Here is a 57,671-nt window from a genome sequence, read left to right as displayed (position 1 = left end):
GTCACGCTCAGCCTCGGCGGCGCGGCGGTGCTGGCGCGCTTCACCCGCAGCGCCATGCTGGAGGTGCTGGGCCAGCCCTATATCCGCACCGCCTCCGCAAAGGGCGTGCCGTGGCGCAAGGTGGTGACCTCGCACGCGCTGCCGAATGCAGCGATCCCGACCGTGACCATCCTCGGCTTCATGGTGGGCACGCTGATCGCGGGGGCCGTCGTGGTCGAGAGCGTGTTCGCCTGGCCGGGAGTAGGGCGGCTGCTTGTCGTCGCGGTTGCCAATCGCGATCTCGCGGTCGTGCAATGCATCCTGCTGCTGGTTGCGATGACCATGGTGACGTCCAATTTGGTCGTCGACTTCCTCTACGGCTTCCTCGACCCGCGCCTGCGCAGCAAGGGAGCGCATGCATGACCGACGCGACGCTGAAGGATGCGTCTGTCCGCCGCCGCTTCAGCCTGCCGGCCATTTCGCTCTCGGTCGCGCTGGCGGTCACCTGGATCGTCGCGATGCTGCTGATCGCGGCTTTCGCCGAGAAGATCGCGCCTTACGGCTTCACCCAGCTCGACCTGCGCAACCGGCTCGCTGCGCCCGGCAATGCCGCGCACTGGCTCGGCACCGACGAGCTCGGCCGGGACGTGCTGTCCCGGCTGCTCGTTTCCATCCGCATCTCGCTGCTGATCGCGTTCGGCGCCACCGCGATCTCGGCCGTGGTCGGTACCATGCTGGGCTTCCTCGCCGCGCATTTCCGCGGGGCCGTCGAGCAGCTCGTCCTGATGCTGTCCGATTTCCAGGCCAGCATGCCGTTCCTGATCATGGCGCTGGCCGTGCTCGCCTTCTTCGGCAACTCGTTGCCGCTCTTGGTCGGCCTGATGGGCCTGTTCGGCTGGGAGCGCTTTGCCCGCATCGCCCGGGGCCTTGCCATTTCCGCCAATGCGCAGGGCTACGCCGCCGCCGTCCGCCAGCTAGGGGCAACGCCGTCCCGGGTCTATCTCCGGCACATCCTGCCCAACATCGCCTCGACCTTGATCGTCTCGACCACGCTTGTGTTCCCCGAGGTGATCCTGATGGAGTCGGGCCTGTCCTTCCTCGGCCTTGGCGTGCAGCCGCCGATGACCAGCCTCGGCAACATGGTCGGCTACGGCCGCGAATATCTGACCCGCGCCCCCTGGATCATGCTGGCGCCGGCGACCACCATCGTGGTCACCACGCTGGCCGTCTCGGTCATCGGCGACTGGCTGCGCGACCGGCTCGATCCGACGCTGCAGTAAATGCTCGTCATGGCCGGGCTTGTCCCGGCCATCCACGTCTTTGCCGCGCAGAACCAAGAACGTGGATGCCCGGGACAAGCCCGGGCATGACGGCTGAGACCGCTTGTGCCCCCGCGCCGGGAGCAGGGGAGCCCTGTCCGACCCAAGTTCCCGTTGCGCCCGCCGGGTCCGTGCGCTATCCGGCCGGAAAGGCCTGAGGCGGCTCCATATTTTCCCGCTCAGGCCGCCAAACCCGAGGACGGAAACCGCCATGCCAGCCTATCGCTCCCGCACCACCACCCACGGCCGCAACATGGCGGGTGCCCGCGGCCTCTGGCGCGCGACCGGCATGAAAGACGCCGATTTCGGCAAGCCGATCATCGCGGTGGTCAATTCCTTCACCCAATTCGTGCCCGGCCACGTCCATCTGAAGGACCTCGGCCAGCTCGTGGCACGCGAGATCGAGCAGGCCGGCGGCGTCGCCAAGGAGTTCAATACCATCGCCGTCGATGACGGCATCGCCATGGGCCATGACGGCATGCTCTACAGCCTGCCGTCGCGTGAGCTGATCGCCGACAGCGTCGAGTACATGGCCAACGCGCATTGCGCCGACGGTCTCGTTTGCATCTCCAACTGCGACAAGATCACGCCCGGCATGCTGATGGCCGCGCTCAGGCTCAACATCCCCGCCGTGTTCGTCTCGGGCGGGCCGATGGAGGCCGGCAAGGTCAAGCTGGCCGGCAAGACCAAGGCGGTCGACCTCATCGACGCCATGGTCGCCGCGGCCGATAGCAAGGTCAGCGACGAGGACGTCAAGGTGATCGAGCGCTCGGCGTGCCCGACCTGCGGCTCCTGCTCGGGTATGTTCACCGCCAATTCCATGAACTGCCTGACCGAGGCGCTGGGCCTGGCGCTGCCCGGCAACGGTTCGGTGGTCGCGACCCATGCCGACCGCAAGCGCCTGTTCGTCGAGGCCGGCCACACCATCGTCGACCTGGTCCGCCGTTATTACGAGCAGGACGATGCATCCGTGCTGCCGCGCAACATCGCGAATTTCAAGGCGTTCGAGAACGCGATGACGCTCGACATCGCCATGGGCGGCTCGACCAACACCGTGCTGCATCTCTTGGCCGCCGCCCATGAGGGGCAGGTCGCGTTCACCATGAAGGACATCGACCGGCTCTCGCGCCGTGTGCCCGTGCTCTGCAAGGTCGCGCCTTCCGTCGCCGACGTGCATGTCGAGGACGTGCACCGCGCCGGCGGCATCATGGGCATCCTCGGCGAGCTCGATCGCGCCGGGCTGATCGACACCTCTGTTACGACCGTGCACGCGCCGACCATGAACGAGGCGCTGGAGCGCTGGGACATCAAGCGCACCAAGAGCGAGACGGTGCGCACCTTCTACCGCGCCTCGCCCGGCGGCATCCCGACGCAAGTCGCCTTCAGCCAGGAGCGCCGTTACGACGAGCTCGATGCCGACCGCGAGAAGGGCGTGGTGCGCGATCTCGCGCATGCCTTCAGCAAGGACGGCGGCCTCGCCGTGCTCTACGGCAACCTCGCGCAGGACGGCTGCATCGTGAAGACCGCCGGTGTCGATGCCTCGATCCTGAAATTCTCCGGCCCGGCGCGCGTGTTCGAAAGCCAGGACGCGGCGGTCGAAGGCATCTTGGGCGGCAAGGTCGTCGCCGGCGAGGTCGTGGTCATCATCTATGAAGGCCCGCGCGGCGGCCCCGGCATGCAGGAGATGCTGTATCCGACCAGCTATCTGAAATCGATGGGCCTCGGCAAAGCCTGTGCGCTCGTCACCGACGGCCGCTTCTCGGGCGGCTCCTCCGGCCTGTCGATCGGGCACCTGTCGCCGGAAGCCGCCGAGGGCGGCAACATCGGCCTGGTTCGGACCGGCGACATCATCGCCATCGATATCCCGAACCGCAGCATCAGCCTCGAAGTCTCCGATGAGGAACTGGCGAAGCGCCGCGCGGCGGAGGAGGCGAAGGGCGATGCAGCCTGGCAGGCGCAAGGCCGCAAGCGCAACGTCTCCACCGCGCTGCAGGCCTACGCCGCGCTCACCACCAGCGCCGCGCGCGGCGCGGTGCGCGAGGTCAAGCGGCGTCCGAAGTAGGCGGCATCGGCGCCACAGGGCTGGATCGGCGATCTTCGGAACACCTCGCGGCTCCGTGCGACCACCCGGATGCGCCGTTGCAGGAAGTAGCCGGAACGGAGATTGGGAAAGAACGGCCCCCGCCTCCCCAGGGGCGTGGGGCTGGTTGGGGTGGGGAGCGGGAGCCGTTTGCGCAGTGGGCACCCGACGTGCGGGCTCGCCCGCCAGGCATCATCAACTTAGTGCATTGTCCACATTTTGCTATTTAATTTTTATTAATTTTGTTTTTATTTTTATTTAATCGTGCCATCCTAAGAAAAAATTTGTCGAAATCCATTTTTTCCGAATCCAGCCGAGGCGGTCGCCGTATTGAGATTCGTCCGCAAAGGTCCGGATTGCCAATAGCGGAGTTAGCCATGAGTCATTCTCCATCACTCGTGCCGCAAATCACGACAGACCGAGACGTCTATCTTGTGCTCGATGATTTTGGCCGCCGGCTGGGCCGGGCTTGGTGCGAGACGGCCGAGGAGGACGCCAATCGCGCGACCCTGCTCAGACATCTCGCCGAAGGGCAATATCTCCATCCCGCACGTATTGTGGCCTTCAATACCGCGGAGGGATGGTCGCGCGATGCCACCGCCGAAATCGCCGATGAGCTGCGCCGCCGCTTCGTCGAACTTGAGGAGACCGATCCCTCGCTGTTGGAGTTTCTGGAGAGAGCAGCGAGGCATTGAAAGGTCGAACATCGAACGCGGATGAACTGCAAATTATGCTCGAACGAGTACCGCGGCGATGTCCGATCGCGGACTCGCTGTCATGCGCAACCCCGCGCAAGCATCCCGCGCGTTAATGCGCGTGGTCAATGAGTTCTTACCGCCCCGCCGCGATCGGTTGTTCGCATTAAGGATGCCTCGACGAAGTTCGGCAAGCAATGGTTTTGCGCCGTATACTCCCGCGACCTTCGCAGATCAATTTCGGGCAACTGGGGCACCACCGCAATGTCTCGTACTCTCGCTGTCGTTTTCTCAACGGCCGTCGCCGCCATTTCCATGACGGGCGCAGCCTCCGCCGGCTGCTACAATTGCTACACGCCGCCGCCGTGCACGACCTGCTACCAGCAGCAATACGTGCCGCCGCAATACCGCACCGTCGACGAGACCGTGATGGTGTCGCCCGGCTCCGTGGTCGCGCACCGCACGCCGGCGCAGTACCGCACCGTGATGGTGCCGCAGACCGTGATGGTCGCGCCGCCGAGCGTCCAGTACGAGCGCATCCCGCCGCAATACGCCACCCGGCAGCGCGTCGAGATGGTCTCGCCGGGTTATTCCTATTACGCCCCGGTGCAGATGAACTGCGCGTCCTGCGGCTACTGAGCTAGACGCAAACAACAAAGAATTTCAGGACGGCGCTCTTCGCGGGGCGCCGCGCTTTCTGTTGCGCGACGCAAAGGTGAGGGAGCCTTTGAACCGCAAGGCCCGGAACGACACGAAACGGCATGAGCTCGTTTCTGGACTCCGTCGAGCGACCGCAACTCGGGCTGGTCGCTGCTTTCGCCGTTTCACTGATGTGCGCAGTTGCGGTGGTCTGGTCGGTCGGCTCGACCGATCGCGTTACCTATCTCGGCCCGGACCACGGCCAGGAGCAGACCATCACACAGGTCCGCCTCAAGACGCTCCCACAAGGGAGTTACGTGATCGAACGGGGCGCGATCTACAAGGCAATGCAGGCAGGGTGCCGCTACGACTTGAACTACAGCCCTCAATTCGGGCGCAACGTCAGCGACCGGCAGAGGACCAAGTACATCCGGAGTGCCGTCCTGGTTGATTGCCCGAAGAGCTAGACAGGTTGTTCAGGAAAAGGAACGCGCCGCGCTCCGGCCGGCAAAGGTTTGAGCACTTGCGCCAACTTGGCGTTGCCTTGCGCGGTCGACTACGTTAAGCGACACCCATTCCCGGGACTGGAAGGGTGGCCGAGTGGTTTAAGGCACCGGTCTTGAAAACCGGCGTGCCCGCAAGGGTACCGTGGGTTCGAATCCCACCCCTTCCGCCAGTATATTGTTCTCCACTGTTCGCAGTCGTTCGAACTCCACAGCAAAATCAGTGACTTGCGCCAAAGGACTGTACTTCGCAGTTCGCCGGTGTTCTCCCTAATCGGGCCGCTGACCGTAGCTTTAGACCGTGGGTTCGGAGGACGTTTTTCTCGGAGGAACAATGGCTGGAAGGCTCAAACCACTTGACGTAGAGCGCCAAAACGAGCCCGGCAAATACGCCGACGGCGAAGGTCTCTACTTGATCGTCAACGGACCGACATCGAAGAGCTGGTCTTACCGATATTGGAAAGACGGCAAGCAGCGCTGGCACGGTCTTGGCTCCTTTAAAGATGTGTCGCTAAAGGATGCGCGGCTCGCCCGTGATGCAGCCCGGTTGCGCGTGAAGGGCGATCGCAGCAACGCTGGCGTGGACATCGTCCAGGAGAGGCGAAACACGCGCGAAGAGGCGAAAGCCGTCGGCGCCAAGGTTGCGTTGCCGACGTTCGAGGAATGCGCGGAGGCGTACATCCGGACGAATTGGTCGACCTGGAGCGAAAAGCATCGCGATCAGTGGCCGTCCTCTCTCAAGCGTTACGCCTATCCCACCATTGGCAAGCTGACGATCCTGGAGATCAAGCCGAGCCACATCCACGATCTGCTGAAGCCAATCTGGGTGGAAAAGCGGGAGACCGCGAACCGCGTTCGGGGCCGGATCGAAACGATCATTGCGAAGAACGTCGACATCGACGATCCGGACTTCCGCAATCCGGCCGAATTGACGAGGCAATTGCGCGAGAAGCTGCCAAAGCGCCCCAAGCGGGTGGTCCGCCATCATCCAGCCTTGCCTTACAGCGAGGCGCCGGCGTTTATGAAGGTCCTTGCGGGCGCCTCTGGAACCGCCGCCGCCATGCTGCGCTTCCTGATCTTCACGGCTTGCCGCACGAACGAGGCCGTCGAAGGGCATTGGTGTGAAATCGATCGTCCGGGCGCCACCTGGAAAATCCCTGGCGAGCGGATGAAGATGGACCAAGACCATCATGTTCCGTTGACGGATCCCGCGCTAACGGTGCTCGACGAGATGCGCAATGGCAGTCAGGGCGAGCTGATCTTTATTAACCCCGATGGCGGAGCGTTCTCTGAAAATGCGATGCTGGCCGTACTCGATCGCCTCGGCTACGGACACGTTACTGTGCATGGCTTTCGGTCCACTTTTGCTACGTGGGCGGAGGAATGTACCGACTATCCTGATGGAGTCCGCGAAGCTGCACTCGCCCATAAATACAAGAGCGAGACGACTGCAGCATATCAACGTGGTCAAAAGCTTGAGAAGCGACGAGCACTGATGAAAGATTGGGCCACATTCCTGACTGGCACCAAGGTGGTGTCACTGGGCGATCGTAGGGCAGGTTAGGGCCGAGCTGAGCCCGCCACAATCGAACGTGCTGTCTCGATGAGACAACCCCAACCCGGTATTCCTAAAAGTGCAAACAACTCAGGTTGAGCAAATTTAGTCCGCTCTGGCTCAACGAGCGGACTACCGACGGTCGAGGCGCAAGTTCGCTGATGGGCCAGAACGAGACGTCCTAAACCGCTAGGGAATGCATGTCACTCAAAGCGCGTCAGTGCAGCTGTCGTTTCGAGCCGATAACCAAAATGGTCATTTCTCGCCGAGGTGGTATCGTTTCGAATCCGGCATACAAATGAGCCAGGCAGGATCTGTCGACCATGGTGCACGAGGGGCCAGTTCGGATCGAGCGTAGGTTATCGGCGATATTGGCGGCCGATGTTTCCGGGTATTCGCGACTTATGCATCTTGACGAGGAGACTACACACGCCAGATTGACTTCTCTTCTAATGGAGACTGTCCACCCCACGATTGCTTTACACGGGGGCCGCATCGTGAAGAACACCGGCGACGGTTTCCTGGCAGAGTTTCCGAGTGCCGTTAAAGGGGTTCGAGCTGCAACGCAATTCCAAACGCGCATCCGCGAACTTACCGCCGGCGAGCCGGAAGACAGGCGTATCGCCTTTCGTGTCGGCATCAACATTGGCGATGTAATCGTCGAACCGCACGACATATTCGGCGATGGCGTCAATATCGCAGCCCGGCTTGAAAGCATCGCAGAGCCCGGCGGCATCTGCATTTCATCGTCTGTTTACGAGCACGTTCGAAACAAATTGAAAGTAACGTTCGCTGAATTGGGCGAGCAGAACCTCAAGAACATTAACCATCCGGTTAGGGCCTATGCCGTGGTCTTGGATGAACCCAGCCCAACGACACCGTTTCAGAGTGCGGAATCGAGTGCACTTTCACCGCGTCGTCTTTCCATCGTTGTGTTGCCTTTTGCCAACCTCAGCGGCGATACCAAGCAGGACTACTTTGTCGATGGTGTGACCGAGAGTCTGACCACAGATCTGTCGCGCATCAGCGGCTCATTTGTTATCGGCCGGCACACGGCATTCACCTACAGAGACCACCTGGTCGATGTCAGGCAGATTGGTCGTGAGTTGAATGTACGCTACGCGCTTGTAGGTTCGGTACAGCGAAGCGGCAGTCGTCTACGTGTAAATGTTCAGTTGATCGACGCGAAGACTGGCACTCATCTGTGGGCCGACCGTTTCGACAAGCCCATCGCCGATCTACTCGATATGCAGGACGAAATCGTAGCCAGAATTGCGCGGACGTTAGACGTCCAACTCATTGTGGCCGAGGCGCGGCGCGTGGCAGGAATGCTGAATCCTGATGCCATGGATCTCTATTTCCAAGGCCGCCATTTTTGCAACAAGGGGTTTACATTCGAATATTTGACAGAAGCTCGCCGTCTTTTTGAACTGGCCCTAGCAATTGATCCTAAAAACGTCCACGCCATGATCTTCTTGGCGGGGGTCGAGGCAGCACTTGGGCTCTCGCTCTTGACCGACAACCGGCTCCAGTATCTGGCAAGTGCGGAGACAATGGTTCTAAAGGCGCTGTGCCTTGCACCGGACCATGCCTGGGCTCATTTTGTTTTAGCCGTTGTGCTTATTTATACGAATCGGGTGGTCCAAGGTGTAGCTGAGTGCGAGCGGACCTTGGCTTTGGACCGCAATTTGGCTGATGCGCACGTATTGATGGGTGTCGCCAGATTTTACATGGGGAGTGGTGCCGATACTGAGTCTTACATCAACGAAGCACTGCGCCTTTCTCCACGCGACATCTTCGCCTACCGGTGGATGACGCACGCGGGCTTTGCCAAATTACAAATCACAGCAGACGCTGAAGCAGCCACTTGGTTTTCTCGTGGGATCGAAGCTAATCGGAACTATCCGCTCGCTCATTTTGGGTATGCTTCAGCGCTCGCGCTTCTCGGGAAGCGCGACGAGGCGCAAGTGGCCGCGAAAGCCGGACTTGCGCTTGATCCAACGTTTACTATCGCGCGGTTTAAGAGCGGTCCATCGCACGGCAATGCGGCTTTCGTTACAGGAGCCCGGCGCATCGTTAAGGGATTGCACATCGCCGGAGTTCCAGAGGGATGATGTCAGGTATGGGTCAAAGGCTGCCCTCGCGAGGCATCTCCATCTTGGTTGGCTACTCTCGGAAGCGGACATCGCTGCTTTCCGGCGGCGCGCGTCGTTCTCGTCGCGGGCAGGCTGGTACCCAGTGCCGCCCCTCTGACAGTCGGATTAGCCCAGAGCCCCCTTGAGCGTTTCGATCGCAAGTCGCATCGCCGCCTTGGCCGCATAGGTATTCCGTAGTGCGTCCAGCAGCACGAAGTCGTGGATGATGCCTCCGAAGCGCACCTCCACGACGGGCACACCCGCCTGGCGCAGCTTGGCTGCGTACGCTTCGCCCTCATCGCGCAGGACGTCGGCCTCGGCCGTGATGACCAGTGCGGGCGGGAGCCCAGCCAGCTGGTCCAGCGAGGCGCGCAGCGGCGATGCGGTCACCTCTGCGCGTTCCGCTTCGTCCGTCGTATACTGATCCCAGAACCATTGCATGGCATCTCGCCGCAGGTAAAAGCCTGTCGAGAACTGGTGGTAGGAATCCGTCTCGAATGCAGCATCCGTCACCGGATAGAAGAGTACCTGCTGTCGCAGAGCAAGCCCCCCGCGCGCCTTTGCCATGAGTGTTAGCGCGGCACTCATGTTGCCGCCGACCGAGTCACCGGCGACGGCGATGCGGCTGCCGTCGAGGTCTCTGCTCACGCCTTCGTTGACAACCCATTGTGCAACGGCCCAGATTTGCTCGATCGCCACCGGGTAGCGAGCCTCCGGCGACAGGTCGTACTCGGGGAAGACCACCGCCGCACCCGTACCGACGGCGAGTTCGCGCACTAGACGATCATGAGTCGTCGCGTTGCCAAATACCCACCCAGCCCCATGAATATAGAGGATCACCGGAAGGTTCTGCCTCGCGCCGCGCGCCTTGACGATACGAGCCTTGACCTCGCCCGTCGGGCCGCTGGGGATCGTGACCCACTCCTCGTCAACGTCGGGCTTGACGACGCCCTGGCCCGACTGGACTTCATTCACCGCCTTGCGGCCGGCCTCCGGGCCGAGGTTGAACAGGTAAGGCGGTTGGGCAGTCGCTGTGACGAACTCCTGCGCCGCCGGCTCCAGAACGACTGCAGCCTGATGATCCACATTCATGATGATCTCCATTTCATCAAAACGGTAAGCAATCCCGGCGGCCGAGTGTATCGTGCTCGCTCCAAGGGGCAAAGCAGTAAGCCTTTAATCGCTTGAGATTGGATCGTGCCCGTCAATCTTCGACAATCTGCTACCAGCGCAGCCAGCCGCAGTCTGCGCGACGGCGATGTCCGCAAAGGGTCACAAGCCGCCCTCGTAGCGCGACCGCCCATAGTCGGCTTATCGGACGGCAGCGGACGTCGCGAGTACCAGCCGCAAATCAGAACGGGGCTGCCAGCGACGTGTCGCCGGCTCCGCCTGCAGAGCCTGGGAATGCAAGGCCCCCGCTCGGGAAGGACGGGAGAGCTCAACACGGGGCCGCTTGTTCACATGATCGAACGTGACATCATACTTCCGAGCATCAATAACTTGGTGTTGAGCGTCGGCATACCGGCGCCTTGGACAAGATCAGCTTTCTCCTAGCAGAATGTCCCGATCGGCCACTCTCTGAATCAAAGACATATTTCTAAGCCTCGAATGCCATGTAGTCGCATCCGTCTCGCTGATGCAGTGAATCATCTGTTCTGGATGTAATGCAAAACCACGCTCTGTGGCCGCCAGCTTTAGAAGCGAAGCTTCAATGGCCGAGCCCGACGCCCCGTAGGGGATAGTCATTTGATAGCGCTCGCCCGTCAAAAAGAAGAAGCCAAGGTCCGCCATGACAGCAAACAAGTCAATCCAATCACTGTCGACCGGCAGGCTGAATGCTGTAAGATCTTTCATCAACAGCTCCAGAAACTTGGCAGCCCCGGACGAGAAGCTGATCCCGTAGACAATCTCGACAGAGCTGATTTGATCTTTCAATTTTTTGTTCTGCTTGAAACGTTCCTGTAAGGCTCGATCGGCAGCTGCCGCGGCCAACAACCAGCGGCCGATAAACTCTGCTTCACCCGGTCCGGGGCCCTCGACCAAGACCCCCTCATCGTTATTGAGCAATGAATTAGACATTTCGTTTGCCTGCATTCTGGAAAGTCATGTGCCTGAGCATTTGTTTCCGTCCGCATGTGCGCGACATACCCGCGCGCATCCCACCGCGAGGAGCTCTATGGGCACAGTTTAAAACGTCTCATTCGCGCCATAGTGAATAGAAGCGTCCTCTCAATGCTCGCCACGACCCTCGACGCGACTGCAATTGCGGTTGGATGCGTTCGGTCGCGAATTCCGCGATCACCGTATACCCAACTCTTTCACATGCTGCGCATGTCGCCTATGGCTCCAGGTTACGGAAACCGTTTTTACACAGCTTGGGCCGCAAATAGACGAGGGGCTTGCACGCGAGACCGCTTCGGCTTTTCAAGCGGGAAATCGGACCACGAGACTTTTCAGCCCAGACGCTTTGTCTCGGAAGAAATCGTAGATTGCAACCGTGGCTTCCGTTGGGTGCGCCGAAAAGCACTGATTGGTCAACGGAATGTGGAGGAGGGAGTATCCGCCGGTCTATGGGGACAAAACCTAACCTGATGTCCTCTCCGGTGGACAGAGACAGATTGGTGACCAGCTACTTCAGCTTGTGGTTCTTATCTTGCTTGGGCTGCCGGACCTCGCCCGGCACCCAAGCCATTGAAGAACGTCACATTGCTGATCGCCGCGTTGCACCCGCTGGAATGCTTACGTATCAAACATGCGCGCCTTCTGGCTCTTCCAAGAATTCGAGCCCTCACCACTCCTGAATCACCACTCTGGAATTCGGATTAACAATGGCGATGCTGGCCAAACAATTCAATTTGTGTGGGTCGGCGCAGCCAGGGCGCGTACGTTCTTTGTTGAACGAAAGAAGCTGTGGGTAAGTTTTTTCGCTTGACCCGCCCGAAATGCTTAGACACGTTAAAGCTGCATGGAATGTGCAGTTCTTGTCGTGTGCATTGCTGAGCGCTGAGCGCGATTCTTATCAGATAAAGCCATACTAGGAAGTGACGTACGTCCGCAACAGTTGATTATTGAGTTGGGCGGGGCAACGATGCGTAAGGTCAATTGGATCGGTAGTATTTTGGCCGCGGGGCTTGGGGGCTGTTCGTTTTATCCCATTCCTGACGACGTTGGGTATTCAAAGACGGAGCAAATTGTTCGCTATGCTCGTTGCGAGATGAGGTCCGCGGTTATTGACTACATGCTTTTCAAGGGTCTCATCGATTTTCCAGCTACCCCGGAACGAATTGCCGCGCAGATTGCTGCGGCAAGAGGGAAATTGAAGCCGGCGCCAAAAAGCTTAGATCCTGTGCAGAGGGAATTATTACTCAAGCTAGCAAAAGTTGCCGTGGTTTATGCTTTCGACTTTGACATCAAAGAACACAACAATGCGGGAGCCAGCGCGGGATTCAGGCTTCCCTGGACGACGTCGAATGTGCTCGACGCCGGGGCTTCAGCGTCACTGGACTTAACACGCCAGGGTCATCGTGTGTTCACCTCTGAGGACACGTGGGATGAGTTGCTCGCCAATCCTAAACGGTGCCAGGGAGTCTTTGATCAGCCAGAAGGTTCAAGAAATTTCGTATATCCGCTTACTGGATCGATCGGGGTGGGGCGCGTTGTCGAGACGTTCATCGATATTGAGCAGCAAGGGGGAGCCAAGGACAGTTTCGTCGACACGCTGACCTTCACGACCGAAGCTAGCGGTGGTGCTGATGCCGCGCTCAAACTTGAGCCCGTGCCGAGCCAGTTCCGGCCTGTGGCAGCGACCGCGGCAATCGGCGCATCGCGTTTGGACATTCACAAATTGACTCTCAGCCTTGTCTTCCCGCGCTTAGATCCACCCAAAGGCGGAATCTCAGGGGTTGTCCGGGTTGATGGGGACCTAAATGCGCCCTTTTCGCGGCCTGCACCTTGGCGAGCCCGCTACAACCTGTGCGTCCAGGATGCCCGCACAAGGGAGAACACATTCAAACAGCTGCGTCTGACTGACCCTGTCGTCTATTGCATTACTTATGCTGATGAATTCGCACCTCAGTATGGCTTCCCACCGACGCGAGCGATTGCGGTAACGTTGACGCAAGGCGCCGGTGTATCAACTGGAACAGGTGGCGCACGGGAAGGGGGGCGGCCGAGAGCGGGCGAAGAACCAGAACCGCGACAGAGGTTCCAAGGGCGTCCAAATCGAGCCTACGGCGCACCTTTCTAAATTGCCGATCAAGAAGTTTACCGACTATTCAGCTCGGGATTTCAATGATTTTGCAGTTCGGATAGTCGAGTTTCGTAGGGGGCTTCGTAAGATTGATCGCGCCCATTGGTGACCGATGGCTTCGCTGCGTACGCTCCTGCCGGAGCGTTTGCCCAGCGGTAGATTGAGGACGACTCATGAAGCTTCCGTTGCTAGTTCTCGCTTGCTTACATGCGTATCAACAGCGCTCTAAGTCGCTCATTCCCCGAGGGCGGAGTGTTCTCTTCTTTCAGTGCAGGCTAGTGATGGTGGTGCGAAGCCGCCAACGAGTTGCCTGAGCGCCTCGAAGAATCCGCGGCGTTGCATTCGGATAGGGGGCCAGAGGGCTCCATGGTGTTGCGGTCTGATGTAGGTACTCCATCTGAGTCTAGCAATCTAGTGATGAAGCGAACAGGGCAAGAGCGAAACTTGGCTTGCTCACCCCTTGAGTCAACCAGAAGGACTCTGCGTACGGCTCAAGAAGAGTTGGGCAAAGGTCGCATGCATCGAAAAATGCAAACGCGTTGAGCGCGCCGGCTAAGAGCCCGCAAAGACGTTTCGAGTTGAGGAGCGATTATTTTCCGAACCCTCTTGCAATCCTTTTGCCGCTACGGTTTGATTGCATTACTTAGAGTTGTTTTTTCATGTTCTATCTGGAATGCGGTACCCAGGTCGTTTTCTGACCGTCAGACGGGAGTACGCAATCAATGCTATTTCAACGTGGTATTATCCACCTTTTAGCAATGACCGCTTGTCTTTCGGCTTCCGGTCCGGCGGCGTCTCAAGCCGACGAGATGGACGAACCCGGTCTCTCGATCGAGGAAGACAAAGGGTACCAAGTCAATGCGAACGAAGTAAAAAACGAGAAGGTCTGGGGTGGCACGCGGGTCAAACCGGGGTCTTACCCGGCAATCGTCGGCGTAACGAGGCGGGGCAGTCGACAGATTCTGTGCACAGGCACACTAATCGCGGCTGATCTGGTTTTGACGGCAGCACACTGCGTTTGCGGCGCGATCAATGGAACAGTCGTTTTTGCTGACGAGGAAGGGACCGGCACAAGCATCAAGGTTTCTGCCTCCCGCCATGCGCTTCGAAGCTGCGAAGGGTCCCTTACCGACGGCCACGATCTTGGAGTCCTGTTACTATCATCGGCAACGAACGTCACCCCCGTCGAAGTACAATTGGATGACATCGTACAAGGTGCAAAGAGTTATCAGGTTGTCGGTTTTGGTGACTTCGGTCGTGATGCATCAGGCGAACTCACCGCCGGAGAAAAGCGGGAAACCGTTGTTCCCTCGGCAACCAACGACTGTGTTGGCAAGTTGCCGACCGTGAACCGGTCTTACTCGGCAGCTTTTGGCTGCGCTCCCGGAAATGAGATCGTAGCGGGAAAGGCCGGCCTGGGCCTCGACAGTTGTAACGGTGACAGCGGCGGGCCGATCATGACTGATCCCGCTGGAAAAGGTGTGGCGGCCGGCCAGTCTGGAAGTACGCTCAAGATCGCAGGCGTGACGTCCCGCGCCACTAAGTCGGCGAAAAGGCCCTGCGGCGATGGTGGAATCTATGTTCGACTGAATCCAACAGCTCGGGCTTGGATCGCCGCCGCAAGCGAGCAAATGCGAAAAAAATGAATCGTCGACTCGACCTACCAACGACTTCGTGCGTAGCGCTCGCGTCCCTTCTGTGTTCCCATCCTAGCCAAGCGCTGGACCTTAACCGTGAATTGCTAAGGGGGCCGCTTTCGATTATCCCCAAGGCGGCTTCCGGTGCCGCCCCGTTGCCGGATGCAGCAAAAATCCAAGATGCTGCAAAAGCGGTCGATAAGGCTGGGATAGCGAAGCTCAAGATCAATCCGATAAATCCCGGGTATCCGGCCACGCTCACTGGTTCCCTCCTTCAAACCCAAGGTGCGTTCGATCTCTCTGCATTCGATGTTGTCTTTACTGATACAGCCCGGTTGAAAGCTGAGGCCGACCGTATCGCCGAAATCGTCAGGAACGAGCCCGCCGAAAGTCACTCGGTCCTCTTTGATCTTCAAAAGAAGTATCAGGCCAATCGCACTTATAAACTTACTATCCCCGACAACTCCATTGTATTTGCGACGCTCGCCGCCGGATCAAGCGACCCGAGGACCTTTCAGTCTTCGGCGTCCGCATCTCTCCTCGAAGTCAACGAAGCTGTCGCATCAGCGCTGGATCAAGCATCGCGAACGCCCGTCAAATGGCTTGACACCAGGTCGGTGCCATTTATGACGAGCTATGGTGTGCTTGGTGCTGCCGCCAAGACATCAAAAGCAGCCGCTCCTTTGGCAAGATCTTATGAAGACGTCTTCACTCAGTTTTCGAAAGCGGTTGAAACTCCTACAGACCAACGCATTGGGCGTTTCGTCGAAAGCGCCGGGAAGTTTAAGGCGGACTTCGCGGCATTTTGGCCAACAATCAAGGATGACGCTGTCGCGCGAAACGCCGCTGCTGCTACTTACAATGGCCTTGCACGGCAACGCGTCCTGAAGGCCCAATATGGTGTGTTGACAAACTTCCCCCCGCTTTCCTACGAGCAAGTGTTCTACTTTTCCCGTCATGTTGTCACGTTGAGGGACGGAAGTGGTCCCATTTGCAGCGGAATGGCTCTCACGAAGCAATGGATCATCACCGCTGGCCATTGCTTCCGTGGTAGATCTTGGACCGATGTCAAAGTCGTTTTTGATCTTGAAGGTTTGGGGCTTGGCTCCCCGCCGGTTTCGATCATTGATCAGTGGCCGGAGCCAGCTCCCGGATCAAACCCACAGGATGACATCGACTTCGCCTTCATCCGAGTCGAGGATGATGAAATCCAAGGAAAGCTGTACGACGCGTTGGAAGGGCTCGTGAAATCGAAACCCTACAGCGCTGAGCCGCTTTGCATCAAGACCGTCCCGGTCGGTTACAAACAGCCCGTCTTCGCCGTTGGTTTCCCAATGGGCCAATCCAAGACGGTCCACGACTACGCCTATGTTTGGTTTCCTTTCAAGGTCAGTGAATCCCTTTATAATCAGCTGGGCGCTGAGACGTACGCCGAAGCTTACAAGATGGAAGTCGCTCTAAGGCGGCCCACTTATGCCGACGGTGTCCGGAAGAACTTTGAAGCGGCCTATAGTAAGACCGTTACGGAAGGTGGACAGGTGTCGCGCCTCTACTATGCAGCGGCGTTTCAGACGGCAATGCGACCGTCATTCGGCATCGACACCGACACTTTTGCAGGAGATTCAGGTTCTCCAGTGTTCGACCGATCGACGCGGTGCCTAGTGGGCATATTCAGTTCGGGCCAGCGTGATACGCTGGCGGCGTCGGAAACATCTTGGCGCGAGCATGAGGTCGCAATTCCGATATCGGAGGTTATCGCCAGAATCCGGTCCACCGACAAGAACCAAACGTTTGGAGGGAGGGCACTAGACGATCACCTGCGCGCCGGACGTGAAGAATTGCTTAAGAGGCTTGCGGCGGTAACAAACGTTCGTTGACCTCCACGTGGTGCAGACAGATTGTATCGCGCCGTATAGGGTATGCCGTTTGAACCTATTCGGCTTCAACATAAGTCCCGCGAGGGGCCTCCTGTCTTGCCGATCAAGTCTTCACAGATTTCATCCGCTCGCAAACATGTGTGTTCAGAAATCGTTGCATCTGGACTTTAAGCCAGCCACCAAGCCGCACTAGACGTCTGCCAACTGCCTTGGCTAATGGATTGAAGCCGCAGACTGGTGGTGAGGCAAATTGTAGTAGGCCCCCAAGGTCCATGGTGTGACCGCGCGCAAGCTCGCAAGGCGGGTGTGGCTGCGCGCTGTGGCGAGCACCTGACCCAATGTTCTGCGGCTCATGGATGAAGGTACTCCCGTCTGAGAGGTGGCGGCAAAGGGAGGGATGACCTATGCTGCACGGTGGAAGCGCGCCACGTGAGGCGGAGTTCTCGCCCGCTGGTGGAGGAGGGAGATCCTCCAAGTGAATTCACTTCTCAACATGATGCGGTACTTCAATGCATTGCAATGTACCTTCTCTCTGTATCATTCGCGTCCATCCGGGGGACTTCATGAACTCCCGCAGCTGAGATATTCGAGCTTTAAACTTCTGTTCTTTAGTCCATCGGGAGACCGTTGTTCGATCGACGTCAACCACGCTGGCGATGAAGCCCAAGCCTAAGTGTGGAGCCTGAGCCAATATGTATGCTGCCTTCTCTTTAGAGACGTAGGTGCTTACCTGTTCTTCCGCTGCGGTAGACAACTTAAGTAGGCCCTGGATCAGCTTTTGAAGATAGGGACCCGGCGGGGCCACCGTGTAGCCTTGAAGCAGGTCGAATGCGATATAAGCGATCGTTGAGTAAGCCAGCCGTCCACCACTCCTTACAGGGGAATTCCCGGTTTCCTTGAGAGCTTTTAGCTCTTGCGAAAGGCAAAACGCGAGCGCCTCACCGGCCGTCCTTGGCTCGGCCCACGTTTGAGCAAGTCGTTCTCCTGTCTCCGCATCTAGACCTGTCAGATGAAGGACATCGTAGTGATCGTCTTGAACGTCCTCCCCCGGTTGAGGAGGAACGTGCCACACAATTTCTGAGTGGTAAGAGCACCCACTCGCAGCCTCGATCAAATCTTCTGGAATTGTTCTGCCGCGCAGCGAGTCGTACATTTCCTGGCGCAGATCGGCGCCAAAGCCTCCTTGCACCCAATCGGTTGGCAAATAGACGCTGACCATTCCGCTATTATTGGTTTCACCGCTTCTTTTCCGCGCCATCGCTTTTACCTGTGCGCCGTCAATTTGGTGGGCACGATGTGCATATCGAATTTCTCGTGCCCGGGCAGCTGTATTTGTTCGCGCCCGTTCATCATTCTCCACATAGTTGGCCTGCAAAGGTGGGAAATCGCGCGGTTTCTGACTTGGGGCGCTGGATCGGAGCTATTACGGCAGCAGCGCCCACCCTTGGGGGTGCATCGTCTACTGCGGGGTGCGACCAAGACGAAGCCCGGTCCGAAAGGTGCGAGGGTGGTCGCCGGAGCGATGAGTAGCTCCGTAAGTAGGCACCGAGGTGGTCCGCAACATCGCGAGATCATCGTCCTAAAGCGAGGGTCGGCTCCATGCAGACATCATCGTGGCGGGCATAGGGACTGCCTCCGAGCAACCTCGGGGGTAGTCGTCCTACGTCCGTCGCTCCGGTCTCACCTTCAGACATCATCCAAACAACTAGATAATTATAGTCAGAACAATGCAGAAATCGTTCGACAGCTTGCGTAAACTTCCGTCCCTCGTTGCCACTGTGAACGAGACTATGGCTGCGCTTAAGGTGGGACGTGCCAAGCTTTACGAGCTCCTGAGTTCCGGCGAACTGGAAAGCTACCTCGAAGGCTCTTCGCGCAAAATCACTTGGCGCAGCATCGCCAGCTATCTGGAGCGCCGGCTTGCCGCGGAGGAGGCGCGACGACAGAGCGGCAAGCCCCGCCTGTGCCAAAGCTCTAAACAGGCGGCAAATGGGTGAAGACAATCGGGGAATGGGATTTTTTCGGGCGGCGGGGCAGGGTATCTCACTGCTGCTGCTCTTCAAGGCACGGGCAGCCCCCTCGCGCCTGAAGTCGCCCCCAACTAAAGCGATGATGGACCTGAGAACCAACCAAGTCGATTTGCATCACGGCCTGTCAGTCAGACCAGGCACCGCGTTGGGACGGAGTGAGACACTTACGGGCTACCTGCTGTCTCACCTCCGTGAATGGTAGAAGCATGGAAAAACATTCGCGCTTGCGGTCGCGACAAGGCAATGATGGGCCTAAGCCCGCACGGGGAGGGCGTTTTGCACCCAATTGGGCTGATGAGACACCGTGAGTCACCGCGCACGTTCGGATGAGTCAGGCGTCTCAGGCGTCGCCCGGGCGGAAACCCAATGTTGAGAAAGACTTAGCCGTGAGTCACCCCGCCGGTCGCCGATGAGACGCCCCGCGGGCAATGATGCCAACCTTGCCCTAGCAGCCAATCGCTGAGTACTTCACCCCATCCATGTTCCTGGCGGGTGCCGCTCGTCGCGCGCTCTCCTTGCCTCAACCATCGCATCATAGGTACGCCTTAGCTCGGATCCTGGCGGCGCCTCTGCCCCTTGCTGATCTAATTCGGGTAGAAAGGCGAAACCGAACGCACGATTGAGCTCGCGCTCGTATGCTTCAACGGCCAAGTTGTATTCAGCGAAATAGTCGCGGCTCCCCCTGCGATCAGACAAGCGGCCTCCCTCATTCGGATGCGCGGCTACTTTGTCAGCCGGCTGTATCGAGGCATCCTGAGTAGTAGGGATAGCAGCGACTGATTGCTTGGCGGCTCTCTCCGCCAGCCGCCGGAATACGTTCGCCATACGCGCCTGCTTCTCGGCCTTCTTTGGGTCGAGCTGAGTTTCGCACCGCGCCTGAAGGCGCCTGGCCATTTCTAGATGTTGTTCGGGCTTGAATCGCATCGCCAGATTGCTCCCAGTTCCCGCGTATTGGATATTGTTAATCTACTGGCGGGCGGCCTCACTGATCGAGAGCGGTTGCTCATGTTCGCAGCTCGCGCGTACTCACGGCAATTTCCGAGATCGGTAGTAACAACACATCTCCCTACCGGCACGTCGTAACGCTATCGCCGTCGCCCAAACCAATTGTGGTGCACATAACTCCCGTTTCTAAGGTAGCTTTTTCGGAATCAGCCGGCACTGCGAATGGCGAAAAATCCAGTGCACGTTCCTCTTTCTCTCTGCGGATTTGGCGAGCTCGTTGCCGATGGTAATCCTCCGTCACCGATCTCGCTAAATTTGAGGTAGCTGCTCGGGGGTCAAAGTCGACGCCTTGGGCATCCACTGAAGAAGCGGCACAAAGCACGACCGCGACCGACCAGGCCAATCTTTCAAAGCGCATGAATTAACTCTCCGCAGCACGAATGTAACTTAAAAGCAGTCGCCTTAAAAGCGATGTTCCGCGGAAATTGCAAGGGTGAAACGAACCCACAAAGGCCCACTTCGGGATGTCTTGGCGAAGAACATGCGTCGCCTTCGCGCAAAGCGAGGGCTCAGCCAAGAAGCTTTGGCCTATGAGTGCGGTATCAATCGGACTTACCTTAGTGGCGTTGAACGATCTGAGCGGAACGTCTCAATAGACAACATCGCTCGCATAGCCCGCGGTCTAAAGATCGAGCCTTATCTCCTCTTCAAGGATGATTGACGTAATTTCATAATGCGGCTTGGCGGAACGGGGCTCCTCCGAACCGCCCAAGGCATGCCATTGAAAAATCGGAAGTTTTCCCTTGCAGAGAAATGGGCTTACTTGGTATCCACGCTGGCAAGCTACGAATCCAACTCCGCAGGCACCCAATCATGATGAGGGTGTGAGGCAGCGCGTCTATGAAACTGGCCCCTAGACGCAAAGATTGCAATACGTTCGTCAGATATCTCTCTAGTTTAGGCGGTATGTAGCGTGTTTTCCTCCGAAGACATGTGATAGCCGATTTGCATGCTCTCTCTCGATAAAGTCATTGCAGGGGCAAAGGTGCGCGGCCTGGCGGGCGCTTCGCCTGTCGAGATCGTGCGCACCGAGTGGATCGGATCCGATGCCCTTAATGTCGTCTACCGGAGTTCCGAGGGGCCCGCTGAGGTAGTGCTCTTTCGGGACTCGGAGCCCCGCCTTGAACTAGTCCAGGCGTCTCGGGCTTTCAGCTTCGATGGCGACGGAGAGACGTTCCGGATTGCATCCGAAGCGCAGCGAATCCGGCTCGCCCATCTTTTCGATCCTTACCTTGCCGTACACAGCTCGCGAATCGAGCCGCTACCCCACCAGATCACGGCCGTATACGGCGAAATGCTGCCTCGTCAGCCGCTGCGGTTTCTGCTGGCCGATGACCCTGGCGCCGGCAAGACCATTATGGCCGGCCTCCTCATTAAGGAGCTTATCATTCGAGGCGACCTGGAGCGCTGTTTGATCATCGCACCCGGGAGCTTGGTGGAGCAGTGGCAGGACGAGCTGAAGGAAAAATTCGATCTCACCTTCGACATTGTCTCCCGTGAGCAGATCGAGACCTCGGTTACCGGGAACCCGTTCGTCGAGCGCAATCGCCTCATCATGCGGCTGGACATGGCTTCACGCTCGGAGACGTTGCAGGCGAAGCTTCAGGCCGCGCCCGATTGGGACCTCGTCATCTGCGACGAAGCGCACCGCATGGCGGCGAGCCTGTTCGGCAACGAGGTGAAGTACACCAAGCGCTACAAATTAGGGCAGTTGGTCGGGGGGCGCACTCGCCACTTCCTTTTGATGTCCGCGACGCCTCACAATGGCAGTGATGCGGACTTTCAGCTTTTTATGGGCCTTCTCGACGCCGATCGCTTCGAGGGCCGACCGCGCGAGGGCGCTCGCAAGGTTGATGTGTCCGACCTCATGAGGCGCCTGACCAAGGAAGAACTGCGAAAATTTGATGGTTCGCCGCTGTTCCCAGAGCGCAGGGCGTCCACCATCCAGTACAAGCTCTCTGACCTCGAAGCCCAGCTCTATGCCGCGGTCACGCAGTACGTGCGCAATGAGATGCGCAACCTCAACAATCTCGGCGACGACAAGCGAAAGAACAACGTTGGCTTCGCGTTGCAGATTCTGCAGCGCCGGCTCGCGTCTTCTCCCGCGGCGATCTATCGCTCACTCCTCCGCCGTCGCGAACGGCTCGAAGCTCGATTGGCGGAGGAGCAAATTGTCGCAAGGGGTGGCCGGCTACAGAAGCAGGAGCAACTTTCAACCCTCTTTGACGATGAAGAAGATGGGGATCTCGACGAGCTTGGTGCTGCCGAGCTAGAGGATGCGGAGCAGCAGATCGCGGACCGTGCAACTGCGGCCCAGACAATTCCGGAACTTGAAGCTGAACTAATTATCCTCCGAAACCTAGAAAAGCTCGCTAATCAGCTGCGGAAGTCGGGCGAGGATGCCAAGTGGCGCCAGCTCGGCGAAATCCTCGATAAGCCTCCTATGGTGGATGAGGCGACCGGCCAGCGTCGTAAACTGCTAATCTTCACAGAGCCGCGCGACACGCTTGAATATTTAGCTGACAAGATCAGGCAACGTATCGGCAAATCCGAGGCGGTGGTCGTCATCCATGGCGGCGTGCCACGTGACGTGCGCAAGGCAAATATTGCCGCCTTCAATGATGATCCAGAGGTGCGTGTCCTTGTTGCAAATGACGCCGCCGGCGAGGGCGTCAATCTGCAGCGCGGCGCTCACCTCATGGTCAACTACGATCTGCCCTGGAACCCGAACCGCCTGGAGCAACGGTTCGGCCGCATCCACCGAATCGGTCAGACGGAAGTCTGTCATCTCTGGAACCTCGTATCTGCCGACACAAGGGAAGGTGAGGTTTACGCCCGGCTGCTTGAAAAGCTCGAACGCGCGCGTGAGGCGTTGGGAGGTCGGGACAGCGTTTACGATGTGCTCGGCGAACTCTTCGAGGGCAAACCGCTTCGCGAACTGCTCATGGAGGCGGTACTCTACGGTGACGACCCCAAGCACAAGCAGCGGCTATTTACGGCCGTGGATGGAGTCGTTGATAAGGAGAAGATTCAGGCGCTGATTCGAGAGCGGAAGCTCACCTCGGAAGGACTTGACCCGCGCACGGTCACCGAAATCAGGGAAAAGATGGAGCGTGCCGGGGCCCGGCGGCTTCAACCACACTACATTCGCGCGTTCTTCGAGAAGGCGTTCGTGCGGCTCGGCGGGCAGATAAGGCGGCGCGAGGCCGGGCGTTATGAGATAACTCGCGTGCCAGGGCGACTCCGGGACCGGGATCGCTTCGCTGGTGGCGTTGTCCCTATTGCTGAGCGTTATGAGCGCGTCTGTTTTGATAAGGCATATCGCGACACTCACAAGCCGCAAGCCGCCATCATTACCCCCGGCCAAGGGCTACTCGACGTGACGATCGCCGTCACACTTGAGGAGGCAGGCGACGTCTTAAAGCGTGGTGCCGTCTTGGTGGATGAGGCCGACGAATACCCCACCGGTGCTCGCGTGCTCGTCACATTGGAACACACTATCCGCGATGGGCGACCGGGTCGAAATGGCCAACCGAGCGTGGTTTCGCGCAACATGCAGTTCGTTGTGCTCGATGAGCAAGGCAACGCCCTGGATGCTGGTCCCGCACCCTACTTGGACTTCCGTTCCCTCCAGCCTGATGAAACCGATACCGCAAGCAAGCTGCTCGAAGCCGATTGGTTGAAGGGCGACGTCGAGAAGATGGCCATGCACTTCGCAATCGCCAATCTCGTGCCGCAGCATCTCAACGAGACGCGTGATCGCAGGCTGGCAGAGGTCGATCGAGTCGAGGGCGAGGTCAGGGCGCGGCTCAAGCGCGAGATCAACTACTGGGATGGCCGGGCGGAGGAATTGGCCTTGAAGGAGCAGGCCGGAAAGGGCGGGCGGCTCAACTCCGGCAACGCACGCGCGTACGCACAAACGCTCACAGGGCGGTTGGACCAGCGTCTGCGCCAGCTCGTCGAGGAGCGCGATATCCAAGCGCTGCCACCGCTGGTAAAGGGCGCGGCCTTAGTAATACCGATTGGCCTCCTGAGATCCACGACTGGTCTGCCGCCCACGGGCTTTGCTAAGGATGCGATTGCGAGGGCCGAGGTAGAGCGGCTGGCGATGCAGGCTGTGTTTGCGGCGGAGCGCGCCCTCGGGCGCGAACCGCGCGATGTGTCAGCCGCCAAAGTGGGCTTCGACGTTGAGAGCCGCGATCCTAAGAGCGGGCATCTGCATTTCATCGAGGTCAAGGGCCGCATAGAGGGCGGCGACACCATTACTGTTACGACTAACGAGATGATCGTGGCCCTAAATGCCGAGGAGCATTTCGTTCTGGCGATAGTCCCCATTTCCGCAGGCGGGTTCGCGGCTCAACCAATTTATGTGCGCAAGCCATTCGACAGCGCGCCCGCTCAAGATGTCTGTGCCACGATTTTTCACCTCGACAAGCTCACGAGGCGCGGGACCGCGCCATGTTGAGTGCTAGAGCACGCCCACGATTTGGCAAACGATCACCGCTACGAATGTACGCGCACGTTTGCTGGTTGAGGGAGTCCGTGAGGAACTGAATTAATGTCAGCATCCGCAAAGTCCCGAAGAAAGTTGATTGAAGTCTCGATCCCACTGGACGCGATCAACCGGGAGAGTGCCCGAGAAAAATCGATTCGACACGGCCATCCCTCAACGCTGCACCTTTGGTGGGCGCGTCGGCCGCTGGCAGCATGCCGGGCGATCCTGTTCGCGCAACTAGTTGATGACCCGGGCGCGTGCACCGAAGAGTTTATGACTATCGAAGAGCAAAGCGCCGAGCGACATCGACTTCACACCCTAATCGAACGTCTGGCTCCGTGGGAGGCATGCGCCAACGAGACGATTCTGACCGAGGCACGCTATGAGATCGCTCGATCTGTGGCACGTGCACGCGGCGAAACATTGCTCCCCATCGCGCAAATGAAGCCGCAGGAGATCATTGACTATCTGCAAACTAACGCACCGCCGATCTATGACCCGTTCTCGGGTGGTGGATCGATCCCGCTCGAAGCGCAACGGCTTGGTCTCAGGGCCATGGGTTCTGATTTGAACCCCGTCGCCGTCTTAATAGGCAAGGCACTCATCGAGTTTCCGCCAAAATTTGCCGGACGAAGGCCGATTAACCCTCGGATCAACGAGCTGCATCAATGGAAGGGAGTGCAAGGCTTAGCGGACGACGTGCGCTACTACGGAGAATGGATGCGTGCAGAGGCCGAGAGGAGAATCGGCCACCTTTACCCGAAGGCGAAACTACCCGATGGTCGAAGGGATGCGTCTGTAATCGCATGGCTCTGGGCGCGTACTGTGCCGAGTCCTGATCCCCGCGCGAAAGGCGCTTATGTGCCCCTCGCATCGTCATTCGTTCTTTCAGCGAGACCAGGAAAGGAGGCAATTCTCAAGCCCGTGGTCGACCGCGCTGGGTTGACTTGGACCTTCGAGATCGAACACAGCCCTAGCGCGGATGCGCTAAAGGCTGCCAAGACAGGCACCAAGGCAGCTCGAGGAGCAAATTTTACTTGCTTGCTGACAGGGGCGACCATCGACGATGCACATGTAAAAGCCGAGGCGATGGCAGGCCGCATGGGTGTGGCGCTTATGGCGATAGTAGCTGAGGGTGACCGCAACCGCATCTACCTCCCTCCTAGCGCCGAGCATGAGGCAGTGGCGGCATCGGCGAAGCCGTCCGATCTCCCTGAGGTTGATCAACCATTGCCAAATGATCCGCGCAATTTCTGGACTGTTTCCTATGGTCTCGATACCTTCGCGAAGCTCTTCACCCCCCGCCAACTTGTGACATTGGGTACGCTGTCTGATCTTGTTACCGAGACGCGCACCAGAATATTGGCGGACGCGGGGGCACACTGGTCCGGCGCTAACACGAATGACACGCGTCGCCTCGCTGAGGGTGGGGTCGGTCCCACGGCGTACGCAGATGCGGTGGCGACGTATCTAGCGTTTGCCGTCGATCGAGTCGTCGATCGCTTTTCGTCAATCGCGACTTGGGATTCGAGCCCATCGAAACTTCAGCTACGAAACACGTTCGCTCGGCAATCGATCCCAATGACCTGGGATTTTGGCGAGGGAAATCCTTTCGTTAAGTCGTCCGGAACGCTCAGCCCGTCGATCGAGTGGGTCGCGCTTGTAATCGATGGTCTGCCAGCTATCTCAGAAGGCGCTATTCAAAACGCCGCAGCTCAGGATAACAATTTCCGCACGCCGACAGTTTTTTCGACCGATCCTCCTTATTACGACAACATAGGATATGCCGACCTTTCTGACTTTTTTTATGTTTGGATGCGCCGATCTCTCCAAAGTATTCATCCCGATCTATTCCGGCGCGTCCTGACACCGAAGGGCAGCGAGTTAGTTGCGACACCATACCGTCACGGCGGTAAGGAGGGGGCAGAGGCGTTCTTTCTTGACGGCATGAAGAAGGCGTTCCAGGGGATAGCCAAAGCTTCAGCGAACGCGCCAGCTACGATCTATTATGCGTTCAAGCAGTCGGAGCTATCTTCGGAGGGCGTTACATCCGCGGGTTGGGCAAGCTTTCTGCAGGCGATGACTGAGAGTGGCCTCGCGGTTGATGGGACGTGGCCCGTTCGTTCCGAGCTGTCAAATCGGATGATAGCGAGCGGAACTAACGCCCTAGCTTCGTCCATCGTCTTGGTCTGTCGTTGCCGCGATACCGCAGCTTCGACTATCACGCGCGCCGACTTCCTGCGCGCTCTACGCCGCGAGATGCCAGATGCGCTCGCCGAAATTCGTCGCGCGGGCGTCGGACCAACCGATATACAGCAGGCTGCTATCGGACCGGGTATCGGCATTTTCACGCGGTATGCACAGGTCCTTAACACCGATGGCACACCTATGCTGGTAAAGGACGCCCTAAAGCTCATAAACCAGGTGCGAGAAGAAGTCGCTTCAACTGGTGACGCCGATTACGATAGCGAGACACGCTTCGCGCTCGATTGGTTCGCGGCTAAGGGTTTCGAGAGAGGGCGCTCGGGCGACGCCATCACGATGACCAACGCCGTTAATGTGTCTCTCGATAGGGTCAGGGGTGCCGGTTTCTTTGAGGCCAAAGGTGGTGATGCTCGCCTGCTGCGTCGCGACGAGTTGCCTGATGACTGGGACCCGAGCACCGGTCACCGGAGCACGGTTTGGGAGGCTTGCCAATATCTCATTAAGCGGCTTTCAGCCGAGGATGGCGGCGTCGACGCCGCCGCAGCTCTCTACAATCGTTTAGGCACGCTGGCCGAGCCGGCCCATGCACTCGCTCGCCGCCTTTATGACATCTGCGAACAAAAGCAGTGGGCTTCGGAGGGGCGCTTCTACAACCAACTTCACCAGGAATGGGATGTAATTGAGAAGCGCGCGTCAGTGCTGGCTCAGACGGGTCACCGACGCGATCTCTTCTCGAATTGACCTAGGGGGAACGATGAGTGGCTTTGCCGCAAACCAACGCATCAATCAGGCACTCCTCCTGCTGACCAAGGCGCTTCAGCCCTACGTCGAGAGGCGAATGCGGGATGCGTACCGGGGCAACTGGCAGCAGAACTTGTCGGTGGCGGCTGGTACTGACACATCGAAGCCGCTCGACGCTTACGCGCTTTTGAAAACTATGGTTGACAATTGGCAACACGCATTCCGCGATGGACTCAAACCCATTGTGCGCAACCACGTCTCGCTTGCTCTCGCGGCGCGCAACGATATGGCGCATGCCAGTGGTACGATCTCAGACACCGACGCGATATCGTACCTCCGGTCGATCCAGGCTGTCGTCGAGGCTATCGAACCTAAATCTGCCGCGGGCATCAAGGCATTGCTCGAGGATCAAACCAAGGCGATGGCCGAGGCTATGGGCGTCACGACTGAGGTCGTAGCCAAGACGGTCGCAGTCCCGCAACAACAGGCGCTCGATCTCGGCGATAGCAAATACACCTGGAAGCCGTGGCGCGATGTGGCGCCGCCTCATGCCGACGTGATGGCTGCGCGGTTCCAGGAAGCTGAGTTTGCTGCTGACTTATCGACTGTGAGCCGCGGCGAAGGAGCCGAGACTTATCGCGATCCTCGCGAGTTTTACCGCATTACGTACATCACTGGCGGATTGCGAAAGGTACTTCAGAGCGCGATCGAACGGTTAGCCGGCAAAGGCGGCGATCCCGTTATAGGGCTGCAGACCTCATTTGGTGGTGGCAAAACGCACACTATGCTGGCGCTCTACCATCTTGCGAGCGCTAAGAATCCCGAGACGCTGCCGGGTCTCGCTGACATCTTCAAGGATGCAGCGGTGGCGACCTTGCCGGTGCGCTCGAAACCAGTGGTGTTTGTCGGCACGGCTGCTGGCGCCAATCAGCCATTCATCGTGGATGGTGCACGCACGATCAAAAGTCTTTGGGGTTTGATCGCGGTAAAGCTCGGCGGCTGGAAAGCCTACGAGACGATAAAGTCTTCAGATGAGGCGAGAACTAATCCCGGCTCCGAGGCAATGATTGCCATCATGAGACAAGCCGCACCGTGCCTCGTTCTCCTCGACGAAGTTGTGGCTTACGCCCGAAACCTTGAAGGTATTCCTTACGACGGGTTTGTTTCTTTCTTGCAGTCGCTCACTGAGGCCGCAAGTGCTGTCCCCGGCGTACTGGTGGTCGGCTCGCTGCCGGAGAGCGGTGCCGAGGTAGGCAATCAACGCGGTCGCGAAGCTCTGTTGGCTCTCGAAAAGGTCTTCGGCCGTGTGCAATCAGCTTGGGCCCCGGCGCAGGGCACCGAAACGTTTGAGATCATTCGTCGCCGGCTGTTTCAGGAGCTGGACCCTGAGGGCGAGAAGGCCCGCGAGCAAGCCGTCAAGGCGTTCACAAGCTACTACAAAAACAATGCGGGCGAATTTCCGAGTGGTGTGCGCGAGCGTGCCTACGAGGCGCAGCTAACCGCAGCGTACCCTGTGCACCCAGAACTGTTTACAATGTTGCAAGCTGATTGGGGTGGGCTCGAGAGGTTTCAAAGGACCCGCGGCGTTCTCAAGATGATGGCGCAGATCGTCTATCGACTTTGGCGCGATAGCCACGCAGCACCTATGATCCTGCCGGGCGATGTGCCGCTGATAGACGACAAGGTGCGCGTCAACGCGCTAGTCCCGCTTCCAACGGGATACGATGCGGTGATCTCCAAGGAAGTTGCTGGTGATCTCTCGAAGCCGGCGCAGATCGAGGCGCGATCTCCAGCGATGGGCAAGAGCAAGGCCGTAACCAGGGCGGCAACCGCATTGTTTGTGGGGACAGCGCCGCATGGATCGACGAACAAGGGAATGGAAGTTGCACGCCTCCGGCTAGCCTGCGCTATTCCTGGCGAGCAGCCCTCTCAGTTCTCAGAAGCCCTTCGTCGACTTGGTGAGAACGCAGCCTACCTTTATAGCGCGGGCGAAAACTATTGGTTCTCTCCAATTGCCTCTCTCAATCAGGAGGCCGAAGACCGTGCCAAGGGACTATCTGGCTCCGACGTCGAGGCCGAAATAGTTTCCTTGATCCGGTCAGAGGAGCGGTACAAAGGAACTGGCTTCTTGCGTGTTCATGGTGCTCCCGACGATCCCTTGAGCATAGACGATACCTACGAGGCCGCGCTCGTGCTCCTTTCTCCATCCGCCTGGCATCGGGGACGTGACCAAGATACCCCTGCAATGACCCTCGCGGCTGACATTATTGAACACAAAGGTCCCGGCCAGCGTCGCAATCGAAACCGGTTGGCGTTCCTGGCAGCAGATCAAGCTGCTCTCGACGATATCCAGAATGTGGTCCGCAAGAAGCTCGCTTGGGGTTCTATTGTGCGGGATGCGCGCGGCATTCTGCAGCTGCCGCCTGCCCAGGAGGATGACGCGAAAAAGAAGCTCGGCGAGCAAGAGACCGCGGCGCTCAACGCGGTGCGCCGCGGATGGAAGCACCTGTTGCTGCCGCAGGAGCCTCAAGCAGGGAGCGTTTACGTCGCCCGTGGTTTTGATCTTGAACCGGTTGCATTGACTAATCGCGGCAGTGACCCGGCGCCGTTAGCTCAGCTGGCGTGGAAGAAATGTGAAGACGATGGCCTAATCGTCTCGCGTCTCGGCGTATTGGATAACGACCTAGGTAAGGTGTGGCAGCCCGACCAGCCGCACGTCGCAATCCGCCAATTGCGCGACTGGTTTGCGCAGTTTCCCTATCTCTCAAAGCTGCGCGAGCCACAGGTGCTAGCAAAGGCTATCAGCGAGGCATTGGTACGTTCAGACGCCAAATACGCAGTCGCGGATCGGTTCGACGAGGCCAAGGGAGAGTATGTCGCCCTGAAACTCGCGCAACTGGTTAGCATCGATCTGAACTCGGACGCAGTGCTAATCCGCCGTGAGGTGGCGGACGCGCAACTGGCCAAGCAAAGGCCGCTGACGGCTCCGGCTACCAGCGACGCCGGCACAAGCGGTCCTGGCCAGTTTACCGTTTCTCAGCCGCAGACGGCGGGCGCGGGACGCCCCCGGCGCTTCTACGCCAAGGTCATACTCGATCCCAATCGTCCCACGCCCCAGGTCAGCAACGTTGCCCAATCCATCCTAAGCGAGCTGGATCGGGTCCGCGGGACCCGTATGACGCTGACGCTCGATATCGATGCGGAGGCCGCCGATGGCTTCCCCGAGGACATCGAGAGCGTCGTGCGCGACAATGCCATCGCCTTGCGAATTACGGATTTTGGCTTCGAGGGGGAGTAGGTGAGAAACTTTTATTTTTATCCACAATTAACACTTTTGGGGCAGTCGTAGCTCAGTAGGGTACCGCTCTTCTCGGTAACGGCTCAACCTTTTCACGATGCGCTCATCCGGATGGGTGATTCTAGTCTGGTGAGTATGACTGCGTTATGGATTTCGACGTTATCGAGTGAATGGCGTTCGCCGGTGGAGCAGTCGATAGCAATGCTTCCATCCCAAGCTAGGGAATGATTTCCGACGGCTGGGTCGGTGTCGACATATCCGATGGTGGCCCGCCTCCCTGCGAGATCGGCCTTGAGTTGCTGACTTGATGGACCAAATCTGCCGATCTCAGCTTTGCGGAAGCCTTCTTGAGTTACGACAACCGCTGCCGACCACCCCAACCGGAACAGCGGATAAACGACATCGAGGAGGTCGATGCCAGCGGGATATTTTGAAAGGTCCGGCAGTTTGGTCGTGGGATCAATTGCAATGCCCAAAACGCCGGCGATCTCTTCATAAGCTGCGCCCGTAACGGTTGCCAAGCTTGCGATCTCGCAATCCTTACAACCTGGCCGCTGGGGCACATATTCCAGTTGAGTCATCTCGAGGGTAATCCGCAGGAAGGACATTTCGAGCCAGTCGAGGCGTCGCCGTAACGATCTGGGTACAAAGTGCCGTATTCTTGCTTGCGGGACTTAAATTGGCAACGATTTTGAACTTCTCGTTAAGAACCCAATGCGTCAGTTGCGATGTTGGCCGAGCAGAAGGGCCGAGGATCACCGCTCCTCCACACCGCGCGCACGATCGCATTGAAGCCTTGACTAATTCTGACCAGCGCCGCGGCGTCACCTAGAAAGCTACGGTTGCAACCTACGTATCGGTGCGTGCCGAGATGAGAGCGAACTATACGACACGTTGTAGCCCTTGCTAAGTCTTACGCTTCGCTCGACGTTTTCCAGAAAGGCCATCGTACACGGCCCACACGATTCAAACCCTAAAGATCCTTTGTCCATTGATCAGTAGCTCGGTACTTTGTGTGTCCTGCAGTCATAGGGACCGTCCTTTCCGGAGCCCTTGATATTGGCGTTGTAGTAGCGCCCATGGGAATCAGCTGAGAGCAGCGCATCCACCGTCGTCTTCGGTATCTCGCAGTAATGGTAGTACGTATCCTTCAGCAGGATAACCATGTACTGGTTTGCTGCGTCGTAGCAGACCCGATTGACGAAGCTGCTCTTCGTTGCGTGGCAGGAGAAGGGTTTGAGATCGACTGGGCCGCGGTATTTCACTTCTACGGTCTCGGCGTGGGCTGCGGTGGCGAGAAAGAGTAACAGGAAGACTAGACGCTTCATGTGAATACCTTATCGAACTGGTTAACGTTAGCGCGTGCGAATAGGTGCAGACGACTTTGCAGCTATCAGCCAGGCAGGATTGATCCTGAGCTAAGCTCAGAGTTAAATTGGACACTGACGCGGCGAACTAGGTCTCTAAATCGCTCGGCGTCCTGTATGGTGAATACGTCGGCTGACGTAGGATGAGCGGCTCGATTTCCGATAGCTCGCAAATCATCAAGAACTCCGGCCGTTTTCTCGTCTATATTATTATTCTGACGAAGAGTCCTGATCATGACCTGCATGCTTGCGCCTTTATAGGCGTTCTTGGGATCTGACATTCGATAAGCTGCAGTCAGCGCTTCTTCGAGATCACTACGCATTTCCAATATCGCAGCTCGTGGTGAGACCTGAACAAGCTTCTCAAAACGAGATTTCTCTTCCGGGGTCGGTTGATTAGGTGACTCAGAAACTCCTGGCAATTGAGAAGCGTCTTTTTCGGCTTGGTCTAATCGAAACGAAACGTCGAGTTCCTTGTACCTCAACCGTAGAAGAGGCATCAGTTCGGTCAATTTTTCACGAAACAGCCAAACCGCAGCTACGAAGGCTGCTGGCCATGCAAGTGAGACAATGGACTTTATTACGTCTGCCGTGAATTGAAGTTTGTCCATTTATGATCTCATAAAAAGCCCCTCGGTGCGAGGGGCTTATCGCCGCGCTGGGGATGGGGAAACGTAGTCGAGCTTTGAAGGCTAGCACACCTTAGGCGGGAGGCAACGGCTTGCAACTTTTGCAGGGCTCGATGTTGAGCATCGTAGCGGCCCGACAAAAAGCTTCTTCAAGACTATAGGGGCCGTGCCACTTGCCATTCCTGCCACTGTCCTCGATCTGGAAGCCTTTTCCAGAATTGCAGTAGGAGCAGTCGGCGTAGTGGATGGCCCCACGCTTTCGGGTCCAGTTTTCATAGATGTAGAAGTCGGTCATAACGCCCTCCCGGTCGTACGAGCCGAAGAGTGTGCCGTGATGCGGCCTCGACCTTCAAGTGCCGCTCGATAACGAGCTTTAGAAATTTCTCCGGCGGTCCGGCGCGGCCCGATTTGCCGGGCTCGTCATGCACTTCGTTGATATACCAATGCGGCCTCGATGTCCCGCTGAAGCGGCCAAACTCAAACCGCTCTCGAAAAGTGGCCTCGTACTCGTCTGCGACTCTCGGGCGGCTCTGGCGACTATCGCGCCCCTTAGCGCTTCAAGCTCAAAGCGCAGCACGCGACCCGCCGCCGTGCGCTCAGAGAACCGATTGCCAAGGCCATCCAGCGGAGTTCAGTCGCATGCTTCATGTAAGCCATTCTGTTAACTTCCTTCATAGAGCCTACCTTGTATATTGGAGAAAGATTTTTAGAGGGCGGGCAAGCGCAGTGTTCCGGATTAACAAGACAGAAAACTCGATCGAACCACTCAAGTCGCAGACATTCGCGGACCTCGGCTTTCGAGAACGACAGCACCTCCAAGAATGGATTGCAAAGGTGCCGTCGTGCCTCGGCGAGGAGCTGCTGATCATTCAAAAGGAATTTTCGGGATTTTCTGATACCAATGAGCGGTTGGACCTCCTTGCAATCGATAAGCAAGGTGCGCTCGTTCTAATCGAGAACAAGTTGGATGATACGGGGCGCGACGTTACGTGGCAGGCGCTCAAGTACGCCTCCTATTGCTCGGGCCTTTCGAAAGAGAACATAAGGAGCATCTTCCAGGAATACCTAGATCGTAGGAGTTCCGGCCAGGACGCGAAGACCGCGCTAATAGAGTTCTTGGATGCAGAGGATTATGAGGAAATTTCACTCAACAAAGGGTTGACTCAACGCATTATTCTGATTGCCGCGAATTTTCGCAAAGAGGTCACGTCAACAATTCTTTGGCTCCTAAATTTTAGGATGCGCATCCAGTGCTTTCGTGTCACACCGTGGCGGTCCGGCGACGAGATTTTTCTGGACGTAGACCAGATCATCCCCACAAAGGATGCCGAGGCATACATGATCGGTCTCGCGGCAAAATCCCTCGATGAAGTTGAGGCGGCTGCCGAAGAAAAGACCCGCAACAGAGAGAGGCGAAAATTCTGGGTTGAGTTGCTTGAAGCCGCAGGACCGAAAATTCCCCGTTTTGCAAACATCTCGCCCGGCACTACTCCGGATTTGGGAGCTGGCAGCGGCGTGCGCGGTGTCCCGTTCAAATTCGTCGCTACTCGGTCCTACGGTCGCGTTGAACTTTACATTGATCGCGGCGAAAAACAGGAAAACAAAGAGATTTTTGACGAGCTGCAGTCTCAGCGCTCGGCGATTGAAGCAACTTTTAAAGGACCCCTAAGTTGGGAAAGGCTCGACGATAAGCGTGCCTCTAGGATCAAGGCGGAAATGCTGGGTGACCCATTTGATGACACCCAGCGCGAATCGCTTATGACATTTATGGTCGATGCGATGGTGCGGTTCGAGAGCGCGCTCAAAGAACCTTTGGCAAGAATTCAAGCTAGACTTCGGGCTAGATCGGCAGCAGAAGAGGAGGGCAGGGAGTAGCCCCGGTGATCGAACAACAATAACATTCAGATCGGCAGCCCTACTCTGACTTCCGTCCCACTTGGAGCAGTCAAAGCTCAGAGCTGCTTGCCATCCTTTCAGACCGGACTAGCAGATGCTCAGTGGCAGGTCGGTACCTATGGTCGCCGCTACGCGGATGCGGGTTAAACAATGGTCTAAGAGAAAAGCCCCCGCCTAAGCGGCGATTGATAGGCGCAAGATCTGACGCGGGGCGGGGTAGTAAGGCCGGGCAGAAGCTCGCCACCCGGAGATCTATGGCCTTGTAGCCTGGCCCAGAGATGTCGGCACTGCTCCAGTTGGTCATGTGTCGATATCATTTCTTCGAGCTGGACCAACACCGGCCGGTTGGGGCTTATCAGGTAACGGTTGAGCTTAGCCTGGCTCTCATCGAACACTCACGCCGGCCAACCAAGATTTGGCACACATCCCGGACTCGATGCTGCACGACATCACGGCCTCTTCACGTAGGTGAGCAGGGTGATCGTGCTCGTCCTTCTTAGGCTTGGGCTCGAAAGCCATCCAGATAGGGCATTCTTCCGGCGCTTGGCAATTCGCCGGCACCTAGAGGCCGGAGCATGGTCCAGACAGCCGAAAACTGTGGTCGAGCGAGCTCAGAAAGTACCGTGGTCTGAACTGTAGATTGCGTTTGGCGCGGGCTAAAAAGTCCAACAATCTCTGTCGGCAATCTCTGTCGGGTCGACAGAATACCCCTTTTCTCGTCCTAAAGCCGCCGCCTCTCGCGGAAGAGGGCGAGCTGCTAGTCCCAGGTTCTCGCCGCGTCGAGGATATCCACTCCTCCAAACTACTACAGCCAAGCCATTGGTTATTCGCCAATCTTTCGAAAGCGAGCTTGAAGTCTTCCGGGGAGCTACGGTGAGGAGCTACGAATCGGCGCATCTTGCTTTGGCATGATGTCTTTGATTCTCGTGAACCAGCATATCCGGCGCAACGCCGCTGCGCTCGTTGTTGCACGCCAAGCAAATCGTGCGTGCCACTTGCTGCCGCGGACGGCCGATCGTTCACGCCGATGCGGCGTCTTCTCTCAATGCCGCCACGACGATCATGGGCTTCATGGGCTTTCATGGGAAGTATCCTCTTCTGTTGCACGACGTGCCAACGAGGAGGCGTGCGCTGAGTTCACCTCCAAAATCAAATTAAGACACTGGAGGGTTTCTCGCTACTGTGTGAACCGGAGTTGCTCTAGTCCATTCTCAATGACTCGGAGGTCCTCAAGTAAAGCATCCCGAGAGTCCGTCGGATCAATGTCTGATGTGGACTGTAGCTGTTCAATCAACTGGTGCCGAAGGTCTCGCATTTTCTCTAGAGCTTGCCGGTTTTTGAGACGCACATAGGCCGAAACGATCGATTCAATGCTGCTTGCCAATGAGTAGCTCCAAAAGAAATTTCTATAATAGGTTGCATCGTAAACATCGCCCGAGAAAACCCGCAAGGGGTCGGCACGTAAGATTTTGGTGACCAATCTGGCCCAAGGTGGCCTTGGGACGTCTCAAGTCCGAAGCAATCTCAGCATTGCACCAGCGGACCGGCATTTTTGCAAAGATCCGCCGCCGCGGTTGCCCCGTCGTGGCAGGGCACGCTTTCGCGTCTTTACGCACTTGCGAGATGAGGCGACTAATGCATCCTTGGGAAAGGGAGAAGCAATTGAAGGTGTCCACAACCGACCGTTTACAACCGTTTTAAAATCATTTATCTCTCGTCTGGTTTAAATCATTTTATCTCGATATTAAATGGAGCGGTTAATGCATCGCATCTCGGTGGCCATCGTTGATCATCATCCCATTACACTAGAAGCGATTGTCAGCGTCATTGGCCGCAACGCCGATTTGGAGCTGCTGGGAACCGGATCGGCCGTCCCCGATATTCTGCAGCTCGCGACTGACTGCAAACCTGACATTTTGATTGTTGAAGTCGGTATGCCAGGCAATGCTTTCGAGGCCATCACCAGCGTCGTCAGCAGCGTGCCTACCGTGAAGGTTGTGGCCTTTACAGGAGTGGTCGGGGTTGCAACTGCGATTCGAGCGCTCGACGCAGGCGCTGTTGGATTCGTCTTGAAGGCAGCTCAGTCCTGCGAGCTGATCGAAGCCATCGAAGCCGTTGTACGGGGTGAAAACTACATCACCCGGAGCTTTGCCAGCCAAGTCATCGCGGGGTTACGGGATGAAACGCTTCGGCGCAAGGCTGCAGCGATCATCAACCTTACCATCCGTGAAGAGCAGATCGTCAAGCTCTTGGTCCGCGGCAATACGAATAAGGAAATCGCAGCGCGCCTTAAACTGAGTGATAAAACGGTGAAACATTATATGACGATCCTCATGCAAAAGATGAACGCTCGCAATCGGCTGGAGGTTGTTGTCGCCGCTCAGAAAATGCAAGATTCCAACTTCGGCGCGCACACTCTCAATTGAGAACAACCACGTCAGTACTGACGATCAACTTAGGAATGACCCCGATGATCAAGCAAGAACCCGAATCAACCAATCGAAATGGCTCATCGAGAGAGCATTTGTTCTGGGCCCGTGAGTTCATCCAACTCGCCAAAACTCAAGCGCGAAATAAGGGTGTCTCCGATCAGGTCCTCGCACAATCCATGTTGGTTCATGCATGGATGCTGTTCACGGGACAGAACGAAGAAGCGTCGAGAAGATCCGTCAGTGCGCTCTTTGCGTCGAGCATGGCCAAGAATTTGGCAGCAGGCTCATTGAGCCGCACCAATTCAAAGCCGATGGGGTCCTAGTGAGGAGCCAGCGACTCTGCAGTTGGTAACGGCTGAGAGCTTGCCCCATGGCTAGGGTGCCCGGGGCGGTTACCGCGTTCGAAGATCCGGCTTCAAGGATCTTGTACGACAGAGTAGCCATGCGCTCGAAAGCGCTCGACTTTCCATCCACCCACAAGATACCCCGAGTTTGCGGGAATGCTCGTCCAAGCTTTACTCGGGACAGTCTTGCTGATCCGCAGCATATGTCCACCTTTGCGCGACCAGTCCTCCGCCAAGGCGTTGCGCAGAAACGACCTGTGACGATGAAGGCTGTAAACGCCTTCATGACATGATGCGGCGCCAGCTCTCTTTTCGGACCAAGGTCTGAAGATCACTCCGACCTTTGTCTGAAATACCGTCGGACCTTCCTCCATTCCGCACACGGCCTCCAAGCCTCAAAGTTGCTCCAGAGTTCACGGATGCGCCTTTAGGACACCTCACTCCTTTGGGCGGGGTCTGTGCCCAACAACGGGAGCGCGTCATGGTTTCCTACATCAAGAGCGATCTGGAATTCATCCTGGAGCAGATCAAGATTTCTGAGGCGCACGCGAGCGGTCAACCGCTGTTTGGCGTTGGTGGGCTTGTGCCGGCTTACAACCTCTCTTTGGGTCTTCGTACGGTCGACGGCACCTACAACAATCTGCTGCCGGGGCAGGAGCGGTGGGGCGCTGCTGACATTCAATTCCCCGAAGGGCTCGGGACGGACTTTCGGCCGGCGAGCGGTACGCCGTTGGACTTCGACGGTCCGGGAGGAATGCCTCCGGTGCCGACCCAGTCGACTTACGCACCCTCCAACGATCCGAATTCCTTTGTCGTCGACGGCAGCATCCGTACGATCTCGAACCTCATCGTCGACCAGACGCTGAACAATCCAGCGGCGATCGTGACGGCGCTTGAGCGGGCCGGTTCGGCAGATCCGTTTGCGGACCTGGTGATTGTTCAGAACGCAGCCGAGCTGATCATCACGACAACCGCTGCGGCTACCGCGGCACAGGCTGCGGAGCTTGCCGCCGAGGCAGCCGTCGGGGCGGCAACGGCAAATCAGGTTGCGGCGCAGGCCGCCTATGACGCTGCCCTTGCAAACAATGGCGCGGCTGTTGCAGCGTTGGCCGCCGCTTCCGACGATGCGGCAGCGGCCGCGGATTCTGCGACAGAAGCGGCCGCGATTGCGCTGCTCGTCGGTGGCAACATCAGCGCTGCAGACATCGCCTCGGTCGAGGCAGCGGTCGCAGCGGCGCTCGCGGCTTCCAACGCTGCCGCCGCCGTGGTGACTGGGCTATCTGTGGGCCATGTCGAATTCGCCGACGCGCAGGCCGTCCAGACGAACGCGCTGGCGTTGCACACGCAGTTGGTGGCGATTCGGGAAGCGCTGGTGGAAGGCCAGTCTGCAGGACCGCATCTTGCAGCGATCGCTGTTGCGGCGACGTTGGCGGATGAAAATGTTGCGCCTGCCGAGAGTCTCACGGCCGATCTGACCGCGTTGGTTGATCCCGACGCGGTCGCGGAAGCTCTTGCCGCTCTGACAGCCGCCAACGACGCGCTAGCGACGGCAGTGGCGAACGAGGCGACAGCTGAAGACGCCAGCGATGCGGCAGACGCCGCGGCAGCGGCGGCTATCGCAGGGCTGGCAACAACCCTGGCTGATCTCGGCATCGAATTCGATGGCGAGAACATCAGCCTGCCCAACATCGCGCCGGACGGCGGCCTGTCAGCATCGTTCAACTCGTGGTTCACTCTGTTCGGCCAGTTTTTCGACCACGGCCTCGACCTGGTGGGGAAGGGCGGCAGCGGTACTGTCTACATTCCCCTGCAACCCGACGATCCGCTGTATGTCCCGGGCAGCCACACCAACTTCATGGTGCTGACGCGCGCGACCGTTACGCCCGGAGCCGATGGCATCATGGGCACGGCCGACGATGTCAGACCGATCAACACGACGACGTCGTTTGTCGACCAAAATCAGACCTACACCTCCCATTCTTCGCATCAGGTATTCCTGCGGCAATACGTGCTGAACGGAGATGGCGAGCCGGTCGCAACCGGCAGGCTGATCGAAGGCGCCAACGGAGGCATGGCGACCTGGGGCGAGCTTAAGGCTCAGGCCCGGGACATGCTGGGGATCATCCTGACCGACTCCGACGTCGGCAACGTGCCCCTGCTGAGAACCGACCAATACGGCAACTTCATCCCCGGAGCGAATGGCACACCGCAGGTCATCATCGGGATCGGCCCCGATGGCATCCCGAACACTGCCGACGATGTGACGATTTCCGGGACACCGGAAGCTCCTGTTGGCATTGCCGGTGCCATCCGCATTGGTCACGCTTTCCTCGCTGACATCGCTCACGAGGCAGTTCCGACCGGCTTGGCGGATGGCGACATCGAGATCGGGCTCGGCAATCCAGGCAACCAACCCGCAGATCCCGGCGCATATGACAACGAGCTGCTCGACGCGCATTTCATCGCGGGCGACGGCCGTGTGAACGAGAACATCGGCCTGACCGCGGTCCACCATGTTTTCCACGCCGAGCACAACCGCTTGGTGGAACACACCAAGGCGGTCATTCTGGCCACCGGCGACAACGCGTTTATCCAGGAATGGCTGGTGCCAGGTGCAGTGATCGGTGACGGCGTCAGCGACTTGGAATGGAACGGGGAACGCCTGTTCCAAGCCGCCAAGTTCGGCACCGAGATGCAGTACCAGCATCTCGTGTTCGAGGAATTCGCGCGCAAGGTTCAGCCCCAGATCAACCCGTTTGTTGTTCCCGACGGCTACGATGTCACGATCAATCCGTCGATCGTCGCCGAGTTCGCTCACGTCGTCTATCGCTTCGGTCACTCGATGCTGACCGAGACGATTGACCGGTTCGATCCGTCGTTCAACGCCGGCCATATTGGCCTTATCGAGGGCTTCCTTAATCCATTCGAGTTCGACGAAGTCGGCGGTACCGCGCACGGCGTCACCGACGAAGTCGCGGCCGGCGCGATCATCCGGGGTATGACCCGGCAGGTCGGCAACGAGATCGACGAGTTCGTGACCAGTGCGTTGCGCAACAACCTGCTCGGCCTGCCGCTCGATCTCGCCACCATCAATCTGGCGCGTGGCCGCGATACCGGCGTGCCGTCGCTCAACGCCGCGCGGCGCGAGTTCTACGAGGTGACCAACAGCGCGGCCGAGCTCAAGCCCTACGAGAGCTGGGTTGAGTTCGCTGCCAACCTCAAGCACGAGGCGTCGATCATCAACTTCATCGCGGCGTACGGAAACCACGCGCTGATCACCGGCCAGACGACCATCGAGGGCAAGCGTGACGCCGCGCTGACCATCATCACTGGGCAATCGGTCGGCGGCCTGTTGGTTCCCGCAGATGCCGAGGACTTCCTCAACGGCATCGGTGCCTACGGGGCCGGCAACGCCCTGGGGGGCCTGGAAAATGTCGATCTTTGGATCGGCGGCCTCGCCGAAAAGATCCTGCCGTTCGGCGGCATGCTGGGTTCAACCTTCAACTTCGTGTTCGAGGTGTCGCTGGAGCAGCTTCAGAACGGCGACCGCTTCTACTACTTGCAGCGGCTCGACGGCCTGCATCTATTCGGGGAGATGGAGGCGAACTCCTTCGCCGCCATGATCATGCGCAACACGGACGCCACCCATCTGCCCTCGGACGTATTCTCGGTCCCTGGCCTGATTCTCGAGATCGACCGAACCAAGCAATACAATCCGGGACTAGGTGAGACGGCCGGTGCGGATGGCATCCTGGCGGATGATCCGCTGACCGTTGGAGTCGATGAGAGCGCCGACAATCTCGGCAACGATCCGGTTGGCGGCGGAATCCTCACTCCGTTGGTCATCCGCAACAATCCGGCCACGCCGGGGGCGGATACCAACTACCTACGATACACGGGCGATCAACACGTCGTGCTCGGCGGCACTGCAGGAAACGATATCCTTATCGCCAGCGAAGGGGACGACACGCTCCATGGCGATGCCGGCAACGACTTCCTTGAGGGTGGCGCCGGCAACGACGTCCACAATGGCGGGGACGGCGACGACATCATCAAGGATCTCGGCGGCGACGACAACATCAAGGGCGGCGCCGGCAACGACGTCATCAACTCGGGACCGGGGCTGGATCTTGTTCTCGGCGGTGCCGGCAAGGACTTTGTCTTCTTGGGCAACGACGCCGGGGGCGAGGTGTTCGGTGGTGAAGGCGATGACTTCATCTACGGAAACAAGAACGCCGAGCGCCTTCTGGGCAATGAGGGCAACGACTGGATCGAGACCGGCACTTTCGACGGCGCGCCTGGCGACAACTTCGACGAGCTCTTTGCGCGCGATGGCGTCGTCGGACACGATGTGTTCCTCGGCGATGGCGGTTTCGACGAGTTCATCGCCGAGGGCGGCGACGACGTCATGGTTGGCAGTCCCGGCCGTGGAAAGCTGGCCGGAATGTCGGGCTGGGACTGGGTGACGTATAAGGACAACGCCTTCGGCGTCGACGCGGACCTGACGCGCGGTATCGTGTTCGATGAGTTCCCCAACCCGCCCGTGAACGGCACGCTCGACGCCTACGAGTCGGTTGAGGGCGTGTCGGGCTCGAGGTTCAACGATATCCTCACCGGCTCCGATACCCTGGCCGCCGATCGTCTGCCGTCATCGCTCGGCGGTTCGGAAGGTTACACCGGCAGCACCGTCACGGCCGAGAGCCTTGCGCTGATCAACGGCCTCGACGCCGTCTTGGGCACCGGCATTACGTCCTACTCCGCGGGTGACATCATCCTCGGTGGCGACGGCAGCGACAGGATCACGGGCCGCGCCGGCGATGACATCATCGATGGCGACAAGTGGCTGAACGTCCGGATCAGCGTCCGTCAAAACCCGGACGGAACCGGCCCTGAAATCGACTCGCACAGCAGCATGACGACGCTCGCTGCCGCCATGTTTGCCGGCACGTACAATCCGGGTCAGCTCGTGATCGTGCGCGAGATCCTGGCTACGGGCGACGCGGTCGTCGACACCGATACCGCCGTGTTCTCGGGCGCTGCCAGCGAATACATCTTCGCCGGCAATGCCGACGGCACCATACAGGTGACACACACCGTCGCGGATGGCGACGGATCCGACAAGCTGCGCGGCATCGAGCGTGTCGAGTTCGCGGGCGGCGAGTCATTTAACATCATCATGGGAACGCCGGGCAACGATCCGGCGCTAAATGGCACCAACCCCGGCGCTCCGGTGGGCAACGACGGGAACGACCTGATCGTCGGGCTCGGCGGAAACGACGTGCTCAACGGTCTGGGTGGCAACGACATCCTGATTGGTGGGGACGGGACCGACACGCTTAACGGTGGTGACGGCAATGATGCGCTCGACGGCGGCCTCGGTAACGATGCGCTCAACGGCGGCCTCGGCAATGACGCCTACAACGTCCGCCTGGGCGACGGAAACGACACGATCACCGAACTCGACAACGGCGGTTCGGCCGATCGGCTCGTGATCCAGACGGGCAGCACAGAGGACCTGCCGGTTGCGCTCACGACGCTGAATGCCGCAGACAATGACACTGGCACTGCCAATGGCGACCTTGTTGTGGCCGTGAACGGACAGACGGTGACCGCCATCAATCACTTCGACGGTGGCAATCCGCAGCGGGGCATCGAGAGCATCAACTTCACCGGGGCCACCTACAATGGCTATCTGCTCGGTTTCGAGGATTACGTCGTCAACCGTGCCGATCCGACCGGTTTCAGCCGCACGATCAACCTCGCGGCATCGACGGCTAACAACTTCATCGCCGGCGAAAACCTTACCAATGACGAGATCATCGGCGGCAGCGGAAACGACCTGATCTTCGGCGGCACCGGTGACAATGAATTGCAAGGCGGAGCCGGCGAAGACCTTCTGGTCGGCGGTTCGGGAGCCGGTGATGGCGACCTTCTCGACGGCGGGCTCGATGCCGATGTGATGGTCGGCCTGAACGGCAACGACACTTACGTCGTCGATGACATCGCAGACGTCGTGGTCGAAGCCCTGAACCAGGGCACCGACACGATCGAGACCGAAATGGCCGTGTTGTCGATCGAAGCGGTCGCCAACGTGGAGAACCTGGCATACACGGGCATCGATGCCGATCCGTTCGTCGGGACTGGCAACGATCTCAACAACGTCATCACCGGCGGCGACCTCGCCGACACCCTGAGTGGACTCCTGGGCAACGACACGCTGAACGGCGGGCTCGGTGCCGACAGCCTGCTCGGCGGCGACGGCAACGATACGCTGAACGGCGGCGACGATGGCGATACGCTGAGCGGCGGCATCGGCACCGACACGCTCAATGGTGGTGCCGGGGCCGACACCATGGCGGGAGGCGCCGACAACGATATCTACGTCGTTGACGATGCCGGCGACGTGGTCAATGAGATCGCCGCGGGTTCGGGCGGAATCGATCGGGTCGATTCGTCCATCAGCTACACTCTTGGCACTAATGTCGAGAACCTGAACCTGGTCGGAGGCAATACGATAAATGGAACCGGCAACGCTCTCGACAACACGATTGTCGGAAACAACGCTACCAATCAAATGTTCGGAGGCGGCGGTGTCGACGTCCTGACGGGGAACGGCGGCAACGATCTGCTCGACGGCGGTACCGGCAACGATACCCTGTCCGGCGGCGACAACAACGACGTGATCATAGGTGGCGAAGGCAACGACCTCATCGATGTCGGCACCGGCTTCAACACGATCGCCTACAATGCAAGCGGCTTCGGCAACGATACCATCAGCAGCTTCGATGCAGACGGGGGCACCGCGGCCACCCAGGACAAGATCGATCTCTCGGGTCTTGGCGTCACGGCGGCCAACTTTGCCACCCGTGTCTTCGAGAGCGCCTCCGGTGGCAACACCGTGCTCACGATCAGGGAGGGCGGTGCCGCCTCGCCGGTCCAAGGCACCATCACGATCAATGGCATTAGCAATGCCTCTATCGACATCAACGATTTCACCCTGGCAACGACACCAGCCTCGGCGATCACCGGCACGGCGGGCAACAACATCCCGCTGAACGGCACGGCCAATGCCGATACGATCAATGCCCTTGCTGGCAACGATACGGTCAATGCCGGCGGTGGAAACGACATCGTGAACGGCGGGACCGGCAACGACACCGTGAATGGCGATGATGGCGACGACACGTTCAACTGGAACGCCAACGCCGCGACCGCGACGTCGCTGACCAACTCCGATGGTCGCGATATCGTCAACGGCGGGGCTGAGGGTGCTCTGGGCGATACCTTCGTGGTCACGGGCAACGCCGCCGTCGCGGAGACCTATCGCATCTACACCCGTGCCGCCTGGGATGCGCTGCCTGGCAACATCGGGGCCAGCCTCAATCCGGCCACGGAGATTGTCGTCACGCGCGGCGCGAACACCGACTTTGCCAATTCGGTCATCGCCGAGTTGCGCGAGATCGAGGAGATCCGTATCAACAACTCGGAACCCGTCGGCAGCGGCAGCGCAGGCGGCGACACGATCCAAGTGATTGGGGACTTCTCCGGCACCAGCCTGCGCCTCAACACCATCACCATCGATGGTGAGCAAGGTGACGACACGATCGACATTTCGGCCCTGACTTCGGCTCATCGCATCGTGTTCCGTTCCAACGGCGGCAACGACACTATCATCGGCGCCCTGCAGGCCGAGGACGTGATCGAGCTTCCTGATGGATCGGATATTTCGGCGTACGAGCTGGTCGAGAATGAAAACGGCACCAAGACGATCTCGAATGGAACCCATTCCGTCACCTTCACGGGCGTCATCCCGCCGCAGTTCCTGGCGGATGAGCCTGGCGGCGATGACAACGAGACCCCGCCGGGTGACAGCGAGGACGACCACACCGCTGCGGACGGCGTGGTTCGCACCGGAACGGCGCAGTCGGACATGCTGATCGGCACGTCGGGCGACGACAACATCGTTGCATTCGCTGGAAGTGACATCGCCATCGGCGATGCCGGGGCCGACGCGATCGCTCTCGGCGAGGATGCAGACTTCGCTAACGGCGGGGCGGGGAGGGACGTGATCTTTGCCGGAGCAGGCGACGACCACGTATTCGCCGGTGCTGACGCCGACATCGTCTACGGCGATGCCGGAGCAGATCGCCTCTTCGGAGACGAGGGCAATGACATGATCACGGCCGGCGCGGGCGACGATACCGTCTTCGGCGGCGCCGGGAATGATCTCATCATTGCGGAGATCGGTGACGGCAACGACACATACTTCGGAGACGAGGGGACCGGGGGCGGCGGCATCGATACGCTCGACATGTCGGCGTCGACTGCGGCGGTCAACGTCAACCTGGGCTCCGGCCCTCTGATGAACGGCAGCGTGTCGAGCATCCAGACCGGCAACGACACGATCTGGGGCATCGAGAACGTCAATACCGGGTCCGGCGACGACACCATCACGGCGAGCAACGCGGCTAACGTGGTGAATGGCGGCGCAGGCAACGACACCTTCAAGTTCCAAACCACCTTCGCTGCGGATGGCGACACGATCCATGGGTTCGAGCCCGGCGATCGCATCGATCTGAGCGCCATCGACGCGAACACCGGTACGGCAGCTGATCAGGCCTTCACTCTCGTGAGCGGGGCCGCTCAGACGGCGGCAGGCCAATTGGCCGTCCGCTTCGAGACCCGGGCCGATGGCGAATTCACTGTCCTGCAAGGTAACGTCGACGGCGACGACGCTGCCGAGTTCACGATTGAACTGGAAGGTCATCACACCCTGACGAACTCCAACTTCAATCTCTAGGGCCAGGGCGATGGAGGCGGAGCGAACAATCCGCCTCCATCATCTCCCTTTCTTTCTGAAGCGAGCGTTGGGGTCCAATGGCCAAGTCTAAAGAGTTGACGCCGGCAAAGCGCCGCAATCTTGAGGAGTTGACGCGTGGCTTCCGCGGCATCGCCCTGTTTCTGTTCTTGATCTCGGGAATGATCAACGTGCTGGCCCTGACCGGCTCGTTGTACATGATGCAGATTTACGATCGGGCCCTGACCAGCGGCAGCATCCCGACTCTCGTGGTTCTGTCGAGTCTGGCCATCGGACTTTATCTCTTTCAAGGTGGTTTCGACGTCGTTCGCTCGCAGGTTCTGGTGCGTGTCGGGGCGAGGCTGGACAAGAAGATCGCTCCACTGGCTCACCGGGTGGCGATCGACATGCCCCGTTTCGGCTTCTCCACCTCCGAGGCGCTCGAACGTGGCCGGGACGTCGATACCGTCCGCGGCTTTCTCGGCAGCCAGGGACCCGCGGCGCTGTTCGACCTGCCGTGGATGCCGATCTATCTGGTATTCATCTATCTCCTGCATCCACTCCTGGGCGCGCTGACCTTCGCGGGAGCCTTCATACTGACGGTCCTCACCGTCGTCAGCGAAATTATGACCAAGCATCTGAGCGTGTCCGCTCGGAAGGCCGCAATGGTCCGAAACACCATCGCAGATTCCAACGCACGCAATGCGGACGTTATCAAGGCGATGGGGTTTGCGAACCGTGCGGTCGATCGCTTCCATACCGCCAATGGCGAGCACCTCGATCTTCAGACCAGGACGAATGACATCACGGGCACTTTCGCCGCCGTGTCGCGGGTGCTGCGCATGCTGCTGCAGTCCGCCGTTCTTGGATTGGGTGCCTACCTCACCATCAAGGGTGAACTCTCGGCCGGCGCGATCATCGCATGCTCTGTCGCCTCCGCACGCGCCCTGGCGCCGGTGGATCTGGCGATCGGCAACTGGAAAGCGTTCATCTCGGCGAGGATGGCATTTCAACGGCTGCGCGACACGGTCGTGGCGCTTGCCGATGTCGACCAGCCGATGAAGCTGCCGGCGCCGAGCAAGCGGCTCAGCGTCGAAAAGGCTACGGTCGCCGTGCCCGGATCCGGGCAGGTCATCCTGAGCGACGTCAGCTTCGAACTCGAGGCCGGCCAGGCGCTCGGCATTATCGGACCCAGCGCCGGTGGCAAGACCACCATGGTGCGCGCCCTTACCGGCATCTGGCCGTTGCTGCGCGGCAGCGTTCGCCTGGACGGCGCCGATCTTGGCCAATGGCGAGAGGACGATATCGGTCGTCACGTTGGCTACCTTCCTCAGGAGATCAGCCTGATGGATGCGACGATTGAAGAGAATATCTGCCGCTTCGAGCCGCAGCCGGACTACCAAAAAGTGGTCGAGGCAGCTAGGGCGGCCGGCGTTCACGAGATGATCGTAAAGATGCCGGAAGGGTATCGGACGCAGCTTGGCCCGCAGGGCGCGGCATTGTCCGCAGGTCAGCGACAGCGCGTGGCGCTGGCGCGGGCGCTTTATGGCAACCCTTTCATTGTCATCATGGACGAACCCAATTCCAATCTTGACGGCGAAGGCGAGGCGGCCCTGACGAGGGCGATCGAAGGCATCAGGGCGCGTGGCGGCATAACGATCGTGATTGCCCACCGGCCCAGTGCGCTTGTGGCCGTGGATATGGTCGCCATTGTCCAGAATGGCCGCATGACGGCGTTCGGAACGAAGAACGACATCATGACACCGGGCCTGTCGGCAAGACCTGCAGCAGAAGAACTCCAAACGCAAGTGAGGAGGCCAGCATGATTACAGTTCAGGCGCTGAAACCGAAGTCACATCCGTCGCGACCAAGGCACGAAGATTACGTCGAGAAGGAGCCGGAGAAGAAAGGGATCTTGCCGATCGCTTTCCTGCTGTTTCTGACCGCGGCTGCGACGTACCTGAAGAGCTTTCTGCCGACGACGGTGGAAGCGCACGAAGACCGGAAGACCGACAGGGATGACGGCTCCGAAGAGAAGAGCGATGCGCCGGCAGCGGAAGCGAGCCTCGCAGATGAGGAAGATTCGGCCACGGACACGGACCCGCGCACTGCCAAGTCTTCCGACAACGTCGTGCCGATCAGGATCGTGCTGCCGCAGGAGATCAGCGAGTTCCTGGCCAATGATTCCCCGGCGCTTGACTTCAACGGACGAGAGCGTCCCGGCCAGGTTCGCGTCGACAATGGCCCATTGGGAGATCCAATCCGGGCGAACAATGATAATCGCCCGCAATCCTCGGCTTCCGATGGAGCGGGTGCCTCGGGCGGTGGCGGAGGAGGAGGCGGCGGTGACGCCAAGCCTCGCGGACCAAGCCCCTTCACCCCCCGTCCGGACCTGGACCTCGATATCGACCCTCAGCGCAATCGCGCGCCCCGGATCAGCGGACCGGTACAGCTGCGCAATGTGATCGGCTGTGAGGCTCTGACGATCCCGCTCCTGGTCCTGTTGAGCGGTGCCACCGATCCGGATGGCGACATGATGAGGGTCGTCAATCTCACGGCAAGTTCCGGCGCCATCACACAGGCGCAGGACGGGAGCTGGGTTTTCGCCCCTGACGATGGCATGCTGGGCGAGGTGACGCTGACCTATACCATCACGGACGGCTTCGCGTCCGTCGTGCAGACGGCGCACTTTAGCGTCATCGAAGCGCCGCCGGTCATCGGGACGGCTGCCGACGACAACCTTCTCGGCACGCCGTGCGCCGATCGGATCGACGGCCGGGATGGCGACGACAACATCGACGCCCGCCAGGGCAATGACATCATTTTTGGCGGTCTGGGCGACGACCACATCGTCGCCGGGGGCGGCAACGACATCGTCTATGCCGGGGAAGGCAACGATCTGGTGTTCGCGGGCGCGGGAAACGATGTGGTGTTCGGAGGTGCCGGTCACGACAGTCTGTATGGCGAGGACGGCGACGACACCATCATGGGAGAAGAAGGAAACGACGTCATTTCAGGAGGCGGTGGTGCCGACATCCTGATCGGTGGCGCCGGCCATGATTCCGTTCAGGGCGATGCGGACAACGACAGGATCGATGGCGGTGGTGGCAATGACAGCCTCGCCGGTGGGGCCGGCGATGACGTGATTGTCGGGGCCGCCGGCGATGATCTCCTGTTCGGTGGCAACGGCAACGACGTGCTGACGGACGGCACGGGTAGCGACAGGGCACACGGCGATGCAGGAGACGACTATTTCATAGCCGCGCTTGACGAGGCCAACGACACCTACGACGGTAGTGACGGGTTGGACACCATCGATTTTTCCGCCGCGAGGGAGAGAGTTGCCATCGACCTCGGACATGGAACGGCGGAGGGACGCGAGATAGGTCAGGATAGAGTCGCCGGAGTGGAGACGGTCATCGGCGGAAGCGGTAACGATCATATCGATGCAGGATCGAACACGGCCGACGTAACCATGAGCGGCGGCGAGGGGAACGACCTTCTCCACGGAGGCGCCGGGAATGACAGCGTTTCGGATGGTTCAGGAGGTGACACAGTTTCGGCCGGCGGCGGCAACGATCATGTCGCTGCCGCGGCCGACGCGGCCGATGACACCTACGATGGAGGAACCGGAGAGGACACGCTCGATTATTCGACCGCAACCCTTAGTATCACGGTCGACCTCGAAGGAGGTACTGCCGACGGTCTCGATGTCGGGCATGACTTGATTGCAGCCTTCGAGAGGATCATTACCGGCTCGGGCGATGACCACATTGTCGCCGCTGGATCGAACTCCATCTCGATGACGGGAGGCGACGGCGACGACACCTTCGAGTTCAGGAGGACGGGCGATGATGACCAGGCCATGACGGTCCGCAAGATCACTGATTTTACGGTTGGGGATCGAATAGTAGCTGCGACATACGAGATCAGTGTCCTCGGGGAGGGCGGTGTCGACGAGACAATCTCCGACATGTTCGAGGATGTCTATCTTTCGACAACCGGAGACAAGCGACCGGTGCGCTTTCGATTCGAAGAGGCGGACAGCAACAAGATGACGTTGGTGGACGTGCACGATCGACCTGACACGGACGAGTTTTTCACGATTCAGGTCGAGGGGCATCATCACCTTCAATTCACGGTGGCGGTCAGCTGAGGCAATAACGTCCATGAAACATACCGACCCGAGAGAACTTGCTACCGCGTTGCCAGCCAATCCCGGCAGCGTCGAGAGATCGCTCCGGCTATGGCCAAGGATAGTCGGCGGACTGTCGCTTGTGGTTGTATTGGTGATCGGCTGTGGCGGGTGGGCGGCGATAGCCAAGCTGGAAGGGGCCATCGTCGCCAGCGGTACCGTCAAGGTCGACGAGAACCTGAAGGAGGTGCAGCATCGGGATGGCGGCATCGTTAAAACGCTGTCGATTCGCCAGGGCGATTTCGTTCGCGAAGGACAAATCCTGGCGACTCTGGACGACGTGCAAATCAAAGCAGAACTCCTTATCGTCAGGTCTCAGCTGGGGGAAGCGCTGGGCCGTCAAGCGCGACTGATTGCGGAGCGCGACAACCTCCCTTCGATCGAATTCCCGGCGGATCTCGGGCGCATTTCGACCGCCTCGGAGGTTGTGATCCAGGGTGAACGCCGACTCTTCGCGGGCAACAAGTTGGGGAGGGATAGCCAGAAGGAGCAGCTCGAGCTCAGCGTCAGCCAGACCCTGGAGGAGATCAAGGGAATGGAAGCGCGGCTTGCTGCCAAAGAACACGAGATCCAATTGGTTGGTGCCGAGCGCGACAAGCTGGACGCTCTCTTCGAGAAGAAGATCGTTGAGTATACCCGGGTTTATTCAGCTCACCGCGACTGGGCGCGAATACTAGGAGAACGCGGCGAGATTTCTGCGGGTATTGCCCGGGCTAAGGTCCGTGCGAGCGAAATCAGGGTTCAGATCATCGCCGTAGATCAAAATGCCAGCACGGAGGCGCAACGCGACTTGCGGACCGTAGACGCCCGCATCTCCGAGCTAAGCGAACGAAAGTTGGCGATCGAGGATCGTCTGTCGCGCACCGAAATCAGGTCTCCGGTTGCGGGTTACGTCAATGAGCTCTTTATTCATACTGTCGGCGGCGTTATTACGCCGGCTGCGAAGATCGCGACGATCGTACCCCAGCATGCAGAGCTCAAGTTCGAGATCAAGATCTCGCCGGCCGACATAGACCAGGTGAGAGAAGGGCAGTCCGCCCGCGTTCGCCTAACCGCGTTCAACCGCAACACAACGCCGGAGATGAAGGGATCCGTCGTCATGCTGTCTCCCGCTTCGGCGCGCGATCCTTCAAATGGGCAGGAGTACTATGTTGCATTCGTCAATTTGCTCCCGACCGAGGATGCGATCGCCAAACTTCATGGTTTTAAGCTTGTTCCCGGCATGCCTGCAGAGGTGTTTATTTCAACACAGGAAAGGACAGCGGCGTCATATCTGGTGAAGCCTTTCACTGATCAGATGAACCGCGCCTTTCGGGAGCGTTAACTTCTTGGCGGGGATACGGAACGGGGACGCATCAAGGAGCGAGGCGCCCGGAATGCCATCGAGCTGAAAAAGACCTCGAGAATCCTTCGCGCCGGCAACGCTTGTGTAGTTTTTTGAACCGGCTGGATGCCTCGGCTCAAGCGTGTGACCCTATCCGCAGGGTACTTGGTAGAACACGGAGTATTTACCCAGGGGTCGCTCACGACACACGGCCAATTTGTCCAGTCAGGCCGGTCGAAGTCGATTGCGCAGATGATAACCTCGAATAGCGCGCGTCCTCCGCTTGGCTGGTTCGGGACAAATTCGTTGGCCTAAAGCTACGGCTGCAGGGCGGCCAGTTCTCCCGTAGTTCGGACCGTAGAATTTCGGAGGAGGGTGATGAAAAGGCTCGCAATATCAAGCGCCTTGACAGGACACCCCTTCCGCCAGAAATCGCCATAAGTTCCCCTGGTGGGCTGGCACGCTCCTTGCCAATTGGACGTGCCCGACCATGGAGGCGTGCACCGATGGCACAGCGAGTTCGTATCTTAAAGCAATCCAAGTCCGGTTTGACACATATTGCCCGCGAACTGGTGAGATTGCTGGACGCGATCGAGGAGCTCGAGGAGCTGAGAGAAAGGGTCCGGCTCGCCGAAGCCGCTCGCGTGTTGCACTAGCCTGCGCTGGAAAGACTGGGGCGCCTCGGCGCGTCACTCCCAAGGTCTGGATTGGCGGCGCCCCGGTGCCGCTCGGGTCATTTGGCCGAGACCCATTCCTAACACCGCAGCCCGACGGATCTGTTCAATCTTCCTCGCTCAAGTCCGGCCCGCGATGTTGGAGAGACGGATTGCGGCGGTGCCGTAGACCCATGTTGCGTTTGGATCTCCAGTCTTCAAGAGGAGGATCGGGACTGGTTGAAATGCAGTGGAAGGAAGCGTTGCGTGCTAGAGCCACGGACACGCGAAACTGCGCAGGAACGCTACTGACTTAGAGAGATTAGCCCGCACCAGGCTTCACAGCGGGCAAGGCATGTTCTTCTTTTTCTCGAACCGGCTGGGATGTCTCGGCTCGCTGCTGATCTCCGGCCTGGTCACGGTGGCGCTGCTCTTCCTGTTTGGACTCATTCGGTTCTGATCATCAGCGCCTGGGATCCGACCGTCATCCTCTTGCGTGCTCCCTCAGGAACTTGGCCTCGGCTCGCCTGTTGTTCGCAGTCTCGAGCACACGGAGAGCAGCCTTGGAAAGCACCATCATTGGAGAATTCGACACGCGCCGCGGAGCCGAGCTTGCGGTTGAGCATGTCGTGCAGGAATGCGGCGTGCCGCGAGGCGACGTCTTCGTCCAGCCCGCCGGCGCCGCGAACACCGTGGGAACACGCGCGGCAGGTCCCGACGTCAAGACAGCGCCCACACCGGAGGGGCGGCAGAAGCTGGAAGGCCTGATCGAGGTTTCCGTCGATTTTCACGGCGATGCCCCTGAGAAAATTGTCGATGTGTTGAGGAGCGCCGGCGCGAAGTTTGTCCGCACCAAATGACGACTTGTGCGACGGGCCCAGAGGGCCGGACATTCGGCATTCGCATCGAACCGCAGCCGTTGACCGCGTGGAACCCCTTGAGCCTCCAGCGCGTTTAGACGCAAACGCGAATTGCGAGGTCCACCTGCTTCAGAGCGCATCGACACTCACTCCCGGCGACACCGTCTGGCGACGGTGCAGGGCGCGGCGCGTGGCGGTTCTGAACGATGCCGCCGCCTATTTCGCAGCCCTCCGGGAGGCCCTGCTGGAGGCGCAGGATCTCGTCTATATCGTCGGCTGGGATATCCATAGCAGGACGCGGCTGGTCGGAGATTCCGGACGTGCCGATGATGGCCTGCCTGACGAGCTTGGTCCGTTCCTGCGCGCCCTGGTGCGGCGCCGGCCCGCCTTGCGCATCAACATTCTCGTCTGGGACTTCGTCTCGTTTTACGCTTCCGAGAGGGAGTGGAATTCCGCGGCGAAATTCACTGCCGATACCGATGGCCGCGTCCGGTTTCATCTGGACGCCACGCTTCCGTTCGGTTCGGCGCAACACCAGAAGATCGTCTGTGTCGACGGATCGTTGGCGTTCGTCGGCGGCCTCGATCTGACGATCCGGCGCTGGGACACGAGTGACCACCGCGCCGACAATGCCATGCGCTGCGACCCACAGCGCAAGCCATATCCACCGTTTCACGACGTTCAGTGCCTGGTCGACGGGGATGCCGCGGAGCAGCTGTTCGCCCTCGCGGAGCAACGCTGGCGTGCGGCAGGCCAACAGTCCGATGAACGGCGCGCACCGAGGAACGGTCGCTGGCCGGCGAACGTGCCTGTCGAGGCCGAGCACTTACCGGTCGGGATCGCCAGGACCGAGGTGGTCTGTCCTGCAGGCTCGACCATCAAGGAGGTCGAACGCTCCTTCATTGCGGCGATCCGGTCGGCAACGAGCTTCGTCTACATCGAAAATCAATTCACCAGCGCGACCAGGATGGCGCACGAATTGGCGGAGCAGATGTGTCGCGTGCCGTCGCTTCGGGTTCTGGTCGTCGCGCCGAAACTGCATTCCTCGTGGCTTGAGTCCCAGGCCATGCAGAACGGCCGTGGCGCCTTCATCGACTGCTTCAGCGCAGCTGGCGTGGCCGATCGCATCCGCTTCGTCTATCCGATCTCCCGCAGCGGCAATAAGGAAGCCGCGGTGATGGTGCACAGCAAGCTCATGATCGTCGATGACAGGATCTTGCGGATCGGCTCGGCCAATCTGAACAATCGTTCCATGGGCGCCGACAGCGAATGCGACCTCATCTTTGAAGCTGAATCCGAGCAGCATCGGGATTTCATCGCCTCGGTCCGCCGTCGGCTCATCGCTCATTTCTGCGGTCTCGACGAGCAGGCCGTCACGCAAAACGAGCATCGGCTGTTCGCCCTGCTGGACCAGGTGTCGAAAAAGGGTGGGGCGAAGACGCTGCGAAAAGTGGAGTCCTCGGTTCTGACCAGCTCGCTGGCCACCCTGGTTCAGCCGGTGGCGGACCCTGAGCTGCCTCTTCATCTCGAGCGGGCGGCATCGCGCATGTGGAGCACGAAGACGATCATCGGGATCGCATCGATCGCGCTGGCGCTTCTTGGACTGACGCTGGCCTGGTCGTACACGTCCCTCAGCGATTACGCCGATACGGGCCGGATCTCGTCGTTCCTGTCTGCCTATTCGCAGTCCGTTTGGGGACCGCCATTCGCAATTGCGGCCTTCGTCGTCGGCGGGCTGGTCATCTTTCCAGTTCTCGTGCTCATTGCTGCGACTGCCGCCGCACTTGGGCCGTGGCTGGGTTTCGTCACCGCAATGGCGGGCGTCTTGCTCAGCGCGCTCCTCCTTTTTGCGATCGGACGGTTCCTGGGCCGAGAGCGCCTTCAGCGCTTGTTGGGACGCCGTGCCGCGCGCATCCAGGAGCGCGTTGTCGGCAAGGGAATCCTGGCCGTCGTCGTCATCCGGATGATTCCGATCGCACCATTCTCGCTGGTGAACGTCGCGGCTGGCGCGAGCACGCTGCCGCTCCGTGATTTCCTGGTTGGAACGCTGCTGGGCATGATGCCCGGCATTCTCGCCATGGCCGTTCTGGGAGCGCAGATCGCCGATCTGGCCAGGAATGCGTCCTGGAGCAGCGTATTGCTGCTCACGCTGGCATTTCTGGGCTGGCTCGGCGTCTGTGCGGGCGCTCAATTCCTCGCGACGTGGCTCGCCGGGAGGCGCTGATGGCGCCGATGCGCTTCATGACGTGGAACGTGCACGGCACGTTCAATCTTAATCCGACGTTCGATCTGGAGGGAGTTTGCTCCATCATCCGCAAATGGTCGCCGGATGTCGTCGCGCTTCAGGAGGTGGATTCCCGATCGCGGTCGGACGATCCGTTCGCGAAGCTGGCGCGCGTCGTCGGCGATCATCGCGTTCATGCCAAGTCGATCGTCACGGAGGACGGTGACTACGGCCAGATGCTCATGAGCCGCTTTCCGTTCTCCAGCGTGCCCGAGATCGTCGACGTGTCGTATCGAGAGCGGGAGCCGCGCAGGGCGATCGCGACGGGGTTGCTGACGCCTTTCGGCGACGTCCGCGTGGTCGCCACTCATCTCGGCCTCAGCATCCACGAGCGTTATGCGCAGGCTCAGGCCGTGGTGAGCCTGGTGAGGCCGGAAAGGACCGTCGTCCTCGGCGATTTCAACGACTGGTTTTGGGTGAAATCGGTGCGGCGCGTGCTCGCGCAGGCCTGCCCGAACCGGACGCGGTTGCGAACTTTCCCATCGCGCTTGCCCCTCATGCGGCTCGACCGGATCTACGCAACGCGTGACAGCCGAATCGAGAAAGTCTGGACCGACCATGCGGCGCGCGCCTATTCCGACCATTTGCCCGTGATCGCGGACATCGCGATCTAACGGTTCCAGCGACCGGAGTGCGGATCTCTGGCCCTCATTGAGAAAAGCGTTGTGCTAGAGGAACTTAGCTACTGTGCATGGGGTTGTTTTCAGACAACTTTTATGCCTACGGCCGACAGTCTCGAAAAGGACCATGCGGAACTTTTTCCTCACGGCCACGTTCATTCAGCATGACTGAAGACCTTTCCTTCCGACGCAAACCCCTGACTCCCGAACAGCGCCACGCTCGCGATGCGGCTCGGCGGATCGAGGCGGAGAAGGCCATGCGCGATCACGAAGCGGCGCAGAAGGCGTTCTATGCCAACAAGGAACGGCTGAAGGCCGAGCGGCTGGCGCGCGAAGCGGCGGCGGCGAAGGGCTGAGCGAACGCGCTTAGCCGCGCAATTTCCAAAAAATCGCATCTGCTGGCGGCCTGCATTTGATTGTCGGCCGCCAATCGGCGCTTGGATGTCTGCTTCCCATCGGCGGGCTTGACGGCGCTTCGCTTCTGGGAGGAAGCTTCTGATGATCCAAAACTGACCTGAACCATGGAGACGTTCGCTCCCAGCAAGTCCGATCCTCATCAGCGACGCAGAATGGAGCTGACCATGACCACGTTCGACAAGCGCGAGCGGGGCTTTGAAGCCAAATTCGCCCACGACGAGGAATTGATGTTCAAGGCCACGGCGCGGTCCAACAAGCTGCTCGGGCTTTGGGCCGCAGGCCAGCTCGGGCTCAGTGGCGATGCCGCTGCAGGCTACGCGGCTGCGCTGGTGACGGACCATCTGGAGAGCCGGACGATGGACCACGTGGTCGGCAAGGTGGCGGGCGATCTCGCAGGCAAGGGGATCGCGCGCGAGCAGGTCGCGCAGAGGCTTCAAGAATGTCTGCACCAGGCGCTGGCGCAGCTCGAAGCGGACCGGCAATGACACCCGCTGCCGCGTTCATTCGGCGCGCTTGCCGCCTTCCGACGGCTGTGCCGTTTCGTGCTACCGTGCCAGCCGCCGGAGACGGCGGCGAGCGGGAGGTGGGGGCATGTCACGGGGCAGCTTTGGCAAATGGTCCGGCGCAATCGCATGCGCCGGCGCCATGCTGGTCGCTGCAGGTGGCGCCGAGGTCTCGGCGACACCGCTGACGCCGTTTCGCTACGAGGCGCAGGCCCAGCGTCATTGCCCGCGCGACAAGGTGGTTTGGCTCGATTTCGGCAAGGGCGTTTATTACCGCAAGGGTCAGAAGCGCTACGGCCAGGGCTTCGACGGCAGCTTCGTCTGCCAGAACGAAGCCCGTGGCAGCTTCTACCGACGCTCGCTGTTGGGCCTGCGCTGAGCGGCGGGTTTCGGCGGCTGGCGGACGCGCCGGCTATTTCGCTGACGGCAGCCTGACCGGCACATGCGGGGAGGTGCTGATGACCCGGGGACTTCCATCCGGATAGGTGCGGTTGCCGCGGATCAGGGATTCCAAGACCAGGAAGAACTTCTCGGCAAGCATTTGCGTCACCCTCGTTGGTGATGGCCTCTTGCAATTGGTCGAGGCGCCGAACGCAATAATTCAATCAACTGAATGGGAGCGGGGACAGCCGCGCCTGCTGCGCCGCAATGGAGAGAACCCGTGTTGGACAGGAGGACGTGCGCGGTTCAGGCAAGCGCCAGCGCGACGAGACTCGAGCAGAGCAGCACCAAGCCGCCGGCGGTCAAGGCCAGGAAGCCATCAGATACGAGGTCATGATTACGCATGGGACACCTGCCGCTCTCGTGTTCGATGCGCGAGTGGATCGACCAAGACCGTCCGAACGCGCCGCTTTGAAAGAGGTGATGCTTGCCGTCCGCGCGAGTGCCTTCAGGCCCTCGTGCGGTAA

General features: G+C 59.3%; 38 protein-coding genes and 1 tRNA gene (1 of these 39 cut by a window edge). 30 read left to right on the top strand and 9 right to left on the bottom strand.

Annotated elements, in window-relative coordinates; all coding sequences use genetic code 11:
* The 9 genes from I6F09_RS20950 to I6F09_RS20910 all read left to right on the top strand — a co-directional run.
* Window positions 1-402: the 3' end of an ABC transporter permease gene (locus I6F09_RS20950; protein ID WP_225188938.1), read on the top strand. The gene continues 528 nt to the left of window position 1, outside the view; 402 of the gene's 930 nt are visible here — the last part of the coding sequence; the start codon falls outside the window, past its left edge; its stop codon occupies window positions 400-402.
* Complete coding sequence (locus tag I6F09_RS20945; protein WP_225188937.1) at window positions 399-1,259, top strand: ABC transporter permease; 861 nt, start codon at window positions 399-401, stop codon at window positions 1,257-1,259. Before I6F09_RS20950 ends, I6F09_RS20945 begins: the two co-directional genes overlap by 4 nt.
* 250 nt (window positions 1,260-1,509) lie before the next feature.
* Window positions 1,510-3,360: a dihydroxy-acid dehydratase gene (gene ilvD / locus I6F09_RS20940; protein WP_109143722.1), complete on the top strand. Its 1,851-nt coding sequence runs from the start codon at window positions 1,510-1,512 to the stop codon at window positions 3,358-3,360.
* Window positions 3,361-3,662: 302 nt separating this feature from the next.
* Window positions 3,663-4,073 carry a hypothetical protein gene (locus I6F09_RS20935; RefSeq protein ID WP_225188936.1) on the top strand — a complete coding sequence of 137 codons (411 nt, stop codon included), beginning with the start codon at window positions 3,663-3,665 and terminating at the stop codon, window positions 4,071-4,073.
* Between the two features lie 315 nt (window positions 4,074-4,388).
* Entirely contained in the window at window positions 4,389-4,712 is a 324-nt protein-coding gene (locus I6F09_RS20930; protein WP_036028057.1) for a hypothetical protein, read from the top strand.
* Between the two features lie 122 nt (window positions 4,713-4,834).
* On the top strand, window positions 4,835-5,179 hold the full coding sequence (locus tag I6F09_RS20925; protein WP_036012306.1) for a hypothetical protein: 345 nt from the start codon (window positions 4,835-4,837) through the stop codon (window positions 5,177-5,179).
* 119 nt (window positions 5,180-5,298) lie between these two features.
* Window positions 5,299-5,388, top strand: a tRNA-Ser gene (locus tag I6F09_RS20920).
* A 161-nt stretch (window positions 5,389-5,549) separates the two neighbouring features.
* Complete coding sequence (locus I6F09_RS20915; protein ID WP_225188935.1) at window positions 5,550-6,779, top strand: integrase arm-type DNA-binding domain-containing protein; 1,230 nt, start codon at window positions 5,550-5,552, stop codon at window positions 6,777-6,779.
* Window positions 6,780-7,093: 314 nt separating this feature from the next.
* Window positions 7,094-8,884, top strand: a complete 1,791-nt coding sequence (locus I6F09_RS20910) for an adenylate/guanylate cyclase domain-containing protein (RefSeq protein ID WP_225188934.1) — start codon at window positions 7,094-7,096, stop codon at window positions 8,882-8,884.
* A 147-nt stretch (window positions 8,885-9,031) separates the two neighbouring features.
* Here I6F09_RS20910 and I6F09_RS20905 read toward each other — a convergent pair whose 3' ends face one another.
* Complete coding sequence (locus tag I6F09_RS20905; RefSeq protein ID WP_225188933.1) at window positions 9,032-9,997, bottom strand: alpha/beta hydrolase; 966 nt, start codon at window positions 9,995-9,997, stop codon at window positions 9,032-9,034.
* A 447-nt stretch (window positions 9,998-10,444) separates the two neighbouring features.
* Complete coding sequence (locus tag I6F09_RS20900; RefSeq protein ID WP_225188932.1) at window positions 10,445-10,999, bottom strand: hypothetical protein; 555 nt, start codon at window positions 10,997-10,999, stop codon at window positions 10,445-10,447.
* Between the two features lie 994 nt (window positions 11,000-11,993).
* On the opposite strand from I6F09_RS20900, the gene I6F09_RS20895 reads away from it, so the two are divergent.
* From I6F09_RS20895 to I6F09_RS20885, 3 genes are all read left to right on the top strand, one after another.
* Window positions 11,994-13,151: a hypothetical protein gene (locus tag I6F09_RS20895; protein ID WP_225188931.1), complete on the top strand. Its 1,158-nt coding sequence runs from the start codon at window positions 11,994-11,996 to the stop codon at window positions 13,149-13,151.
* A gap of 725 nt (window positions 13,152-13,876) precedes the next feature.
* On the top strand, window positions 13,877-14,800 hold the full coding sequence (locus I6F09_RS20890) for a trypsin-like serine protease (protein ID WP_225188930.1): 924 nt from the start codon (window positions 13,877-13,879) through the stop codon (window positions 14,798-14,800).
* Between the two features lie 146 nt (window positions 14,801-14,946).
* Window positions 14,947-16,668, top strand: coding sequence for a trypsin-like serine protease (locus I6F09_RS20885; protein ID WP_225188929.1), 1,722 nt, complete (start codon window positions 14,947-14,949; stop codon window positions 16,666-16,668).
* A gap of 481 nt (window positions 16,669-17,149) precedes the next feature.
* Here I6F09_RS20885 and I6F09_RS20880 read toward each other — a convergent pair whose 3' ends face one another.
* Entirely contained in the window at window positions 17,150-18,043 is an 894-nt protein-coding gene (locus tag I6F09_RS20880) for a hypothetical protein (protein ID WP_225188928.1), read from the bottom strand.
* Window positions 18,044-18,395: 352 nt separating this feature from the next.
* Between I6F09_RS20880 and I6F09_RS20875 the strand changes: the two genes are divergently transcribed.
* Window positions 18,396-18,665 carry a helix-turn-helix domain-containing protein gene (locus tag I6F09_RS20875; RefSeq protein ID WP_225188927.1) on the top strand — a complete coding sequence of 90 codons (270 nt, stop codon included), beginning with the start codon at window positions 18,396-18,398 and terminating at the stop codon, window positions 18,663-18,665.
* 501 nt (window positions 18,666-19,166) lie between these two features.
* Here I6F09_RS20875 and I6F09_RS20870 read toward each other — a convergent pair.
* Window positions 19,167-19,622: a hypothetical protein gene (locus I6F09_RS20870; RefSeq protein ID WP_225188926.1), complete on the bottom strand. Its 456-nt coding sequence runs from the start codon at window positions 19,620-19,622 to the stop codon at window positions 19,167-19,169.
* Window positions 19,623-20,184: 562 nt separating this feature from the next.
* Between I6F09_RS20870 and I6F09_RS20865 the strand changes: the two genes are divergently transcribed.
* From I6F09_RS20865 to I6F09_RS20850, 4 genes are all read left to right on the top strand, one after another.
* Window positions 20,185-20,364: a helix-turn-helix transcriptional regulator gene (locus I6F09_RS20865; protein WP_225188925.1), complete on the top strand. Its 180-nt coding sequence runs from the start codon at window positions 20,185-20,187 to the stop codon at window positions 20,362-20,364.
* 288 nt (window positions 20,365-20,652) lie between these two features.
* Window positions 20,653-24,168, top strand: a complete 3,516-nt coding sequence (locus tag I6F09_RS20860) for a helicase-related protein (RefSeq protein WP_225188924.1) — start codon at window positions 20,653-20,655, stop codon at window positions 24,166-24,168.
* A gap of 93 nt (window positions 24,169-24,261) precedes the next feature.
* Window positions 24,262-27,144, top strand: coding sequence for a DUF1156 domain-containing protein (locus tag I6F09_RS20855; RefSeq protein ID WP_225188923.1), 2,883 nt, complete (start codon window positions 24,262-24,264; stop codon window positions 27,142-27,144).
* A gap of 13 nt (window positions 27,145-27,157) precedes the next feature.
* Window positions 27,158-30,442 (top strand): DUF499 domain-containing protein, encoded by a 3,285-nt coding sequence (locus tag I6F09_RS20850; RefSeq protein ID WP_225188922.1) that lies wholly within the window; start codon window positions 27,158-27,160, stop codon window positions 30,440-30,442.
* Window positions 30,443-30,534: 92 nt separating this feature from the next.
* Here I6F09_RS20850 and I6F09_RS20845 read toward each other — a convergent pair whose 3' ends face one another.
* The 4 genes from I6F09_RS20845 to I6F09_RS20830 form a co-directional block, all read right to left on the bottom strand.
* Entirely contained in the window at window positions 30,535-31,023 is a 489-nt protein-coding gene (locus tag I6F09_RS20845) for a hypothetical protein (RefSeq protein WP_225188921.1), read from the bottom strand.
* A 414-nt stretch (window positions 31,024-31,437) separates the two neighbouring features.
* Entirely contained in the window at window positions 31,438-31,770 is a 333-nt protein-coding gene (locus I6F09_RS20840) for a KTSC domain-containing protein (RefSeq protein WP_225188920.1), read from the bottom strand.
* Window positions 31,771-31,835: 65 nt separating this feature from the next.
* Window positions 31,836-32,420: a DUF4145 domain-containing protein gene (locus I6F09_RS20835; protein WP_225188919.1), complete on the bottom strand. Its 585-nt coding sequence runs from the start codon at window positions 32,418-32,420 to the stop codon at window positions 31,836-31,838.
* Between the two features lie 91 nt (window positions 32,421-32,511).
* Window positions 32,512-32,733 (bottom strand): hypothetical protein, encoded by a 222-nt coding sequence (locus I6F09_RS20830; RefSeq protein ID WP_225188918.1) that lies wholly within the window; start codon window positions 32,731-32,733, stop codon window positions 32,512-32,514.
* A 431-nt stretch (window positions 32,734-33,164) separates the two neighbouring features.
* On the opposite strand from I6F09_RS20830, the gene I6F09_RS37735 reads away from it, so the two are divergent.
* From I6F09_RS37735 to I6F09_RS20765, 13 genes are all read left to right on the top strand, one after another.
* A complete protein-coding gene (locus I6F09_RS37735) occupies window positions 33,165-34,313 on the top strand; it encodes a DUF4268 domain-containing protein (protein WP_225188917.1) in 1,149 nt (382 codons plus the stop codon).
* Window positions 34,314-36,094: 1,781 nt separating this feature from the next.
* Window positions 36,095-36,760 (top strand): response regulator transcription factor, encoded by a 666-nt coding sequence (locus tag I6F09_RS20820; protein WP_225188916.1) that lies wholly within the window; start codon window positions 36,095-36,097, stop codon window positions 36,758-36,760.
* A 44-nt stretch (window positions 36,761-36,804) separates the two neighbouring features.
* The gene (locus I6F09_RS20815; protein ID WP_225188915.1) at window positions 36,805-37,089 is read left to right on the top strand and encodes a hypothetical protein; all 285 of its coding nucleotides are present in this window, start codon (window positions 36,805-36,807) and stop codon (window positions 37,087-37,089) included.
* Between the two features lie 502 nt (window positions 37,090-37,591).
* A complete protein-coding gene (locus I6F09_RS20810; protein WP_225188914.1) occupies window positions 37,592-45,910 on the top strand; it encodes a peroxidase family protein in 8,319 nt (2,772 codons plus the stop codon).
* A 77-nt stretch (window positions 45,911-45,987) separates the two neighbouring features.
* Window positions 45,988-47,733: a type I secretion system permease/ATPase gene (locus I6F09_RS20805; RefSeq protein WP_225188913.1), complete on the top strand. Its 1,746-nt coding sequence runs from the start codon at window positions 45,988-45,990 to the stop codon at window positions 47,731-47,733.
* A complete protein-coding gene (locus tag I6F09_RS20800; protein WP_225188912.1) occupies window positions 47,730-50,063 on the top strand; it encodes a cadherin-like domain-containing protein in 2,334 nt (777 codons plus the stop codon). The genes I6F09_RS20805 and I6F09_RS20800 overlap by 4 nt, the downstream gene beginning before the upstream one ends.
* 13 nt (window positions 50,064-50,076) lie before the next feature.
* Complete coding sequence (locus I6F09_RS20795; protein ID WP_225150631.1) at window positions 50,077-51,426, top strand: HlyD family type I secretion periplasmic adaptor subunit; 1,350 nt, start codon at window positions 50,077-50,079, stop codon at window positions 51,424-51,426.
* Between the two features lie 1,216 nt (window positions 51,427-52,642).
* Window positions 52,643-52,939, top strand: coding sequence for a hypothetical protein (locus tag I6F09_RS20790; RefSeq protein WP_035999192.1), 297 nt, complete (start codon window positions 52,643-52,645; stop codon window positions 52,937-52,939).
* Window positions 52,923-55,163 carry a VTT domain-containing protein gene (locus I6F09_RS20785; RefSeq protein ID WP_225188911.1) on the top strand — a complete coding sequence of 747 codons (2,241 nt, stop codon included), beginning with the start codon at window positions 52,923-52,925 and terminating at the stop codon, window positions 55,161-55,163. The genes I6F09_RS20790 and I6F09_RS20785 overlap by 17 nt, the downstream gene beginning before the upstream one ends.
* A complete protein-coding gene (locus I6F09_RS20780) occupies window positions 55,163-55,837 on the top strand; it encodes an endonuclease/exonuclease/phosphatase family protein (RefSeq protein WP_035999197.1) in 675 nt (224 codons plus the stop codon). The genes I6F09_RS20785 and I6F09_RS20780 overlap by 1 nt, the downstream gene beginning before the upstream one ends.
* Window positions 55,838-56,007: 170 nt before the next feature.
* Window positions 56,008-56,199, top strand: a complete 192-nt coding sequence (locus tag I6F09_RS20775; RefSeq protein ID WP_035999201.1) for a hypothetical protein — start codon at window positions 56,008-56,010, stop codon at window positions 56,197-56,199.
* Between the two features lie 225 nt (window positions 56,200-56,424).
* Window positions 56,425-56,745: a DUF1476 domain-containing protein gene (locus I6F09_RS20770; RefSeq protein WP_225125373.1), complete on the top strand. Its 321-nt coding sequence runs from the start codon at window positions 56,425-56,427 to the stop codon at window positions 56,743-56,745.
* A gap of 106 nt (window positions 56,746-56,851) precedes the next feature.
* Entirely contained in the window at window positions 56,852-57,142 is a 291-nt protein-coding gene (locus tag I6F09_RS20765) for a hypothetical protein (RefSeq protein ID WP_128261651.1), read from the top strand.
* Between the two features lie 33 nt (window positions 57,143-57,175).
* Here the strand turns inward: I6F09_RS20765 and I6F09_RS37580 are convergent, their stop codons facing one another.
* The gene (locus I6F09_RS37580) at window positions 57,176-57,304 is read right to left on the bottom strand and encodes a hypothetical protein (protein ID WP_260347296.1); all 129 of its coding nucleotides are present in this window, start codon (window positions 57,302-57,304) and stop codon (window positions 57,176-57,178) included.
* Window positions 57,305-57,671 lie beyond the last annotated feature (367 nt).

It is taken from the genome of Bradyrhizobium sp. IC3195 (assembly GCF_020193585.1).
In the GTDB taxonomy this organism is placed as follows: domain Bacteria; phylum Pseudomonadota; class Alphaproteobacteria; order Rhizobiales; family Xanthobacteraceae; genus Bradyrhizobium; species Bradyrhizobium yuanmingense.
This window is presented reverse-complemented; position numbering and strand designations above follow the sequence as displayed.

What these genes read in the sequence shown, in the direction of transcription:
- I6F09_RS20845 (WP_225188921.1), bottom strand. Translation starts at nt 31,023, where the DNA reads ATGACTCAACTGGAATATGTGCCCCAGCGGCCAGGTTGTAAGGATTGC.
- I6F09_RS20900 (WP_225188932.1), bottom strand. Translation starts at nt 10,999, where the DNA reads ATGCAGGCAAACGAAATGTCTAATTCATTGCTCAATAACGATGAGGGG.
- I6F09_RS37580 (WP_260347296.1), bottom strand. Translation starts at nt 57,304, where the DNA reads ATGCTTGCCGAGAAGTTCTTCCTGGTCTTGGAATCCCTGATCCGCGGC.
- I6F09_RS20840 (WP_225188920.1), bottom strand. Translation starts at nt 31,770, where the DNA reads ATGAAGCGTCTAGTCTTCCTGTTACTCTTTCTCGCCACCGCAGCCCAC.
- I6F09_RS20775 (WP_035999201.1), top strand. Translation starts at nt 56,008, where the DNA reads ATGACTGAAGACCTTTCCTTCCGACGCAAACCCCTGACTCCCGAACAG.
- I6F09_RS20810 (WP_225188914.1), top strand. Translation starts at nt 37,592, where the DNA reads ATGGTTTCCTACATCAAGAGCGATCTGGAATTCATCCTGGAGCAGATC.
- I6F09_RS20925 (WP_036012306.1), top strand. Translation starts at nt 4,835, where the DNA reads ATGAGCTCGTTTCTGGACTCCGTCGAGCGACCGCAACTCGGGCTGGTC.
- I6F09_RS20765 (WP_128261651.1), top strand. Translation starts at nt 56,852, where the DNA reads ATGTCACGGGGCAGCTTTGGCAAATGGTCCGGCGCAATCGCATGCGCC.
- I6F09_RS20805 (WP_225188913.1), top strand. Translation starts at nt 45,988, where the DNA reads ATGGCCAAGTCTAAAGAGTTGACGCCGGCAAAGCGCCGCAATCTTGAG.
- I6F09_RS20830 (WP_225188918.1), bottom strand. Translation starts at nt 32,733, where the DNA reads ATGACCGACTTCTACATCTATGAAAACTGGACCCGAAAGCGTGGGGCC.
- I6F09_RS20855 (WP_225188923.1), top strand. Translation starts at nt 24,262, where the DNA reads ATGTCAGCATCCGCAAAGTCCCGAAGAAAGTTGATTGAAGTCTCGATC.
- I6F09_RS20870 (WP_225188926.1), bottom strand. Translation starts at nt 19,622, where the DNA reads ATGCGATTCAAGCCCGAACAACATCTAGAAATGGCCAGGCGCCTTCAG.
- I6F09_RS20895 (WP_225188931.1), top strand. Translation starts at nt 11,994, where the DNA reads ATGCGTAAGGTCAATTGGATCGGTAGTATTTTGGCCGCGGGGCTTGGG.
- I6F09_RS20850 (WP_225188922.1), top strand. Translation starts at nt 27,158, where the DNA reads ATGAGTGGCTTTGCCGCAAACCAACGCATCAATCAGGCACTCCTCCTG.
- I6F09_RS20905 (WP_225188933.1), bottom strand. Translation starts at nt 9,997, where the DNA reads ATGAATGTGGATCATCAGGCTGCAGTCGTTCTGGAGCCGGCGGCGCAG.
- I6F09_RS20875 (WP_225188927.1), top strand. Translation starts at nt 18,396, where the DNA reads ATGCAGAAATCGTTCGACAGCTTGCGTAAACTTCCGTCCCTCGTTGCC.
- ilvD (WP_109143722.1), top strand. Translation starts at nt 1,510, where the DNA reads ATGCCAGCCTATCGCTCCCGCACCACCACCCACGGCCGCAACATGGCG.
- I6F09_RS20815 (WP_225188915.1), top strand. Translation starts at nt 36,805, where the DNA reads ATGATCAAGCAAGAACCCGAATCAACCAATCGAAATGGCTCATCGAGA.
- I6F09_RS20800 (WP_225188912.1), top strand. Translation starts at nt 47,730, where the DNA reads ATGATTACAGTTCAGGCGCTGAAACCGAAGTCACATCCGTCGCGACCA.
- I6F09_RS20890 (WP_225188930.1), top strand. Translation starts at nt 13,877, where the DNA reads ATGCTATTTCAACGTGGTATTATCCACCTTTTAGCAATGACCGCTTGT.
- I6F09_RS20860 (WP_225188924.1), top strand. Translation starts at nt 20,653, where the DNA reads ATGCTCTCTCTCGATAAAGTCATTGCAGGGGCAAAGGTGCGCGGCCTG.
- I6F09_RS20930 (WP_036028057.1), top strand. Translation starts at nt 4,389, where the DNA reads ATGACGGGCGCAGCCTCCGCCGGCTGCTACAATTGCTACACGCCGCCG.
- I6F09_RS20770 (WP_225125373.1), top strand. Translation starts at nt 56,425, where the DNA reads ATGACCACGTTCGACAAGCGCGAGCGGGGCTTTGAAGCCAAATTCGCC.
- I6F09_RS20780 (WP_035999197.1), top strand. Translation starts at nt 55,163, where the DNA reads ATGGCGCCGATGCGCTTCATGACGTGGAACGTGCACGGCACGTTCAAT.
- I6F09_RS20910 (WP_225188934.1), top strand. Translation starts at nt 7,094, where the DNA reads ATGGTGCACGAGGGGCCAGTTCGGATCGAGCGTAGGTTATCGGCGATA.
- I6F09_RS20835 (WP_225188919.1), bottom strand. Translation starts at nt 32,420, where the DNA reads ATGGACAAACTTCAATTCACGGCAGACGTAATAAAGTCCATTGTCTCA.
- I6F09_RS20820 (WP_225188916.1), top strand. Translation starts at nt 36,095, where the DNA reads ATGCATCGCATCTCGGTGGCCATCGTTGATCATCATCCCATTACACTA.
- I6F09_RS20945 (WP_225188937.1), top strand. Translation starts at nt 399, where the DNA reads ATGACCGACGCGACGCTGAAGGATGCGTCTGTCCGCCGCCGCTTCAGC.
- I6F09_RS20795 (WP_225150631.1), top strand. Translation starts at nt 50,077, where the DNA reads ATGAAACATACCGACCCGAGAGAACTTGCTACCGCGTTGCCAGCCAAT.
- I6F09_RS20865 (WP_225188925.1), top strand. Translation starts at nt 20,185, where the DNA reads ATGCGTCGCCTTCGCGCAAAGCGAGGGCTCAGCCAAGAAGCTTTGGCC.
- I6F09_RS20915 (WP_225188935.1), top strand. Translation starts at nt 5,550, where the DNA reads ATGGCTGGAAGGCTCAAACCACTTGACGTAGAGCGCCAAAACGAGCCC.